59 protein-coding genes (1 of these 59 only partly in view) are annotated in these 54,828 nt (G+C 64.7%); 16 read left to right on the forward strand and 43 right to left on the reverse strand.

Annotated elements, in window-relative coordinates; all coding sequences use genetic code 11:
* Window positions 1-83: 83 nt before the first annotated feature.
* From IEX64_RS17170 to IEX64_RS17180, 3 genes are all read right to left on the reverse strand, one after another.
* A complete protein-coding gene (locus IEX64_RS17170; RefSeq protein WP_229710515.1) occupies window positions 84-1,238 on the reverse strand; it encodes an aminotransferase class V-fold PLP-dependent enzyme in 1,155 nt (384 codons plus the stop codon).
* The gene (locus tag IEX64_RS17175) at window positions 1,235-2,023 is read right to left on the reverse strand and encodes a tryptophan 2,3-dioxygenase (protein ID WP_188821490.1); all 789 of its coding nucleotides are present in this window, start codon (window positions 2,021-2,023) and stop codon (window positions 1,235-1,237) included. The genes IEX64_RS17170 and IEX64_RS17175 overlap by 4 nt, the downstream gene beginning before the upstream one ends.
* Window positions 2,024-2,092: 69 nt before the next feature.
* A complete protein-coding gene (locus IEX64_RS17180; RefSeq protein ID WP_188821492.1) occupies window positions 2,093-2,293 on the reverse strand; it encodes a hypothetical protein in 201 nt (66 codons plus the stop codon).
* A 160-nt stretch (window positions 2,294-2,453) separates the two neighbouring features.
* On the opposite strand from IEX64_RS17180, the gene IEX64_RS17185 reads away from it, so the two are divergent.
* Genes IEX64_RS17185 through IEX64_RS17220 form a run of 8 tightly spaced genes read left to right on the forward strand, consistent with a single transcriptional unit; the run spans window position 2,454 to window position 10,992 of the window.
* The gene (locus IEX64_RS17185) at window positions 2,454-2,999 is read left to right on the forward strand and encodes a thermostable hemolysin (protein WP_188821494.1); all 546 of its coding nucleotides are present in this window, start codon (window positions 2,454-2,456) and stop codon (window positions 2,997-2,999) included.
* On the forward strand, window positions 2,999-5,047 hold the full coding sequence (locus tag IEX64_RS17190) for an AMP-binding protein (protein WP_188821496.1): 2,049 nt from the start codon (window positions 2,999-3,001) through the stop codon (window positions 5,045-5,047). Before IEX64_RS17185 ends, IEX64_RS17190 begins: the two co-directional genes overlap by 1 nt.
* A complete protein-coding gene (locus tag IEX64_RS17195) occupies window positions 5,034-5,789 on the forward strand; it encodes an SDR family NAD(P)-dependent oxidoreductase (RefSeq protein ID WP_188821499.1) in 756 nt (251 codons plus the stop codon). Before IEX64_RS17190 ends, IEX64_RS17195 begins: the two co-directional genes overlap by 14 nt.
* A gap of 29 nt (window positions 5,790-5,818) precedes the next feature.
* On the forward strand, window positions 5,819-6,463 hold the full coding sequence (locus IEX64_RS17200) for a tetratricopeptide repeat protein (protein WP_188821501.1): 645 nt from the start codon (window positions 5,819-5,821) through the stop codon (window positions 6,461-6,463).
* A 13-nt stretch (window positions 6,464-6,476) separates the two neighbouring features.
* Window positions 6,477-7,091 carry a class I SAM-dependent methyltransferase gene (locus tag IEX64_RS17205; protein WP_188821503.1) on the forward strand — a complete coding sequence of 205 codons (615 nt, stop codon included), beginning with the start codon at window positions 6,477-6,479 and terminating at the stop codon, window positions 7,089-7,091.
* A 22-nt stretch (window positions 7,092-7,113) separates the two neighbouring features.
* Entirely contained in the window at window positions 7,114-7,737 is a 624-nt protein-coding gene (locus tag IEX64_RS17210; RefSeq protein WP_188821505.1) for an RNA polymerase sigma factor, read from the forward strand.
* The gene (locus IEX64_RS24470; RefSeq protein ID WP_229710516.1) at window positions 7,734-8,729 is read left to right on the forward strand and encodes a FecR family protein; all 996 of its coding nucleotides are present in this window, start codon (window positions 7,734-7,736) and stop codon (window positions 8,727-8,729) included. The genes IEX64_RS17210 and IEX64_RS24470 overlap by 4 nt, the downstream gene beginning before the upstream one ends.
* Window positions 8,635-10,992 (forward strand): TonB-dependent receptor, encoded by a 2,358-nt coding sequence (locus IEX64_RS17220; protein WP_229710518.1) that lies wholly within the window; start codon window positions 8,635-8,637, stop codon window positions 10,990-10,992. Before IEX64_RS24470 ends, IEX64_RS17220 begins: the two co-directional genes overlap by 95 nt.
* Here the strand turns inward: IEX64_RS17220 and IEX64_RS17225 are convergent, their stop codons facing one another.
* Window positions 10,993-11,511, reverse strand: a complete 519-nt coding sequence (locus IEX64_RS17225) for a VOC family protein (protein WP_188821508.1) — start codon at window positions 11,509-11,511, stop codon at window positions 10,993-10,995.
* Window positions 11,508-12,659 (reverse strand): sulfotransferase family protein, encoded by a 1,152-nt coding sequence (locus IEX64_RS17230; RefSeq protein WP_188821510.1) that lies wholly within the window; start codon window positions 12,657-12,659, stop codon window positions 11,508-11,510. Before IEX64_RS17230 ends, IEX64_RS17225 begins: the two co-directional genes overlap by 4 nt.
* 134 nt (window positions 12,660-12,793) lie before the next feature.
* Here IEX64_RS17230 and IEX64_RS17235 point away from each other — a divergent pair, with 134 nt between their 5' ends.
* Both IEX64_RS17235 and IEX64_RS17240 read left to right on the forward strand, forming a co-directional pair.
* Window positions 12,794-13,582 (forward strand): SDR family oxidoreductase, encoded by a 789-nt coding sequence (locus tag IEX64_RS17235; protein WP_188821512.1) that lies wholly within the window; start codon window positions 12,794-12,796, stop codon window positions 13,580-13,582.
* A complete protein-coding gene (locus IEX64_RS17240; RefSeq protein WP_188821514.1) occupies window positions 13,579-14,013 on the forward strand; it encodes a nuclear transport factor 2 family protein in 435 nt (144 codons plus the stop codon). Before IEX64_RS17235 ends, IEX64_RS17240 begins: the two co-directional genes overlap by 4 nt.
* A gap of 97 nt (window positions 14,014-14,110) precedes the next feature.
* Here IEX64_RS17240 and IEX64_RS17245 read toward each other — a convergent pair whose 3' ends face one another.
* The 3 genes from IEX64_RS17245 to IEX64_RS17255 form a co-directional block, all read right to left on the reverse strand.
* Complete coding sequence (locus tag IEX64_RS17245; RefSeq protein ID WP_188821517.1) at window positions 14,111-17,578, reverse strand: autotransporter domain-containing protein; 3,468 nt, start codon at window positions 17,576-17,578, stop codon at window positions 14,111-14,113.
* Window positions 17,579-17,909: 331 nt separating this feature from the next.
* Window positions 17,910-18,974, reverse strand: coding sequence for an aldo/keto reductase (locus tag IEX64_RS17250; protein ID WP_188821519.1), 1,065 nt, complete (start codon window positions 18,972-18,974; stop codon window positions 17,910-17,912).
* Between the two features lie 26 nt (window positions 18,975-19,000).
* Window positions 19,001-19,633: a TetR/AcrR family transcriptional regulator gene (locus tag IEX64_RS17255; protein ID WP_188821521.1), complete on the reverse strand. Its 633-nt coding sequence runs from the start codon at window positions 19,631-19,633 to the stop codon at window positions 19,001-19,003.
* A gap of 229 nt (window positions 19,634-19,862) precedes the next feature.
* Here IEX64_RS17255 and IEX64_RS17260 point away from each other — a divergent pair, with 229 nt between their 5' ends.
* From IEX64_RS17260 to IEX64_RS17270, 3 genes are all read left to right on the forward strand, one after another.
* The gene (locus tag IEX64_RS17260) at window positions 19,863-21,311 is read left to right on the forward strand and encodes a class I adenylate-forming enzyme family protein (protein WP_188821523.1); all 1,449 of its coding nucleotides are present in this window, start codon (window positions 19,863-19,865) and stop codon (window positions 21,309-21,311) included.
* Between the two features lie 98 nt (window positions 21,312-21,409).
* Window positions 21,410-22,888: an acyl-CoA reductase gene (locus tag IEX64_RS17265; protein WP_229710521.1), complete on the forward strand. Its 1,479-nt coding sequence runs from the start codon at window positions 21,410-21,412 to the stop codon at window positions 22,886-22,888.
* 53 nt (window positions 22,889-22,941) lie between these two features.
* Complete coding sequence (locus IEX64_RS17270; RefSeq protein ID WP_188821525.1) at window positions 22,942-24,087, forward strand: aminotransferase class I/II-fold pyridoxal phosphate-dependent enzyme; 1,146 nt, start codon at window positions 22,942-22,944, stop codon at window positions 24,085-24,087.
* 15 nt (window positions 24,088-24,102) lie between these two features.
* On the opposite strand, the gene IEX64_RS17275 is transcribed toward IEX64_RS17270, so the two are convergent.
* On the reverse strand, window positions 24,103-24,669 hold the full coding sequence (locus IEX64_RS17275) for a TetR/AcrR family transcriptional regulator (protein ID WP_188821527.1): 567 nt from the start codon (window positions 24,667-24,669) through the stop codon (window positions 24,103-24,105).
* An 85-nt stretch (window positions 24,670-24,754) separates the two neighbouring features.
* Between IEX64_RS17275 and IEX64_RS17280 the strand changes: the two genes are divergently transcribed.
* Both IEX64_RS17280 and IEX64_RS17285 read left to right on the forward strand, forming a co-directional pair.
* Window positions 24,755-25,627, forward strand: a complete 873-nt coding sequence (locus IEX64_RS17280) for an MBL fold metallo-hydrolase (RefSeq protein WP_188821529.1) — start codon at window positions 24,755-24,757, stop codon at window positions 25,625-25,627.
* 206 nt (window positions 25,628-25,833) lie between these two features.
* Window positions 25,834-26,277 carry a hypothetical protein gene (locus IEX64_RS17285; protein WP_188821531.1) on the forward strand — a complete coding sequence of 148 codons (444 nt, stop codon included), beginning with the start codon at window positions 25,834-25,836 and terminating at the stop codon, window positions 26,275-26,277.
* A 234-nt stretch (window positions 26,278-26,511) separates the two neighbouring features.
* On the opposite strand, the gene IEX64_RS17290 is transcribed toward IEX64_RS17285, so the two are convergent.
* The 19 genes from IEX64_RS17290 to IEX64_RS17380 form a co-directional block, all read right to left on the reverse strand.
* On the reverse strand, window positions 26,512-27,114 hold the full coding sequence (locus IEX64_RS17290; protein ID WP_188821534.1) for a response regulator transcription factor: 603 nt from the start codon (window positions 27,112-27,114) through the stop codon (window positions 26,512-26,514).
* Window positions 27,115-27,281: 167 nt separating this feature from the next.
* Window positions 27,282-27,653, reverse strand: coding sequence for a flagellar protein FliS (locus tag IEX64_RS17295; RefSeq protein ID WP_188821536.1), 372 nt, complete (start codon window positions 27,651-27,653; stop codon window positions 27,282-27,284).
* 3 nt (window positions 27,654-27,656) lie between these two features.
* On the reverse strand, window positions 27,657-29,096 hold the full coding sequence (fliD, locus tag IEX64_RS17300) for a flagellar filament capping protein FliD (RefSeq protein ID WP_188821538.1): 1,440 nt from the start codon (window positions 29,094-29,096) through the stop codon (window positions 27,657-27,659).
* Between the two features lie 79 nt (window positions 29,097-29,175).
* Window positions 29,176-30,312, reverse strand: coding sequence for an EscU/YscU/HrcU family type III secretion system export apparatus switch protein (locus IEX64_RS17305; RefSeq protein WP_188821540.1), 1,137 nt, complete (start codon window positions 30,310-30,312; stop codon window positions 29,176-29,178).
* The gene (fliR, locus tag IEX64_RS17310; protein ID WP_188821542.1) at window positions 30,309-31,091 is read right to left on the reverse strand and encodes a flagellar biosynthetic protein FliR; all 783 of its coding nucleotides are present in this window, start codon (window positions 31,089-31,091) and stop codon (window positions 30,309-30,311) included. Before fliR ends, IEX64_RS17305 begins: the two co-directional genes overlap by 4 nt.
* Window positions 31,088-31,378 carry a flagellar biosynthetic protein FliQ gene (locus tag IEX64_RS17315; protein ID WP_188821544.1) on the reverse strand — a complete coding sequence of 97 codons (291 nt, stop codon included), beginning with the start codon at window positions 31,376-31,378 and terminating at the stop codon, window positions 31,088-31,090. The genes fliR and IEX64_RS17315 overlap by 4 nt, the downstream gene beginning before the upstream one ends.
* A gap of 6 nt (window positions 31,379-31,384) precedes the next feature.
* The gene (gene fliP / locus IEX64_RS17320) at window positions 31,385-32,167 is read right to left on the reverse strand and encodes a flagellar type III secretion system pore protein FliP (RefSeq protein WP_188821546.1); all 783 of its coding nucleotides are present in this window, start codon (window positions 32,165-32,167) and stop codon (window positions 31,385-31,387) included.
* Window positions 32,164-32,442, reverse strand: a complete 279-nt coding sequence (locus IEX64_RS17325) for a flagellar biosynthetic protein FliO (RefSeq protein WP_188821549.1) — start codon at window positions 32,440-32,442, stop codon at window positions 32,164-32,166. The genes fliP and IEX64_RS17325 overlap by 4 nt, the downstream gene beginning before the upstream one ends.
* Before the next feature lie 7 nt (window positions 32,443-32,449).
* Window positions 32,450-32,764: a flagellar motor switch protein FliN gene (gene fliN / locus IEX64_RS17330; protein ID WP_188821550.1), complete on the reverse strand. Its 315-nt coding sequence runs from the start codon at window positions 32,762-32,764 to the stop codon at window positions 32,450-32,452.
* Between the two features lie 21 nt (window positions 32,765-32,785).
* Complete coding sequence (locus IEX64_RS17335; RefSeq protein ID WP_188821552.1) at window positions 32,786-33,676, reverse strand: FliM/FliN family flagellar motor switch protein; 891 nt, start codon at window positions 33,674-33,676, stop codon at window positions 32,786-32,788.
* A 20-nt stretch (window positions 33,677-33,696) separates the two neighbouring features.
* The gene (locus tag IEX64_RS17340; RefSeq protein WP_188821554.1) at window positions 33,697-34,290 is read right to left on the reverse strand and encodes a flagellar basal body-associated FliL family protein; all 594 of its coding nucleotides are present in this window, start codon (window positions 34,288-34,290) and stop codon (window positions 33,697-33,699) included.
* Between the two features lie 28 nt (window positions 34,291-34,318).
* The gene (locus IEX64_RS17345) at window positions 34,319-35,878 is read right to left on the reverse strand and encodes a hypothetical protein (protein ID WP_188821556.1); all 1,560 of its coding nucleotides are present in this window, start codon (window positions 35,876-35,878) and stop codon (window positions 34,319-34,321) included.
* Between the two features lie 35 nt (window positions 35,879-35,913).
* Window positions 35,914-36,339: a hypothetical protein gene (locus tag IEX64_RS17350; RefSeq protein WP_188821558.1), complete on the reverse strand. Its 426-nt coding sequence runs from the start codon at window positions 36,337-36,339 to the stop codon at window positions 35,914-35,916.
* A gap of 46 nt (window positions 36,340-36,385) precedes the next feature.
* Window positions 36,386-37,708: a FliI/YscN family ATPase gene (locus tag IEX64_RS17355; protein WP_188821560.1), complete on the reverse strand. Its 1,323-nt coding sequence runs from the start codon at window positions 37,706-37,708 to the stop codon at window positions 36,386-36,388.
* Complete coding sequence (locus IEX64_RS17360) at window positions 37,702-38,340, reverse strand: FliH/SctL family protein (protein ID WP_188821562.1); 639 nt, start codon at window positions 38,338-38,340, stop codon at window positions 37,702-37,704. Before IEX64_RS17360 ends, IEX64_RS17355 begins: the two co-directional genes overlap by 7 nt.
* The gene (fliG, locus tag IEX64_RS17365; protein ID WP_188821564.1) at window positions 38,333-39,343 is read right to left on the reverse strand and encodes a flagellar motor switch protein FliG; all 1,011 of its coding nucleotides are present in this window, start codon (window positions 39,341-39,343) and stop codon (window positions 38,333-38,335) included. The genes IEX64_RS17360 and fliG overlap by 8 nt, the downstream gene beginning before the upstream one ends.
* On the reverse strand, window positions 39,343-41,130 hold the full coding sequence (fliF, locus tag IEX64_RS17370; protein WP_188821566.1) for a flagellar basal-body MS-ring/collar protein FliF: 1,788 nt from the start codon (window positions 41,128-41,130) through the stop codon (window positions 39,343-39,345). Before fliF ends, fliG begins: the two co-directional genes overlap by 1 nt.
* Before the next feature lie 6 nt (window positions 41,131-41,136).
* Window positions 41,137-41,523, reverse strand: coding sequence for a flagellar hook-basal body complex protein FliE (gene fliE, locus IEX64_RS17375; protein WP_188821568.1), 387 nt, complete (start codon window positions 41,521-41,523; stop codon window positions 41,137-41,139).
* Window positions 41,520-42,797, reverse strand: a complete 1,278-nt coding sequence (locus IEX64_RS17380) for a sigma-54 interaction domain-containing protein (protein ID WP_188821570.1) — start codon at window positions 42,795-42,797, stop codon at window positions 41,520-41,522. The genes fliE and IEX64_RS17380 overlap by 4 nt, the downstream gene beginning before the upstream one ends.
* A gap of 258 nt (window positions 42,798-43,055) precedes the next feature.
* Here IEX64_RS17380 and IEX64_RS17385 point away from each other — a divergent pair, with 258 nt between their 5' ends.
* Window positions 43,056-43,880 (forward strand): flagellin N-terminal helical domain-containing protein, encoded by an 825-nt coding sequence (locus IEX64_RS17385; RefSeq protein ID WP_188821572.1) that lies wholly within the window; start codon window positions 43,056-43,058, stop codon window positions 43,878-43,880.
* A 117-nt stretch (window positions 43,881-43,997) separates the two neighbouring features.
* Here the strand turns inward: IEX64_RS17385 and IEX64_RS17390 are convergent, their stop codons facing one another.
* The 15 genes from IEX64_RS17390 to flgB form a co-directional block, all read right to left on the reverse strand.
* The gene (locus IEX64_RS17390; RefSeq protein ID WP_188821574.1) at window positions 43,998-44,813 is read right to left on the reverse strand and encodes a nuclear transport factor 2 family protein; all 816 of its coding nucleotides are present in this window, start codon (window positions 44,811-44,813) and stop codon (window positions 43,998-44,000) included.
* Between the two features lie 4 nt (window positions 44,814-44,817).
* The gene (locus IEX64_RS17395) at window positions 44,818-45,240 is read right to left on the reverse strand and encodes a nuclear transport factor 2 family protein (protein ID WP_188821576.1); all 423 of its coding nucleotides are present in this window, start codon (window positions 45,238-45,240) and stop codon (window positions 44,818-44,820) included.
* A 164-nt stretch (window positions 45,241-45,404) separates the two neighbouring features.
* Window positions 45,405-46,244, reverse strand: coding sequence for a flagellar motor protein MotB (locus IEX64_RS17400; RefSeq protein WP_188821578.1), 840 nt, complete (start codon window positions 46,242-46,244; stop codon window positions 45,405-45,407).
* A 1-nt stretch (window position 46,245) separates the two neighbouring features.
* Window positions 46,246-47,109: a flagellar motor stator protein MotA gene (gene motA, locus IEX64_RS17405; protein WP_188821580.1), complete on the reverse strand. Its 864-nt coding sequence runs from the start codon at window positions 47,107-47,109 to the stop codon at window positions 46,246-46,248.
* A gap of 58 nt (window positions 47,110-47,167) precedes the next feature.
* A complete protein-coding gene (flgL, locus tag IEX64_RS17410; RefSeq protein WP_188821582.1) occupies window positions 47,168-48,091 on the reverse strand; it encodes a flagellar hook-associated protein FlgL in 924 nt (307 codons plus the stop codon).
* 7 nt (window positions 48,092-48,098) lie between these two features.
* A complete protein-coding gene (flgK, locus tag IEX64_RS17415; RefSeq protein ID WP_188821584.1) occupies window positions 48,099-49,436 on the reverse strand; it encodes a flagellar hook-associated protein FlgK in 1,338 nt (445 codons plus the stop codon).
* A gap of 3 nt (window positions 49,437-49,439) precedes the next feature.
* Complete coding sequence (locus tag IEX64_RS17420; protein ID WP_188821585.1) at window positions 49,440-49,787, reverse strand: rod-binding protein; 348 nt, start codon at window positions 49,785-49,787, stop codon at window positions 49,440-49,442.
* Window positions 49,784-50,881 carry a flagellar basal body P-ring protein FlgI gene (locus IEX64_RS17425; protein ID WP_188821588.1) on the reverse strand — a complete coding sequence of 366 codons (1,098 nt, stop codon included), beginning with the start codon at window positions 50,879-50,881 and terminating at the stop codon, window positions 49,784-49,786. The genes IEX64_RS17420 and IEX64_RS17425 overlap by 4 nt, the downstream gene beginning before the upstream one ends.
* 11 nt (window positions 50,882-50,892) lie before the next feature.
* Window positions 50,893-51,579 (reverse strand): flagellar basal body L-ring protein FlgH, encoded by a 687-nt coding sequence (locus IEX64_RS17430; protein ID WP_188821589.1) that lies wholly within the window; start codon window positions 51,577-51,579, stop codon window positions 50,893-50,895.
* Between the two features lie 5 nt (window positions 51,580-51,584).
* A complete protein-coding gene (gene flgG / locus IEX64_RS17435) occupies window positions 51,585-52,373 on the reverse strand; it encodes a flagellar basal-body rod protein FlgG (protein ID WP_188821591.1) in 789 nt (262 codons plus the stop codon).
* Window positions 52,374-52,388: 15 nt separating this feature from the next.
* Window positions 52,389-53,132 carry a flagellar basal body rod protein FlgF gene (locus IEX64_RS17440; RefSeq protein WP_188821593.1) on the reverse strand — a complete coding sequence of 248 codons (744 nt, stop codon included), beginning with the start codon at window positions 53,130-53,132 and terminating at the stop codon, window positions 52,389-52,391.
* A 25-nt stretch (window positions 53,133-53,157) separates the two neighbouring features.
* On the reverse strand, window positions 53,158-53,970 hold the full coding sequence (locus IEX64_RS17445) for a flagellar hook-basal body complex protein (RefSeq protein WP_188821595.1): 813 nt from the start codon (window positions 53,968-53,970) through the stop codon (window positions 53,158-53,160).
* A gap of 25 nt (window positions 53,971-53,995) precedes the next feature.
* On the reverse strand, window positions 53,996-54,352 hold the full coding sequence (locus tag IEX64_RS17450) for a flagellar hook assembly protein FlgD (protein ID WP_188821597.1): 357 nt from the start codon (window positions 54,350-54,352) through the stop codon (window positions 53,996-53,998).
* Window positions 54,349-54,756 (reverse strand): flagellar basal body rod protein FlgC, encoded by a 408-nt coding sequence (gene flgC / locus IEX64_RS17455; RefSeq protein ID WP_188821599.1) that lies wholly within the window; start codon window positions 54,754-54,756, stop codon window positions 54,349-54,351. The genes IEX64_RS17450 and flgC overlap by 4 nt, the downstream gene beginning before the upstream one ends.
* 2 nt (window positions 54,757-54,758) lie before the next feature.
* A protein-coding gene (flgB, locus tag IEX64_RS17460; protein ID WP_188821601.1) for a flagellar basal body rod protein FlgB crosses the window boundary here: on the reverse strand, window positions 54,759-54,828 show its 3' end. Its footprint extends 275 nt past the window's final position; the window shows 70 of its 345 coding nt (coding positions 276-345); its start codon lies beyond the right edge, outside the window; its stop codon occupies window positions 54,759-54,761.

The following is a 54,828-nucleotide window of genomic DNA, read 5'->3' on the forward strand; positions in this document are numbered from 1 at the left end:
CCCCACGAATGCGCCAACTACTTCAAATCATGCGGGTACGAACCAGAATGATCGAAAACCGCTCTAACCCGCCATTTGTGGCGTCACACCTGCAAATGGCGGAGAATTTCGATCAGCCCGTCGATATCATCCTCGTCCTGATAGAGCCCGAAGCCGATCCGCAAAACCTCGCCGCGCACGTCGGTCACGACGCCGGCGGCCAGTAGCGCCTTCTGCCAGTCGGCGGCTTTGGGATGGGAGAAAGCGAGAAAGCGGGCCTGCGGGCCTTCGCCCGGGGGATTGAGCAGGGCGGCCTGAGCGAGCGGCGTTTCGTCCAGGCGGGCCAGCAGGCGGCTTTGGAGGCATGATACCTTTGCGCTGATGGCACGCGTATCCAGCCCTTCGGCAGCCAGCATGTCGCGCACCGCAACGAAGCGGTAAAGGCCGGAAGGGTCGAATGTAGCGCCAAGGAAGCGGCGGGCATCTGCGGCATAGGTCACATGGCCCGGGGGCGCTGCCAGATCTTCGATCTCGGCGTACCAGCCGGTCACGGCGGGGCGCTCGCCGAAGCCGGGCGGTGCGTGCAGGATGCCCACGCCTTCACCCGACATGGCGTACTTGTAGCCACCCGTGACATAGAACGCGCGCTCGGCAATGCGCGACAGGTCGGTCTCGATGGCCATGAAGCCGTGGTAGCCGTCGATCACCACCCACGGACCTTCCGGCGCGGCGACTTCGGCCAGGGCTTCCAGGTCCGGGAAGATCTGGCCGGTGCCGAACATCACGTGGCTCAGCCAGATCAGGTCATGCTCTCCGGTGCGGGCCCGGTCGAGAAAACGGGCGGCGAAGTCCGGGGCCGCGGTGGCAACGGTTTCCAGCATGATCGTGCCGTCCTCCACCCAGCGCTCGGCCTGCCGGCGGAAGCTGTGGAACTCGCCGTCGCTGGCGAGAATGCGCAGCGGGCGGCGGGGGATGGCGGAAACAATCCGAACCAGAAAGTCGTGGGTGTTCCCGGCAAAAGCGACGGTGGCCGGATCGGGCAGGTTCAGTTCGGCGGCCACATGGCGCTGCGCCGCCGGCCAGACCTCGTCCATCACCCTGCCCCATTTCCGGTCGGCAAGGCGCGCGGCGTCGTCCCAGCACGCCAGTTGCCCTTCGCGCGAAGCATCGGGCCAGAGATGATGCGAATGGGCGGCGAAATGGAGCCGTTCGGGATCGGCTTCCAGCGTGCGGCGGAACAGGTGCTTGTACGACGTCACAGGCTGGTCCGCAGCGACCAGAGTTCGGGAAACGCGCGCTTGGACAGTGTGGACTGGAGATAGGGCACGCCCGTGGTGCCGCCGGTGCCACGCTTGCCGCCGATGATCCGGCTCACCGTCAGCACATGCTTGTGCCGCCATGTCGCGAGCGCATCGTCGATGTCGACCAGCTTTTCGGCAAGCTGGTAGAGCTCCCAGTAGCGGTGCGTGTCGCGATAGACTTCCAGCCAGGCCGCTTCGACTTCCGGGGAGGGCTCGTAAGGCGCCGCCCAGTCGCGCTCGAGCGCCTGAGCCGGAAGCGTGAAGCCGGCGCGGGAGAGGGCGCGATTGGCCTCGTCCCACAGGCTGGGTTGTTCGAGCGCGCGCTCCATCGCCTCGCGGGCATGCGGCCGGTCCGCCTGATACTGCAGATGGTCGGCCTGCTTGAGCCCGAGCCGGAACTCCATCGTCCGGAACTGGTCCGACTGGAAACCCGAACTCGATCCGAGCACCGGCCGGAACGTCGTGTAGTCGGCCGGGGTCATGGTCGCGAGCACGTCCCAGGCGAGCGTCATCACCGCCTGGATGCGGCTCACGCGGGCAAGGCTCTTGTAGGCTTCGATCAGCTTGTCGGTGCGGATCAGGCCGAGCGCCAGTTCGACTTCGGACAGAGCCTGCTTGAGCCACAGCTCCTTGGTCTGGTGGATGATGATGAACAGCAGCTCGTCGTGTTCGTCGGACACGGGATGCTGCGCGGCGAGAATGTCATCGAGCGCGAGATAGCGCGCATAAGTCATGTCTGTCATGGCCGCGGTTTGAGCCTCTCGGCCCTCGACCGCAACCCGTCAATGCAGGTCGCGGACCGCGCAGGCTGTTCAGGAATCCATCATCCAGAAAAGCGCCCAGCTCAGACCCGTCGCGGCAAGAAAAAGCGACCAGGACCAATAAAAGGTATGGCCCTCTATGTAGGTCTGCTGGATGGCGAGCATGCCCCCGCGCGAGCCATTGGACCCGAGGATGCCGGATACGATCCAGGTCAGTAGGAAGCCGGGAATTAGCGCCTTTAGGAAAGACATGACATGTGTCCGCTAGTTGGCAGTCCGGTAGATATTCGCAGTATCGGGTTAATTTCTGTTTAGCGGCCAGTTGCGCTGCATCAGAGCCAAATTGATTCGCCGGCTACTGAGGAATTCGAGCGGGTGTGTCGTCGTCTTGGGGAAACCTGAGGAGACGTACATGGCTGACAGTTCGGAATTCGAGCTTGTGCGCAGGCGCTACATGGAAGCGCATGGAGCCTGCCCGAAGCCGACGTTCTGCACCTATACCCACGTCGAGCGGGCCGAAAGACCGCGCGCGGCACTGGGCTTTCACCGCGCCGGTGCAGTTCCGCTCTATCTCGAACGTTATCTCGCGGCCCCCGTGGACGCGGTCGTTTCCGCAACCCTCGGCAGGAAGGTCGCCCGCGAGAGCATCATCGAGATCGGCAATCTCGCCGCCGACGATGCCTTTGCGATGATCGAGCTGTGGGGCAGCGTCGCCAATGATCTCGGCGCCGGATGCGAGATCGCGGTTGCCACGCTGACCGCGCCGCTGCGTGCCATGTTCGCCCGGATTGGCGTGCCACTGACCGTGCTGGCTCCGGCGACGATCGATCGGGCCGACGATCCCGAGCAATGGGGCCAATACTACGCCAGCGACCCGCAAGTCTGCGCCGGGGTGATTGCCGAAGGGCAGAGGGCCATTGCGGCCTTCATGGCCCGCCGCAGGAAGGTTGCCGCCTGATGCGCCTGCTCGAAACCATCCGCGAACACGCGCTGACGCATCCGCTGGCGATCGCACTCGATCCGGTCGTATCCGAACCGGTGACATGGGAAGACCTCGCCGAACGTGTCGAGGCTATGGCCTACGATCTGAGCACCGGCGGGCAGGCCGGTCAGCCCTACGTGCTCTGTCTCGACCATGGGGTCGAGGCGTCGCTTGCCGAGCTGGCCCTGCTCGAAGCCAGAATACCGGTGCTGTCGCTGCCTGCTTTCTTCACCGAAGAGCAGGCCCGGCACGCCAGAACCGCCTGTGGAGCCGACACCGCATTCCCGTCGGCTTCGCGTCCCGCGCCGTCTGTCCTACCCCTAGGGACGGCGCGGGTTACCTTCACGTCCGGCTCGACCGGCACGCCCAAGGGCGTGTGCCTGTCCGCCGCGCACATGCTTTCGGTTGCCGCATCGGTGGTAGAGGCGGTGGGCGCCGAGCACGCCGGCCGCCATTGCGCACTGCTGCCGCCGGGCATCCTGCTGGAAACGGTGGCCGGCTTCTTCGCGACGATGCTGGCAGGCGGGACGTATGTCTGCCCGCCGCAGGCCGAAGTCGGGCTGACTGATCCCTTCCGCCCCGACTTTGCCGTAATGGCCAATCGTCTGGCCGAGTGGAAGATCACCTCGCTGATCCTGGTGCCCGAATATCTGGCCGGTCTCGTCACCGTCATGGAGCGCACAGGATTACCTCTGCCGGAGCTGACGCTGGTGGCGGTCGGCGGCGCGCGCGTACCGGTCGATCTGCTCGAACGGGCGCGGGCTCTGGGTCTGCCGGTGCGGCAGGGCTATGGCCTGACCGAGTGCGCGTCTGTGGTCTCGCTGGAAAGCGGCGACGAGGACGAACCCGGTTCGGCCGGACGTCTCCTCGGCCACATGAAGGCGCGCATCGCGCCGGACGGGGAAATCCTGCTCGAAGGCGAGATGTTCCTCGGCACGATCGGTGAACTGCGCGATCCGGGGCCGCTGGCTTCGGGCGACATCGGCCGGATCGACGAGCACGGACGGCTCTGGGTCGAAGGACGCAAGTCCGCGCTGATCGTGACCAGCTTCGGGCGCAACATCTCGCCCGAATGGATCGAGGCGCAGTTAGTCGCCCAGCCCGGCATCGCCCAGGCCATGGTGCATGGCGATGGTGTGCCCGCGCCCGAGGCGCTGCTGGTGCCATCCCGTCCCGATGCCGATCTGGCCGTTGCCGTTGCCGCCGTAAATTCGTCGCTTCCCGCTTATGCCCGCCTGGCGGGCTGGCGCGAGGTCGCTCCCTTCACGCCCGCGAACGGCATGTTGACCGGTAATGGCCGGCTGCGCCGCAAGCAGATCGCGGCGACGTGGCTTGCGGACAGGCCCTGCTTCTTCGCCGAATTGGAAGCTGGCACTTTCCGCGAGAGGTTGCGCTTCCTGGGGATTCCCCAGGTTCGCGCCGGTCTGGCAGGAACGATCTCGCGCCGAACCTACATCGACTACCTGTGGCAGGCCTGGCACCACGTGCGTCACACCGTGCCGCTGATGCAGGCCGCCCGTGCGCGCTTGCGCGACCGGCCGGATCTTCTGGCCGCGCTGGACGAATACATCGCCGAAGAGACCGGGCACGAGGAGTGGATCCTCGCTGATATTGCCGCGGCTGGCGGTGATGCCGATGCGGCCCGCGCCAGCGAGCCGGCTCCGGCGACCCGGGCCATGGTGGACCATGCCTATCGCATGATCGATGAGGGCAACCCCGCGGCGTTCTTCGGCATGGTCTATGTGCTCGAAAGCGTCAGCGTGGCGCTGGCCCAGCGCGGTGCGAGCGCGGTGGCGGAGAACCTCGGTTTGCCGCCAGAGGCCTTCACCTATCTTACGTCGCACGGCGCGCTCGATCAGGACCACATGGCCTTCTTCGCCGAGCTGGTGAACGGCCTCGAGCGCGGGGACGACCGGGCCGCCATCCTGCAGATGGCGCGCGAGATGTTCGGCCTGTTCGGCGCGGTATTCGCATCGATCGAAATGGAGGATGGCCCGATGGAGAAGACCCGTGTCGCGGCTTGATGGAAAGCGCGTCGCGATCACCGGCGCTGCCGGTGGGCTCGGCACACCCGTCGCGCGGATGCTGCGCGAGGCTGGAGCGCACGTGACCGGCATCGACCGGATGGAATGCAGCGCCTGCGACGCCAGTATCGTCACCGACTTGTCGGACGATACGCAGCTTGCAACGCTGGCTGATCGGCTGGCGGGCGATTGTCCGGACGTGCTCGTTAACGTCGCCGGCGTGATGCGGTTCGGTCTGCACGAAAGCCAGCCGATCGAGGCTTTGGCGCTGTGCTACCGCGTCAATCTGCTGGTCCCTGCCGTGCTGGCCCGCGCCGTAGCAGCGCCGATGCGGGCGCGCGGGACCGGGCAGATCGTCAATATCGGCTCCGTCCTGGGCGCCATTCCTTACCCCTGGTTCGCGGCCTATTCGAGCAGCAAGGCCGGCCTTGCCGCGCTGAGCCAGGGCCTGCGCCGCGAGATGATGGGAACGGGCGTTGCCGTTACGCACATCAATCCGCGCGCCGCGCGCACGGGCTTCAACAACAGCGAGGTCAATCGCTTCCTGGAAGTGACCGGCATGAAGGCCGATGCGCCCGACTGGGTCGCCGGCCGGATCGTCGCGGCCATTCTCGCGCGCCGCGAAACCGTCAGCATCGGCGTGATGGAGCGCATCTATGCCGCGCTCAACGCCATTTCCCCCCAGATCATAGACAACGGCCTTGCCGGACAGATCCGCAAGGCCCGCGCCGAGTTCTGCTGAACCGGCTCAAACGAGAGGAGAGCAAGTCCATGATGAAGCGTATCGTGTTGGGTAGTCTTCTGGCACCGGCCCTGGCCATTGCCGTCCCCACCGCCGCCCTTGCCGACATGGCGAGCGACGTTTCCGCGGTGAACCGCGGCTGGGCGCACATAACCTACGAAGTGAAGGGCTCCAGCACACAGACTAAGGCGCTCGATCAGCTCGCCAAGGAAGCCGCGACGGTTGTCGCTCGCTATCCGGGGCAGGCCGAGCCGCTGCTGTGGCAGGGCATCATCGTCAGCGAACAGGCGAACCGGGCCAACTTCTTCCACAAGCTGGGCCTCGCCACCAAGGCGCGCGACATCCTCCAGAAGGCCTATTCCATCGATCCCAAGGCGGCACAGGGCGGCGCTGCCATGAGCCTTGGTGTGCTCTACTACAAGGTGCCGGGGTCCCCGCTCGCCTGGGGCGACGGAGACAAGGCCGGGCGGCTGCTCAAGCAGGCATTGGCGCTCGATCCGGACGGGCTCGACGCCAATTACTTCTATGGCGACTATCTGCTCGATCAGGGCGACAAGGCCGGTGCGCGCACGCACTTGCAAAAGGCGCTGCGGGCGCCGCGCGATCCGAACCGGCCGGTATGGGACACAGGGCGCCGGCGCGAGGTTCGCGCGCTGCTGGCCAAGGCAAGCTGATCCCAGCGCGCCGATGACATTCGCTCGCCGGCTGGCCCGTCAGCTCGCGCGCCCGAGCGGAACCGCCGGGCGCCTGCTGGGAAATGCCATGGACATCGTCAACCGCAGGCCACTGCGCCTTGCGGTTGACATGCTGGCGCCCCTCGCGGGGGAATCGATCCTCGATGCCGGTTGCGGCACGGGCGCGGCGATGGCGGAAATGCTGGGCCGCGTACCGTGCCATGTCACCGGCGTCGATGCCTCGGAGACGATGGTGGCCGCGGCACGGCGCCGGCTGGGCACGCGCGCCGAGTGCGTCCAGGCATCGCTGGAAGACCTGCCTTTCGCGCCGGCCCGCTTCGATGCCGTGCTGGCGCTCAACGTGCTCTACTTCAACGACGATGCCAACACGATGCTGCGCGCGCTGCACCGCGTTTTGCGACCAGGCGGTCGTCTCGTTGCCTACGTGACCCATCGCGACACGATGCAGGACTGGCCATTCGCCAGCGAGGGACTGCACCGGCTCTACGACGCCGTGGCGCTGCGCGAGGCTCTGCTCACCTCAGGGTTTGCCTGTACGTCGCATGACGTGCATGAAGTTGCCGTCACGCGCTCGGTAAAAGGATTGTTCGTCCATGCCGTGCGTTGAAGTGGTGGGAGCGAACTGGGAGATGGAATCTCAGGAACACGCGGATGCGGATGCGGATGGGCTGGTGCTGCTGCTTGAGATGCACCGGGCCGAACTGCTGCGTTTTCTGACGGCGCGGTGCGGCTCTGCGGAAGAGGCCGAGGACGTGGTGCAGGACATGTGGATCAAGGTTACCGGCCTTGCCACCGGCCCGATCACCAACGGACGCGCCTATCTGTTTCGCATGGCCAACAATCTGGTGCTTGACCGGGCCCGCGGTCGACGCAGGTCGATGCGGCGCGAAAGGGTCTGGATCGAGGTCGAGGGCGGCGGCGTTGCCGAACCGCCCGAAGACCGCAAGGACCCCGGCGAGCCGGCGGACGAAGTGATTGCCCGCGAGCAGGAGGCGCAAGTGCTGCGCGATGCCATTGCCGATCTGCCCGAAGGGGCCCGGCGCGCCTTGCGGCTCTATCGGTTCGAAGGGCTGGGCCAGCGCGAGATTGCCGATGTCATGGGCATCAGCCGAAGCGGCGTGGAAAAACACCTGGCTCTGGCAATGAAGAAGTTGCGACAGGCTCTTGCCGACTGCGGAATGTTCGACACCGCGGCGTCTCAGGGGCATGGGGGGCAAAGCGGAAGGAAACCGCGCATGGAACAGGGACAATGAACCGGCACGACGATCAGATTCTGGCAGAAGCGGCTCGCTGGCACCTCGCCAGCGAGGACGATGCCATGGACTGGGATGCCTTCACCCTGTGGCTGGAGGCCGATCCCCGCCACAGCGCGGCCTATGACGAGATCGCGCTCAGCGACGATCTGCTGCAGCAGCACAGCTTTGTCATGGAAGACGTAGGGACCGAGGCGGAAGTCGAGAAAACCCGGCCCGTCGCCGCTTATGCGACTGGAGATGCCTCAGCCGAAGGGGCCGAGATCGTGCGCCCGGCATTCGGACGGCGCCAGCGCTGGGCTGGCATGGCGATTGCCGCCACGCTCGCCGCTGTCCTTGTGGTTCCGCAGTTTATTTCGCCGACACCGGAGGTCTATGAGACCGCCGCCGGCACGCAGAAGATCGCGCTCGACGACGGCTCGACCATCATTCTCGCTCCGCGCAGCAGCCTGACCGTGGAAGGCCGAGATCAGGACCACATGGCTCTGTCCGGTGGCGCCTTGTTCGACATCCGGCACGATCCAAACCGTCCGCTTACGATCACTGCGGGCGGACTGCAGATCAGCGATATCGGCACCCGCTTCGATATTCAGGCACAGGACCAGCGCGTGCGCGTCGCCGTGACCGAAGGCAAGGTGGAGGTCAGTTCCGAAACGCTGTCCGCGCCGGTGCACCTCGCGGCCGGCAACGGCCTGCTCTACGATGCCGCCGCCGGTACGGCGAGTGTTGCCGCAGTCCGTACGCAGGATGTGGGGGACTGGCAGAATGGCCGCCTGTCCTATGACGATGCGCCTTTGGCTCTGGTCGTTGCCGATCTGCGCCGCTATGCGGGCGTGAAGGTGGAAATGCCGGATGCCCTGCGCGACCGGCGGTTTTCGGGGACTCTGGTAATCGGCGATGGCGATGCGGCACTCCGCGATCTTGCGCAGGTCATGGGCCTGCGCCTCGGCGGTAGCGCTGGCGCTTGGCGTCTGGAGCAGCCCGCCAGCTGAAGCCCGCGAGGGCCCGCGGTCGCAGATCGATGTCGCGGCGGGTACATTGCCCGACGCACTTGCCGAACTGGCGCGCGAGGCACGGGTCTCGATCGGGACCGAAGGTGCGCTTCCCCGCATTCGCACCCCCCGCGTCCATGGTTCCATGGAAGTCGCCGAGGCACTGCGGCGCCTGCTCTCCGGCACTGGCTATGTGGCGAAGAAGGTGGGCACGACGGCCTGGCGCATCGAACGCGCACCCGTGCGGGCTGTCCGCCGACCGGCGCCTGGTGCGCCGCCCCCGGAGGCGCCGCCGGTTCCGATTCTCGTAACTGCGACCAAGCAGCCGCTCGACCTGCTGTCGCTTCCGGCAGCCGTGTCGGTCACGGAACTGGACACCGCGCAGGGCCGCAATCCCGGCAGCGACAGCGCCACTGTGTCCGCGCAACTGGAAGGGCTCGCCCTGACCTCGCTCGGGCCGGGACGCAACCGCATGTTCCTGCGCGGCATTGCCGACAGCGCCTTCAGTGGGGAGAGCCAGTCGACCGTTGCCGTGGTGTTTGATGAAGCGCGCCTGACTTATGCCGCGCCCGACCCCGATATCCGCCTGATCGACATCGACCGCGTGGAAGTGCTCAAGGGACCGCAGGGCTCGCTCTACGGGACCGGCGCGCTCGGCGGTATCTACCGGCTGGTCGCGCATCAACCCGATCTGGACCGCGCCGGGCTGGTCGTTTCCGGCGGGGCCAGCGTCGCAACGCATGGCGAGCCGGGCTATTCCGGGTCGGTCGTTGCCAATCTGCCGATCCGCCGCGATGTCGCGGCCTTGCGGCTGGTCGGCTATGCGGCCGAGGAACCGGGCTGGATCGATACCGGCACGCGCGAAGACACCAATTCCACGCATGTCACCGGTGCGCGCGCGATACTCGGAGTGGTCCCCGCACAGGGCTGGCGGCTCGATCTGACCGGCTTCGCGCAGTGGCTGCAGACGCACGACAGCAACTACGTGTATGAGTCGGGAAGCTACACCCGGCCCGACCAGATTGCCGAACCGCACGACAACGACCTGACCCACGCTGCCGGGCGGCTCTCCGGCGGGATCGGCGCCGTCGATATCCTGCTGGCCAGCGCGATGACCTGGCACGACGTCAACGACACGCTCGATGCCACCATCGGCACCGACAGTTTCGGTCTCTCCGATCCGCAGGTGCTGGTCGACAAACGCAACTTTCGTGTGTGGGATAACGACCTGCGCCTGCGCGGCCGCTTCGGATCGCTGCGCTGGCTTGCCGGTCTTTCCTACCTAAAGGCACGGCAGACGCTCGTGGCCCGGCTCGATGGGGCCTCGGGCGCATCGGTCATCGCCGACAACGACCGCCGCGTCAGCGACGATGCCGCGGCCTATTTCGATCTGTCCTTGCCGCTAACATCCACGCTGTCGGTCGACGGCGGCGCGCGGCTGTTTCACTCGTCGATCCGCGAAACGCGCGTTATCGCGTCGGAGGCGGTCTCGCGGGAGCGTAGCAAGTCGGGCATGACGCCCAGTCTGGCGCTGGCATGGCAGCCCGATCCCGACCGGCTGATATATGTGCGCTATGGCTCCGCGTTCAGGCAGGGCGGTTCGGACATTTCCGCCAGCGGCACGATAGAGCCGCTCAAGGGCGACGAACTCGCCTCTATCGAGGCCGGCTGGCGCGAACTCCTTGCCGGGGACGGGCGCGCCGAACTGAGTGTCTGGTACACGCGCTGGGACGAAGTCCAGTCCGACGGGCTCGGCGAGGACGGCCTGATCGAGACCGCCAATGTCGGCAATGCGCGCATTATCGGCGTGGAGGGAGCCATCGAACTGGGCCTGGTCCCCGGTTGGCATATGGAAGCGGGCGGAAACTACACCAGCGCTCTTCTGACGCGCAGTGCGCTGGGGTTCGAACTTGAAGACCGCCACTTGCCGGTCGTGCCCGAATATACGCTGCGGGCAGCCTTGCGGCACGACTTCACCATCGGTCGGGCAGACCTCTGGGCGCGGGCGCGTATCCGCTATGTCGGTCCGGCCAGGATGAGCTTCGATCCTGCTCTCGACCGCCCGATGGGCAGGCTCGTGCAGAGCGGGGTTGAGTTGCACGCCGTGCTGGATGACTGGCAACTTGACCTTCAGGCAGAAAACCTGCTTTCGCGCAGGGGCAACACCTTCGCTTACGGCAATCCGTTCCGCTACCGCACGATGGAGCAGTTCACCCCGCAGCGGCCGCTGAAGTTCTCGCTGATGGTGTCCCGCGCGTTCTGATCAGGCTTCGAGCCACGGCGCTGCAGGAATGCCGGCGAGCGAGGGATCGGCCCAGAGGTATTCGGTATAGTGGCCGATGCGGTGACGGGTATCGACATAGCAGAAGCACAGCTTGTCTTCGGGCGAGGGCTCTGCCGGAAACAGGTAGGTAAAGGCATCGCCGCTGGCCTTCACATCGTTCAGCAGTCGTTGCCATTCGGTCCAGGGGCCAGTCACGGCAATGCCGACATGGTGGAAGTTGAGGATGTGCCCGGACAGGTCCACTGCGTCGGTATAGACTTCGATCGCGCCGGAAACGGGCTGGATGATCTCGAACTGGCGCGTGCCGAAATTGGCAATCGCGGACTTTACCGCGAGCGGGCGCTTCTCGCCATAGGAGAGGACTTCGATCTCCGCTTCGCCGCGCGACAGGCCGGTGATACCGAGTTCAGCTTCCGCATGGGCGACTGCCGCGTCCATGTCGCGCGTGATGTAGCTCATCTGCACGAGTTGGCCGTAGCGGTCGCCGATCGGGTTCATGTCGCGGTCTTCACGGGAATCCCGTAGCGCTCGATGTAGTCGCCGAAGGTCTTGTGCACGCCTTCGCGGCTCAGGCCGTAGCGCTCCAGCGAGTATTCGTGCTTGCCGTGCTTGCCCTTGGGATTGGCGTCCATGTAGGCGTGCATCGCGGCTTCGGCTTCCGCCGTGAACGGCTCGCCGAAGTGATCGTAGATGCCGCGCACCTGACCGATCGGATCCTTCATCACGTCGGCGTACTGCACGTCGTAGATGGCATCCTGCCCGTGCTGCGCGCGGAAGGCATCCTGCCGCTCGATCATGATCTGAAAGGTCTCGACGAACTGCTGGCCGATGGTCTCCAGATCGACGTCGTCCGAGTAGATCTTGCGCACATTCTCGATCAGGCTGCCGATCGAGCCCAGCACGTCGGCGGGATCGCGGTGCGTCATCACCAGCTGCGCGTCGGGATAGACATCCTTGAGGGCGGGCAGGTACAGGGGATGCCAGGGGTTCTTGAGCGTCCAGCGCCCGCCAGTATTGGCCTGCAGCATCTGCAGGTAGCGCTTGTGGAAGCGGAAGGCGGGCAGGTAATCCGCCTTGTGCAGGAACCACTCGCGGTAGCCGGGGATGTCCGCCTGCGATTCATAGACCTGCGAGCAGAACGAGGGAGTCATCAGGAACTGGCACTCGGTGGGGCTGTCGGCCTCTTCGAAGTGGATCGCGGCGATCTGCGGCATGTACTGGAGCGCGACCTTGGTCTGCTCGTCCATCTTCTGCCAGCGCGGCCCGGCATGGAGTTCCTCGGGACGCGCCGGCGGCACCGGATCATGCGATTCCCAGCGCAGGAACGAACGGCGCGCCGGATCAGAAGCGAGCAGGTTGATGGCGAGCGTCGTGCCGGTGCGGGGAAGACCGAAGACGAACAGCGGCTTTTCGATCGGCTGGTCGAGCAGATCGGGATGCTGCGCCAGCCAGTCCTCGATCTTCATGCGGACCGCCATCCACTTGACCAGATCGGCGTGGGCCATCTGCGAGCCGCGTTCGGTATACTTCGCCTCATCGGCATAGGACTTGAGGAGCACTTCCAGGCCTTCGAGAATGGCCGGATCGCCGTAGTCGCTCAGCCCCGTCTGGGCCCGTGCGGCCTCGATCACCTCATCTACGGTCATGTTCCGGCGTCCTCTTGCCTTGTCCTATCGTCCCTGCGGGTCATGAAAGCGCCGTCTGGCGATTGCAAGATAGTGCATGCTACTTCAATCTGGGATCAGGACGCCGCGATCGGCGGCAAGGAGAGAGGAAAATCATGGATTTGAGCCATGCGCGGCATGCATTCGTGACCGGGGGTGCCAGCGGTCTGGGGTTAGGTATCGTTGATGCGATGGTCCGGCGCGGGCTGCGGGTGACCATTGCCGATATCGATGCGGAGACGCTCGGGAAGGTCGTTGCCGAACGCGGCGATACAGTGCGCGGCGCGGTGCTGGATACGCGCGATCGCGAGGGGTGGCAGCGCGCCAAGGCGGAAGCCGAGGCTGCCTTAGGGCCGGTCGACGTCCTGGTGAACAATGCCGGTATCGCGCCCAATGGCCGCGAGTTCGCGGATATGGAACCGGAGAGTTTCGACCGTATCCTTGCGATCAACCTCACCGGCATTGCCAATGGCGTTTTCGCGTTCGCTGCGGACATGCGCGCGCGCGGGAAGGGGCACATCGTCAACACCTCTTCGCAGGCCGGGCTGACCGCGAGCGTTCCGGGCGTCGGCGCCTACGCCGTGGCCAAGTTCGGCGTCACCGCGCTGAGCGAAGGGCTGCGGCAGGAAATGGCGCCGCATGGCGTGGGGGTGACAGTGCTTTGTCCCGGCTATGTCTCCACCAACCTCGCCGAAAACACGGTCAAGGTCGGGGGCGAGATCCGTCAGTACTCGGCGGCGATGCCCGACTCCGACATCACGCCGCGCGATGTGGGCGAGATGGTGGCCTCCGCCATCGCCAACGACGAGGCGGTGGTGGTGACCCACAAGCACGTCTGGCGGAGTATGGAACCGCGCCTCGCCGCGATCCGTGCCGCCTGCGACTTGCGGGACAGCATGGCATGAGCGAGAGTCTGGAAGCGCGTCTGGACCGGCTCGAGGCGCAGGCCGCGATTGCCGATCTCATCAACGCCTATGCGCGCGCGGTGCGGCGTGACGAGCCCGAGCAAGTGGGTGCACTGTTCGTGCCCGAAGGCACGTTCGAGGTGCGCGCAGGCCATCCGGACAAGGCCGAATATACCGTGCGCAGTCGCTACGAGACGCCGGAGGCTCTGGTGGAATTCCTCGTCGGCCAGAAGGGCGGGCCGCATCCGATCCCGCTGCTCCACAATCTGATGATCGAGGTCGATGGCGATCGGGCCACCGCCAACGCGATGATGGCCGCGCCGATCTATGGAACGGACAAGGAAGTCTTCGGGGAATATAACGACAGCTTCGAGCGCCGCGACGGCCGCTGGCTGTTCAGCGGGCGGATATACACCGTCTTTCCCGGCTGACTCGCGGTAAAACAGAACAGGGCGCGCGGACCGGAACCCGCGCGCCCTGTTCTGTTTGGCGTACCGGCCCCTTGCGGGACCGGCACTGCCTTTCCGATCAGAACTTGACCGATACCGAGCCGCGATACGACTGGTAGTTGATGTCCGAACGGCCGACGGTCGTTTCGACCGATACGCCGATGGAGATGTCGCCGCTGGTGCTCAGGCCAGCGCCGATCTCGCCCCAGGTCTGGTCGTCGGTCGGCAGCGCGAACTGCGCATTGGAACCGACACCGCCCACGAAGTTCGCACCGAAAGCCACCGGCTTGTCCTCGAAGTCGTGGACGAATGTGCCGATCAGGTGGGGCTTGATGCTGCCCTTGCCCTCGACGCGAAGGCTCGCGCGAGCCTGCAGGCTTTCGTAGTCCTGCATCTCGTACTGCAGCGCCGGGCCGCCACCGGTTTCGACGTAACGGCCGAAATCGATATTGGCATAGCGCATGGCGATGCGCGGGGTGACCGCGAACATAGAACCGGCCATCAGTTCCGCACTTACGCCGACTTCGCCGGAATAGGTGAAGGGCTGGTCCTTGCCTTCGAGGTCCCAGGACATGTCGCCGGACGAGACCGTGCGTGACATGTTGAGATCGAAGGTGCCGGCGCTGAACTGGGCATCGAGGCCGACGCCGTTCGACCAGCGGGTGGCGCCGTAGGCACTGACCTGGAACAGGTCGCCCTTGACGTCACGGACCGGATAGCCGGGCTTGCCGTTCATCTTGGTCCACGAACCGGCAAAACCAACGAAGCCGTTGGTGCCGACTGCCTTTTCGAAACCGGCGGCCACGTAGTAGCCGTCGAAGTCGTCCTTGGCATAAGGCGTGGCCGTTGGCGCACCGTCGCTGTCACCGTTGATGTAGCCACCGGCGATGAACGCGCTCATGTCGTCGGGCAGGGCGCCGTCAACCGTGCGCTCCGGAGCGCCGGCCGCTGCCGCCATGGTGTCGACCGAGGAGAGCCCGCTCATACCCATCGTGGCCAGCACGCTGCTCGGACCGCCGTAGTAGGCGAGGCTGCCGCCTTCCATGCCGTCCGAAACACGGGCGAGACGATCGCGGATGAAGCGATTGCTCGTTTCCATCGCCGCTGTACCCATGGACTGCATGAGCGGCTGCACGCGCGGGGCCCAGCTTTCCAGCGTCGACTGCACGCCGCCGACCGTCAGCAGGTCGGTCGGGCCGTAGAGGCCCGCAAACTTGCTGTACTGGCTGCGGTTCTGGTCGAGCAGCTTGGCATAAGCCGTCTGGATCGGCGAACCGCTGTTGACGACGTCGGCGTAGAGGCCGGCTTCCAGCGTCGCTGTGACTGCCGTGTCCGAGTAGCTCAGCGTCGGCGTCAGGATCGCGCTGATTGCGGTCGGCGTATTGAACGTACCGTAAACGCCGCCTTCGGCAGTGAGGATGGTGTAGCTGTCACCATCACGCACCATCGAACCCGAAACCGGGCCGAAGATGACCGAGCCGCCGATGCTGGCCATGCCGTCAGTGGGCACGACAGCTGCGGCAACGGCTTCTCCGTCGGTTGTGCCTTCGCCGTCATCGACATACGTGGTGGCATTGACCTGGATGAGGTCGGAGGTGCCGCCATTGCCGATATCGACGAGGTAGGTGGATGCCGACGAGAGGATCACGTTGCCGTTGAAGGTCAGGGTGCCGATCGATCCTACACCGCCAGGAGCGATGACGCCCATGAGGTTGGTGAAGTAGGCCGCGTTGATCGTGCCCGAACCCTGGAGGCCCCCGGTCTTCAGGAAGTAGTCGCCCGGCGTGGTCAGCGTGCCGTTCACCCGCAACATGCCGGAGTGCTGGGTGATGTCCATCAGGCTGGTGAGCGAACCATCGGCCATGATGTCGAGCGCGGCGCCGGCACCATTGAGTGTGAAGCGGTCCACGGTCACGTCGCTCGAAAGCGTCGTGGTGCCGGCGGCCGAAAGCGTCACGTCGTAGTAGCGCGGCGGGGTTGCGGTCAGGCGATCACCGTCCGAGTTGTTCGGTACGAAGCCGGTAGCGCCGGGCAGGCCGTTGTCGATCGACGCATCGGGCAGGGCCAGCGGGTTGGCCACGGCCTCGTCGGCCTGGGCCGCAAGTTCGGGGTTGAGCGTGGCATCGCCGAATGCAACAGTCGCCGAATTGTTCGAGGCGTCGCCCACGGTAGCGCCGCTGTTCACGACCACGCCATCGACGATGTAATCGCCATTGGACATGTCGAGACATTCGTCGTCGCCGCTGGCTGCCCACTGGAAGCAGGCCTGACCGAACGTGCCATCATTGCCGGTCTTGCCCTGACCGAGCAGGGTGGGCAGGCCGTTGACCAGATTGCCGTTCTCGTCGAGCACCATGTACATCGGATCGAGCGTGGTGACCCAGTGCTCGGGATCTTCCCATGCGCCGTCGCCTTCCTGCGCGGCGACATAGCGGTACGGGTTGTTCTCGACGATCCAGTCCCAGTACAGGTACAGCGGCTGATAGAAGCTGGCCGTGCCGTAGCTGTTCGGGCCCTGACCGTTGAAGAAGCGGGTATATCCACCCGACAGGACACCCAGCACGACAGGCGTGTCAAAGGTATCGTCGAGGATCAGCGGACCGCCGGAATCGCCGCCAGCCGTAATGCCCTCGTTGGGGAGACCATCGTCCTTCCAGGCGTTGAAGTCGAAGACGTCTTGGCGCGTCGGATCGTCAAAGTCGATCCAGTAGAGGTTCTGCGGATAGGTAGTGCTGTTGCCACCGAACAGGAAGTTTTCGAACTGGTCGAGGCTTGCGAGGCCGCCAACGATGTTTTCCGCAACACGGCGGCGGAAGTCGATGCCGTTGACAGAGCCTTCGGCGCCGGCGCCGTTGCGGCCGTAACCGGTGATGGTGACGTGATAGCCGGTGCCGTTGGCGTCATCGATCGCCTCAGGCGCCGGAAGGGCCGAGAACATAAGGGCCCAGGTCGGGATACCATTTGCCGGCGTGTCGAGCGAGGCGACCGCGATGTCGCTGTAGAGAAAGCTCACCGCGTCGGGTTCCAGCGAGCCCGGATGATAGTTGACGTAGTTGGCGTTGAAGAACGCCAACTCTGCATTCGTCATATTCCCATTACTGAGCCAGTCGATCACGCCGGGGAGGTTATTGTTCGAGAAGCCGAAACCGATCGGGGTGCCGCCGGTGGACGAGCCGTAGTCGGTCGCTGCTTCGTCGTTGACGCAGTGTGCGGCGAAGATGACTGTGCGCGGGTTGATCAGGGTGCCGGTGCACAGGCCGACAAAGCCGCCACCCACGTCGACGACCATCTGGCCGACGCCGTTCACGTCCACGGGGTCGACCGCGGTGGTCGGGGTGCCCGGATCGGCGATGACGATCTGCGGATCGGGCGCAACGCTATTGATATAGGTCGAATTGCCCTGCGCCTCGAGATAGGCGTTGGTGGGGTTTTCGGGTCCGTAGGCCTGGGCATTGGCCTGCGCCGAAAGGAGCGAGAGGGTTGCTACCGAGCCGAGCAGCGCGAAACGCTGGCACGACCGATAAGTGCTTGGACGAATGTTCTTCATGTGTCCCCCTAGGACTGTTGAACAGCAAAGAGGGGACGGCCCGGGCCGTCCCACCTCTGCCAGTGCTGGATTTCCGAAGAAATCCACCGCCATAGGCACCGCGACATCAGAGGGAGCCGGAGTGCATGGGGGGATGTTTGACGCCTAAATGACGTTCGGCAAGTCGGGTTGTCGGTGAAAATTGTGAAAACTTTGCAGGTGTTACTTTTATGCGTCATTCCACCTAAGAAAATGACCGGATTTGTGTGTTGCTTCTCGAGCCAACTGTGTTTCCGGTCACTTATGTGCACAAGCATTCATGCTTGCCGTCGTCTTTACGATGTCTGTCGACTCAGATGCGCCTTTCCACCGTCACGTTTCCGAACATCATGCCCTCTGCCGGCCCGGTCAGCACGTCCATCGGGAAGACCTTGGGAACGGCGCTGGCGGCATCGAGGCGGGCGAGGTGTTCGGCGGAAAGGGTGATGCCCAGCGCGCCGAGATTGTCTTCGAGCTGTGCCGGCGTGCGCGCGCCGAGGACGGGTGAGGCGACCGCCGGATTGGCGAGAGTCCAGGCCAGCGCGACCTGGGCGGGCGTGCAGCCGATGTCCTTGGCCACCGCGACCGTTTCGTCGGCGATGGCAAGGTTGGTCTCGTTGAGACGGCCGGTGACTGCGTTCATCGTCTTGCGGTCGAAAGTGCCGCCCGGTTCGGGCGGGGTCAGGTCGGCGCGGGAATACTTCCCCGTCAGCACGCCGCCGCCGAGCGGAGACCACGGGCAAACGCCCATGCCCATTTCCGCGGCCATCGGGATCATCTCGCGCTCCACCGTGCGTTCGAGCAGCGAATAGGAGATCTGCAGCGCGCAGAACTGGCTCCAGCCACGCAGCTCGGCGATGGCCTGCATGCGGCTGGCCTGCCAGGCCGGTGTGTCCGAGAGGCCGATGTATTGGACCTTCCCGCTCGTCACGAGATCGTCGAAAGCGCGCAGGATCTCGTCGACCGGCGTGCGAAAGTCCCACATGTGCAGATAGAGCAGGTCGATCCAGTCGGTGCCCAGGCGGTGCAACGAGTCCTCGACCGAGCGCACCATGTTGCGCCGGCTGTTGCCTGCAGCATTGGGATCGCCGGGGCGGGTGGTGAGCGAGTACTTGGTGGAGATCACCACCTGCTCGCGCCGGTGGCCCAGCAGACGGCCGAGCAGCTTCTCCGATCCGCCCATGCCGCCGTAGAAGTCGGCGGTATCAATGAAGTTGCCGCCGCGGTCGAGATAAGTATCGACCATCGTCGCGGCTTCGGCATCGCTGGAGCCCCAGCCATCCGGCCCGACGCCGAACGTCATGGTCCCCAGGCATAGCGGCGAGACGCGCAGGCCGGAACGTCCGAGCAGGCGATAGTGATCGAGTTGCGTGGCCATGTCTTCTCTCTCTCCCCGGCGGCGCTTCAGCCCGCCTTGTCGTTTGCTTCGTCGCTGTCCGTTTCGTCTTTCTGCCGCGCAAAGCCGCCTGTGGCCATGCGCGTGAATTGCTCTGCCACCTCGGTCAAATCGCCGTTCCGCTCGCCGGCAATGCCGCCTTCGAAGTGGCGGTCGAGCGCGACGGCCATCTGGATGCCAAAAATGGCGAGGCCGACGAAATCGAGATCGAGCCCGTCGCGGGTGAGGCCATTGAGGATTTCGCCGCGCGCGCGGACCAGCGGCACGATGTGTTCGCGGTAGAGGTCGCGGCCCTGATCCGGATCGCTGAACAAGGCGGCGGCAAGCAGCGGGAATACGCGGTCCATATCCGCCAGATGACGTTCGCCGGACGAGCGCGCGAGTGCTGCGATCTCATCCGGGCCGGTGGCGCTTTCGTAGACTTCGCGCCGCGCGTGCATTCCGCGCATGGCTTCGATCAGCGGCTTGATCACGGCTTCCTCGAAAAGCGATTCCTTGCTGGGGAAGTGTTCGAAGATCGTCGCCTGATTGACTTCGGCGGCGCGGGCGATGTCGCGGGTGCGGGCGCCTTTCAGGTTGGAGCGGGCGAAGACTTTCTGGGCTGCCGCGATGATCTGTTTCCGCCGTTCGGCCGCCGGCATGTACGTGCGCCGCCGACGGGGCGTAGCGTCTTTGGCCGATGCGGTATTTGCGGGCGGTGCCAATTTCTTGCGTCCTTCCGGGCTCGGTATTTCGGTTTTGTCTTGGTCGAACTAGCAATTGACGGAACGAGAAACAACCAACCAATTGGTTGATTTGAATTGACCCACAGCGCATGGTCCCGACTCGAAAGCTCGGGAAACGGGCATCGGACTATTCGGGAGAAGGACCATGGCGACCACTGCACCACCGCAGGATGCAACCACCGAGCGGGAAGCCGAAGCATGGATGGAAGATCCCTATGGCTACTTCGGCCATCACAACACGCGCATTCATTCGCTTGAGCGCGGCCATGTGGAGGCTGTGCAGCTTGCCGCGATGAACCGCCGGCTGGCGGAACGACGCGACCAGATTCAGGTGCTGCAGAAGCTCGCCGACGGGCAGGGGATAGATGGCCTTGCCTCGCTCGACGACATGGCGCCGCTGCTGATGCCGCACGACATCTACAAGTCCTATCCGGTCTCGCTGCTGGCCAAGGGGCAGTACGGCAAGCTCAACACCTGGCTGTCGCGCCTGACGCGGCATGCGCCCAACGAGGTCGACGTGTCCGAGTGCGATTCCATCGACTCCTGGCTGGTCAAGCTGCGTGAGGAAACGCCTCTCGATGTCGCGACGTCCTCGGGATCGACCGGGACCTGCTCGTTCTTCCCGAAGTCGAAAAAGGACTATCAGGTCTCCGTCATGGGTCTGCGCGTGCAGCTTGCGCAGAAGTTTGGCGGAGATCCGCGGCCCGGCGACATCAACGACGCGATGCACGCCGTGGTGCCGCTCTACCGCGATGGCCATGCTTCGACCGGCGCCTTTCCCAAGTACATCCGCGAGGCCTTCTGCAAGGGCGACGACAGCAAGCTGCACACGGCCTTCGACTTCAAGATCAGCTCCGACCTGATGTGGCTTGCCGCCCGGCTGCGCGCGGCGGCGGCCAAGGGCGATGCCAGCAAGGTCGATGTGCCGCCCGCGCTCCTGGCGCGCCGCGAGGAGTGGGAGCAGTCGCAGGCCGAGGCGCCTGCCCGGCAGATGGAGTTCATCAACCGCATGGTCACGCAGCTTCGTGGCGAGCGCGTCTTTGCCATGGGCACATCGAACATGTTCTACGCGGTGGCGAAGAAGGGGCTCGAAGAAGGCATCCGCGCCAGCTTCTCGCCGGATTCGGTGCTGATGGGCGGGGGCGGCGCCAAGGGCGTTCCGCTGCCCGACGATCTGGAAGAAGTGATCTGCGGCTTCTTCGGCTTCGAGCGGATGACCTCGGGCTACGGCATGACCGAGATGAACTCGTTCTCGATCCTGTGCGAGCACGATCACTATCACGTGCTGCCGTGGGTGACGGTGTTCCAGCTCGATCTCGACACCGGCCAGCCGCTGCCGCGCAAGGGTAAGCAGACCGGCCGCGCGGCGTTCTTCGACATGACGCAGGATTCGACCTGGGGCGGGCTCGTCACTGGCGATCTCGTCACCATCGACTGGGGCAATACCTGCAAGTGCGGCCGCACCTCGGTCGCGCTCGAAAAGAAGATCAACCGGGTGAGCGAGTTGCAGGGCGGGGACGACAAGATCTCCTGCGCCGCCACGCCGCAGGCCCAGTCCGAGGCGATGGACTTCCTGACCGGGCTGGGAGGCTGAAACAGCATCCATTCGTGCTGAGCTTGTCGAAGCACAGGCGCAAACCCATCCTTCGACAAGCTCAGGATGAGCGGGGTGGGGTTCTTAAGGATTTACGCATGATGGCGACACGCCCCATTTCCTATGCCGTGCTGCGCGGCCAGGTGATCGAGAGCGACCTGATCGAGTTCGGCGGGCGCAGCGGGGACATCTCGTTCCTCGCGCCCGATCCGCAAAAGATCGCGAGCCGCATTCCGCTCGCCTCGCCGCGGCTGATGGAGGATCTCTACGATCTCAGTTTCGAGGACATCCTCGACTACCTCGCCGAACTCGGCGCGCGGCTGGACGTGAACGGCAACGACTACCTGCGCGAGGCACGCGAGCACTCCTACGCCACAGCGCCGACCACCAAGCCGATCATGGACCACTTTTTCCACGACATGCCCTTCATGTTCGACAAGGAGCGCATTCGCGGCATGGTCGATTTCAATATCGGCGTGGACTACCTCGAGCGCTGGGTGGAGCAGGAAATCAACGGCTCGAAAGTCGGCATCCGCGCCTATGGAGCGCGGACGCTGCACATCGTTGCCGGTAACGGCCCGGTGCTGGGCGCGCTGACCGTGCTGCGCGGTGCGGTGACGCGCGGGGACACCATCATCAAGGTCCCCTCGAACGATCCCTTCACCACTGGCGCCATCGCCCGCACCATGGTGGACATGGCGCCCGATCATCCGATCACGAAGCACCTCGCGGTCGCCTACTGGCGCGGCGGCGACGAGGCGCTGGAATCGCAGATCTACCAGCCGCACAACATCGAGAAGATCTGCGCGTGGGGCGGCTTCGCCTCGGTCAAGCATGTGACGAAGTACATCCAGCCGGGCATCGAACTGATCAGCCTCGACCCCAAGCGTTCCGCCTCGATCATCGGCCCCCAAGCGCTGGAGGACGACGAGGCGATCGAAGAGACGGCCAGGCGTCTCGCCTGCGACTTCTCGGTCGGCAACCAGACCGCCTGCGCTTCCGCGCGCATGGTCTATGTGATGTGCGGGACCGAGGACGAGGACATCGAGAAGCTCAAGACGCTGGGGCAGAAGGCCTACGACGCGATGTTCGATCTGCCCGAAGTGCTCACCACCAAACCCAAGCGCTATGATCCGGATCTCAAGTCCAGCGTGGATTCGCTGCGTTTCTCGGAAGACTTCTACACGGTCATCGGCGGCGAGGAGGGCGAGGGCGCAGTGATTGTCAGCCACACGTCCGATCGCGTCGACTTCTGGGAGTATCTCGGCGACCGCACCGTCAACCTCATTCCGGTCGATACGCTGGAGGAAGTGCTCGATGTGGTCGACGCTTATACCCAGACAGTGGGCATCTGGCCCGAAAGCCTGCGCGAAGTCGTGCGGCACAAGGGCGCGCTGCATGGCGGACAGCGCTTCGTCCAGCTTGGCTACGTATTCAACGGGCCCGGTCTGGTCGGTCCGCAGGACGGCATCGAGCCGATGCGCCGCATTGTGAAATGGATCATTTCCGAAGAGCCCTCCGAAGGTCGCAAGGGGTTCTGGGAGGCGGACAAGGAGGACATCAAGGTCGTCGCCTGAACGACCAGTGTCCGGCCTTGCGGGGAGGTCATGCTGCGCCTAGCAAGCGGGGCATGACCTGCTCCCCCGACATCGCCGAAGTCGATCCCTTTCACGCCATCTCGATAGGGCGTCTCGCCTACGATCTGGCGGAGCAGGGGCGCGATGTCATCCACATGGAATATGGCCAGCCTTCTACCGGTGCGCCGGCCGAGGCGATCGCCGCCGCGCACAAGGCGCTCGACGGCGATCCGGGCGGCTACTGGGAAAGCACGGCGCTCAAGCAGCGCATCGCCCGCCATTACGACGAGGCTTACGGTGTCCCGGTGGATGAGGAGCAGGTGATCCTGACCTGCGGCGCCTCGCCGGCGCTGGTGCTGGCGCTGTCGTGCCTGTTCCAGCCCGGCGCGCGAGTGGTGATGGCCCGGCCGGGCTACGTTGCTTACCGCAACACGCTCAAGGCCATGTACCTCGAGCCGGTGGAAGTCGCCTGCGGTCCGGCCGAGCGTTATCAGATGACGGCAGAGGCGCTCGACGCGCTCGACCCGGTGCCGGAAGGGCTGATCCTCGCCAGTCCTGCAAATCCCACTGGAACTATTATTGCGCCGGACGAGTTGGCGGCGATTGCCGATGTGTGCCGCCGCAAGGGCATTCGCGTCGTTTCCGATGAGATCTATCACGGCCTGACTTATGGAAATGCTGCACAGTCCACGCTGCAGCATTTGCCCGAGGCGCTGGTCGTCAACAGCTTCTCGAAATACTTCTCGATGGCGGGTTGGCGGCTTGGCTGGCTGGTGGTTCCGCCCGAGCTGATCGACGCGGCCCGCGCGCGAATGGGTAACCTGTTCCTCACGCCGCCGGTGCTGGCGCAGCATGCCGGGCTGGTCGCTTTCGACTGCCGTGACGAACTGGAAAGTCACCTCGCGAATTATGCTCGCAACCGCGAACTGCTGCTGGCAGCATTGCCGCGTCTGGGGCTGCAGCAAATCGCGCCGCCGGACGGCGCGTTCTACATCTGGGCAGAGATCGGTCACATGACCAATGACAGTCTCTCGTTCTGCCGGCAATTGCTGGAGGATACCGGTGTCGCAACGGCTCCGGGCGTCGATTTCGATCCGGTCGATGGCGGGCGCTACATCCGTTTCAGCTTTGCCGTGTCTCCGGCCGAGATCGAAGCGGCGATCGAGCGAATGGTGCCCTGGTTCGCGGCGCGCCGCTAAGCGCATGTCGCAGCATCAGTGGATGCGGCGATCGGGTTCGAGGACATTAAGAACCGACTGCGTGAACCAGTCGCAGATGCTGTCGGTTTCGCGCTCGTCGAAGATTGTCAGTGGCAAGTGCTTTATGAAAAATACAAAGCCTATGCCGAGGATTGCCATCTGCAGTGCGCGGACTTTCCCGTCGGGATCGCCCAGGGCGGCACCTACCGGCACGATATTGAGTTCGGTGAAAATCTGCGCTGCAATTGTTGCCGCTTCGCGTTCGCCCGAGGCCATGGCGATCATCAGCATCGAGTCTGTTGCGCCCGGATTATCGCGCAACATCTTCGTCAAGGCAGTGGCAAATTCCGCGTAGGGCGGCCGGACGACTTCATGGTCGGGCATGGAGTCTCGCAGGGCGGCCTCGAACAGGCCGATCTTCGATCCATAGTAGCGCAGCACGAGGGTCGAACTCGTTCCGGCCAGCGCCGCAACCTCGCGAATCCCGGTATGCGAATACCCTGTGTTCGAGAAAGCCTGCTTGGCAGCGGCAAGAATTCGCGCCCGCGTTACTTCCGCGTTGCGCTTCCGGGACCTCTCCATTGTCATCGATTGCAATCTAGGAGCGGTATTGACACCGAAGCAAGCAAAATCAAGGTTATCAGTTGGTAACTGAGGAGGGTGGGGGATGACGATCCTCAGGGTTGGACCAGTTGAAATCGCGCGCGTCGAAGAACTGCGCATCCCTAATACGATTTCCTATTTTACGTCCGACGAGACGTTGATCGAGCGGAACCGTTCCTGGCTCGCTCCGCATTTTCTGAATGAGGACAATCGGTTCGACCTCGTTTTCCAGAGTTTCGTGTTCGAAGTCGAGGGCAAGGTCGTGCTGGTCGACCCGTGTACCGGGAATGGAAAGCCCCACCCGGTTCCGCAGTTCGACATGCTCGATGTGCCCTGGCTCGAAAGGCTCGACGCCGCAGGATATCGGCGCGAGGATATCGACATCGTCATGTGCACGCACCTGCACCACGACCATTGCGGCTGGAACACGATGCTGCGCGACGGGCGTTGGGTGCCGACGTTTCCCAATGCCCGCTACGTCATGTCCCGCACCGAGATCGAGCGTTGGGATCCGCGCCGTCCGGGCCATCATCCCGTTTCCTACAATGTCGATGTCTTCGAACGCAGCGTGCTGCCTGTGATCGAGGCAGGGCTGGTGGAAGTCCACGACGGCAGTCTGCATCTTGGCGAATGTCTGGAAGTGCTCCCCGCGCCCGGGCATACGCTGGGGCATTGCTGGCTGCAGGTTATGGCCGACGACGCCTGCGCTCTGTTCAGTGGCGATACGTTTCACCATCCACTCCAGCTGGTCGATCCGACCATGCAGTTCGGCGGTGGGGACGATCTCGCGCTGGCGACCGCAAGCCGGCAGCGGCTGATCGAACTGGCCGCGCTGCGCGATGCGCTGATCATCCCGGCGCACTTGCCTTGGCCCCATGGGATCAAGGTCCGCCTCGAGCACGGTCACCCCGTGTTCACGGCCGGATCGGGCACCTGACTGCCCGTTTTCAGACGTCAGAAGTTCCGCTCATCGCAGATGTGCCTGCATTCGTAGTGTGAAGCTTGTTTTTACCAATCGTGGTTAGACTCTCGTAAGACGAGGCGGGATCAGATCTTCGCGAGAGAAATGCGAGATCGGATGTGAAGCGCTGCCGGATTGGCGGCGCTTTGCCGATGCGGCCTCCCTGCGGATTAGCGACAGCGATGAACGAGAGAGTTCCCGAACCCGAAGTTTGGATCGCGCGCCTGCGCGAAATTCGTCACGCCTGTGTGAACGGCGCGCCGGACATCGAAGCCGATCTCGTGCGCGAAGCCGCGCATCTGCTGCAGAGCGGGCCCTTCTTCGGCATTCCCACGCAGCTGGTCGATCCGGCGGAGCTGGCAGCGATGCTGGCCTGCGACGCCGCGGAGAGTGCAGTGCTCTCGCTGCTCGGGCCGGATACTGTTTTCATGCTGTCCCGCGGTGAGGCAACCCATGGTCTTGCCACAGTGATCGTTGGCGCGGGCGGCGAGGAGTCGACAGTGGAAGCGTCAACCCTGGCTCTGGCCTTGCTGGCAGCTTACCTTGATGGATTGATCATGCTGATCGAGCGTGCGCAGGCGGCAATGGGCAAGCGATCGCCGCGCACGGGGACCGGCGGAAACTAGCGCAAAGAACGAGGGCGGCGCGTCGGACACTGTATGGAAATCCGATGCGCCGCCCGAGGTAGGGTTTTCGCATGCTGGGCTGCGAACGGGCCGGGAGGGAGTTCGACCGGGTTCGCAGGAACACGACCTGCTGGGCAGGTTCCGGCGGGGCGTTCGGTGGCTCGCCGGACATTTCCTGAATAGCGAACCGGGCGCTAAGGTTTCGTGCCGTTCGCCCTACGGTTTTTCCCGTCCTCAGTGGACCAGCGCGGCCTCAATCGCGATACGGATGGCATCGGAGGTGTGGTTGGCCCCCAGCTTGTGCAGCATGTTCGCGCGATGAATTTCCACGGTGCGCGGGCTGATCGAGAGCTTCTCACCGATCAGCCGGTTGGACAGGCCGCTTGCCACGCCGCCCAGCACTTCGCGTTCGCGGCGGGTCAGCCGCTCAATTCGCGTTCGCGCCATGACTTCGCGCAGCTTGGCGTTTCCGACTTCGGCCGCCCGCTCGATGGAGCAGCGCACCGTTTCGGCTAACTGGCCGCTCGAAATGGGCCATGGCAGGTAGTCGATTGCGCCGTCGAGAATGGCCTGAACGATATTATGCGTGCAGGGATCTTCACGAAACGCGACGATGGGAAACCATTCTCCGTAGCGCGCCATGGCTTCGACCAGATCGTTTACTGCGCCGGCTTCGTGGTGAATCAGGATGACGCCAGAACGGGGCCAGGCACTCGCGAGTTCGGAGATGTTCTCGAACGGTTCGACGTGAATGGCGTCTGCCGAAAGCATGTGGCTGATCGTGGCGCGTCGCCGCGTGTCGCTGTCGATCAGGATGAGGTTCGTGACGCGCTCCACCGGCCTTCTCCCTTCGGTTTGTGCCTAGGGAGATATTCGCATCAGGCCGCGAACGCGCGCGCTACCCGCTCCGGATTCGAGGGATTTTCCCGGAAGAGTTGCGGGACTCGGCAGCAACCCTGCCTGCGGCATCTCCCGAAACGGAAGAAGCGCAGCAAATCGGCGGCTCAGTCCGCCTTCATGGCTTGGCCGATCTCGGCGAAGTCGTTGCGGACTTCCTCGATCTGGCGCGGGTTGAAGTTGATCGCGCTGTCGAGAATGGTGCGGCGGGCCGCAGCGTAGAATTGGTTCAGCGCGGAACCCATGGCGTGCCCTTCCGACACGCCCATCTGCAGCGCGGTGATCGCGGTGAGGGCGCGGGTCATCGAGCGGCTCTTGAGGCCGTTGTCGCCATTGCCGTGGGCATGGATCGCGGTGCCGAGCGCACCGATCAGGTGCTCGTAGCAAACGTGGACCAGTTCGGCCGGCTTGGCGCCGTTCACGCGGGCGTCGAAGTCGACGCGGCGATAGGCTTCGTGAGGGGATTGTTGGAGCAGCATTGGTTAATTGCCCGAGTTATTCCAAGCGTCGATCTGGTTCTTCAGCATATCCTGTGTCGACTTCAGGACGGCGATACGGCCTTCCGAAGCCGTGAACTGCGAGGCGAGGCGGGCACGCAGCTTTTCCTGCTGGTCCGCAAAGTCGCTGATGTTCTCGCTGATCTTGGTCAGTTCCTTGCTGTACTTGGTAATCGACCCGGCCAGCGAGTTGGTGTTCGTGCTCGACGTGGCGGAGCGGTAGACCTTGTTGATCGTCGCATAGACGCCGTAGAGCCCGTTGGTGAACATGGCGGCGACGCCCTCGGGGTCGTCTGCCATGGTCGAGGAAAGACGATCGGTATCCAGTGCGAAAGTACCGTCGCGCTGGATAGAGAGGCCGAGATCGGCCAGGGTCTTTGCCCTGCCCGTGGCGTTGGGCATTACTGTCGTGCCGGACAGTCTGGTCATGGACTGCTTCAGCGCGCGTGCGCCGGGATCGGTGGCCAGTTCGCCGCCAATGCCCGTTGCCGCGTTCAGCGACGACATCACTTCATTGAGCGCGTCGGTCAGGTCCCGCATGGAACCGGTGATGTTGTCCGACGGATTGCTGAAGCTGATCGTCGTGGGTGATCCGGTATTCGTGCCGGTGAGCTGAAGCTTCAGACCGGGCACGGGGTCGGTGATCTTGTTCGAGGCGGACGTATAGCTCAGTCCGTCGATGCTGTAGGCCGCATTCTGTGCGTTGGCCATCAGCGTTCCCGAACCCGAAGAGGGTGTCCAGGCGAGGTTGGACAGGCCGGGGTCGGCCACGTCTTCTGCAGCTTCGAGTATGAACCCGTTCGCCGCGCCTTCCGGTCCTTTGAGAACGAGTTGGGCGCCGCTGGCGGTGTTGGCGATATAGGCGGTCACGCCCGCGCCGGAGGAATTGATGGAACTGGCGACATCGGCCAGCGTATCGCCGGTGTTCACCGTGATGTTTACGGCCGCATGTCCGGTGTCTTCGGTGAAGGTCGTGCCCGAGACCGTGCCGAAGCGGAGTGTCAGCGTACCCGCACCGACGGTGTCCGTCGAAGCCGAATAGGCCGTGCTCGCAAGCTGCTGGCCCTTGGCGATGTTCGTCACCTCGAGCGAATAGGTGCCCTTGGGCTGGGTGGTGCCCGAAAGCGTTGCCGATGCAACCGAAGTGTTCGCGATGCTCGGCGTTGCCGAAAGGCTCCCCGAACGCACGAGATTGCCCAGCGACGTATCCAGCCCCAGCAGCATCGATCTGATGTCGGATGCGGCCGAGATCTTGGTGTTGATCGTGTCCGTCTTGTCGTTGAGGCGGGCGGTGCGCGCTTCGAACTGGGCCTTGGCCAGGTTGTTGGCCAGCGCCATCATGTCGATGCCGCTGCCCGCGCCAAGCATCGTCGCGATGGACGTCGTCTGTAGCGAGGAAGTGGAGCTTGTTGCGTCGGTAGCCATGGCTCTTAGGACGACTCCCCACGAGGAACCTTAAGGGCGGATGCGGCGGGCGCGCGGAACATTGTCATCATGACGATCCTCACACGCCGGCCGGGTCGAGCTGACCGTCTGCGTCGAAACGCAGCGTGATCGGGACGGAGACCTGCGGAGCTGCCCGCTTCTCGCCGCGCTTGATGGCGAAGACGAAGGCCAGGATCGCGGCAACCGCGACGTAGTGCTCCTCGCGAATGACCTGATGCTCGCGCGTGGTGTAGTACACCGAACGGGCGAGGGCCGGGTATTCGAGCGTCGGCACTTCGTATTCGGCAGCGAGTTCGCGGATGGCCAAGGCCTTGTCGCCGCGGCCCTTGGCGACCACGATCGGCGCGCCGGCCTTTTCGGGGTCGTAGGCAAGCGCGACCGAGAAGTGCGTCGGGTTGGTGATGACGAACTGCGCTTCCTTCATCGCCGGGACCAGGCCGCCCATGGCGATCTTACGCTGACGTTCCTTGATCGCGGCCTTCTTCTCGGGGGCGCCTTCCTGTTCCTTGCTCTCGTCGCGCACTTCCTGAAGCGTCATCTTCAGGCGCTTGTTGCGGCGGAAGAGCTGCACCGGAAGGTCGATCAGGGCGATCAGAAACAGGCCGGCAGCCAGCCAGAACAGCAGATTGATGATGCCATGCCATGCCCAGGAAAGCTGGTCGAACAGGTCACCGCGGCCCAGCCGCGCGAACGTGGCGATGCGCCCGCTCGCCCAGACCCAGGCAATCGTGCCGAGCAGGCCGATCTTGGCGAGGCCCTTGGCCATTTCGATCCAGCCGGTCGGGCCGAACATGCGCTTCAGGCCCGAGGCGGGATTGATACGCGACCCCTTCGGGGCGAGGTTGCCGACGTTCCAGCGTCCTTCACCGAAGCCGAGTTGCGAGATGATCGAACTGGCGATCACCGCGAAGCCGAGAATGGCGATCGGCGGCATGACGGCGAGCATCATGCCCATCATCATCCGACCGGGCGCGAAGTCGTCGAGCGTGGCGCGGTTCCAGGTAAAGCCGACGCGCAGCGTGTGGGTCAGCAGGTCGAGCAACCAGGGCCCGGCAACGAGAAACCAGACCGCACCGACGCCCACAGCCGCAGCCGTGGCCAGTTCGCGCGAACGGACGACGTCGCCTTCTTTGGCGGCGTCGCGTTTGCGTTTGGCTGTTGGCTCAAAACTCTTTTCGCCGCTCTGCTCGCTCATTTGCTCATAACCTGATTGGTGGCGGTGATGGCATCGTTCGACAGGCGAACGACGAGGTCGGTAAGAACTGGGGCGGAAAGGACGAGCGCGGCAATGCCGGCCAGAACGCCGGCCGGCAGGCCGAGCGAGAACAGGTTGAGCGCCGGAGCCGAACGGCTCAGCACGCCGGTGACGATCTGCACCACCAGCAGCACCAGGCTGACCGGCAGGGCAATGGTGACGGCGGTCATGAAGGTCTGCGAGGCGAAGCCGGCAATCATTGCGAAGCGTTCGGTACCGAGCCAGGTGTGGCCCGGCGGAAAGACGGTGTAGCTGTCGACCAGCAGGCGGAACCACTGGAGGTGCGCGCCCAGCGCCAGGAAGATCAGCGTCAGGACGACCATGAAGTACTGGCCGAGCGCCGGCGACTGTGTGCCCGAGGTGGGATCGATCGCCATCGCCATGTTCATCCCCATGCCGCCACCGATGACTTCGGCGGCCATGACGGGGGCAGCGAAGGAAAGCTGCAGCACGAAGCCGAGCGAGAGGCCGACGAGCACTTCACCGGCGACAGAGAGCATGCCGGCGACAGAGAACAGGGCATCGGGGGCCTGAACATCGGTCCAGGCGCAGATCATCACGGCAATGGCACCGGCACCGACCACGCGGATCTGCGCGGGGATGGAAGCGGTGCCGAACAGCGGTGCGGCAACGAGGGCCGCGCCGATGCGCGTCATGACAAACATCAAGCGCCAGAATTCGGCCTCGAGCGGGCCGAAACCGAAGTCCAGATTGATCACGGTGCCACCTGCTCCGCCTGGCCGGTCCGCGCGATCTCGACGAAGATCTCCTGCGTGAACTCACCCACGAGAGTAATCATCGAGCCGCCGAACAGCACCAGAATGAGAGCGATCGCCGCCAGCTTGGGTACGAAAGTCAGCGTCTGCTCGTTGACCGAGGTCGCGGCCTGAATGATGCCCACGGTCAGGCCCACCGCCAGCGCGGCCAGCAGGACCGGAGCGGCCACGAGCGCGGCCACCCACAGCATCTTGTCGGCAAGTGCGAGGAAGGGGGAGATATCGTCCATGGCGCCTTACCCGAAGCTCGAGGCCAGCGAGCCCATCAGCAGCGACCAGCCATCGACCATGACGAACAGCAGCAGCTTGAAGGGCAGCGAGACGATCATCGGGCTCATCATCATCATGCCCAGCGACATCAGGACCGAGGAAACGACGATGTCGATCACGAGGAACGGCAGAAACAGCATGAAGCCGATCTGGAACGCGGTCTTCAGCTCGCTGGTGACGAAAGCCGGCAGCAGGATCGAGAACGGCACGTCGGCGCTGGTCTGGAACTTGGGCGCCTTGGCCATGTTGGCGAACATCATCAGATCGCGTTCGCGGGTCTGACGGATCATGAACTTGTGGAATTCCTTGCCGGCGGCGTCGATCGCCTGTTCGGCATTGATCTGGTCGGCCGAGTAAGGCGCGATGGCGTTGGCGTTCACGGCTTCGAGCGTCGGCGCCATGACGAACAGCGAGAGGAACAGCGACAGGCCGATCAGCACCTGGTTCGGCGGAGACTGCTGCAGGCCGATCGCCTGACGCAGGATCGCCAGCACCACCAGGATGCGGGTGAAGCTGGTCATCATCAGGATGAGGCTGGGCAGGATCGTCAGCAGCCCCATGATGAGGAGGAGCTGCAGCGACAGGCTCATGCCGGGGCCGTCGGTACCACCGAGCGAGCCGAAAGCGCGGTCGAGCGCGCCGGGAATGGCGCTGGCGTCCGCGGCGGCCGGAGCCTGCACCTGCGCGTAGGCTGCCACAGGCAAGAGCAGGGCGGGCAGGGCCGCGATCAGGGCAAGAATGCGCTTCACGGGTTCATCCCCTCCACGCGGGCGCGGGCGGGCGCTTCGGCCAGACGCGTCAGGCCCTGGCGCGAGACCGAGACGAGGATCTCGCGGCCGTGGAACTCGATCACCGCCAGCTTCAGCGTCGGCGAGAGCATGGTGGTCTCGATGATCTGCACGGACTTGGTCCCGGCACCGACGCCGGCCTTGTCCTGCATCTTCTTCGCCAGCTTGAGCGCGCCCCATGCCAGCAGGCCGATCATCGGCAGCAGGACAATGAGCTTGAGGATGTACCAGAGCATGGAAGGATCAGGCCCCCAGAGCGCCGTCGTCGCCTTCGGGCAGAGCCACGGGCGATTCTTCCGGAGCGGTTTCGTCCACGCCGACCATCTCGACGATGCGCAGGCCGAAGCGACCGTTGTGCGAGACGACTTCACCCTTGGCGATCGGCTTGCCGTTGACGAGCACGTCGAGCAGTTCGTCGGTCATGCGGTCGAGCACGACGAGGCTTTCGGGGCCGAGCGCGAGGACTTCCTTCAGTTTCATCTGGGTGCGGCCCAGTTCGACCGAGAGGCGGACGTCGACGTCGCGGAGGAAATCGAGGCCACGGGGATGCATGGTCATGGTTTTGGCTCTTTCCGTGTATCAGAATGCTTGGAGGATCTGGACCGCGACGCGGTCCTCGACTTCACCGATGGTGCCGGTGGCGATAGTGCGTCCGTCGACCTGCAAGGGGACCGAACGGGCAACGGCGACCGGCAGGACATCGCCGGGCTTGAGAGACGTGAGGCGCGAGAACCCGATGGTCATGTCGACCAGGACGGCCGTGACCGGCACCGGCATCGACCCGAAGGGTTCGGCCGCCGGGTTCGGGGCAGTCTGGGCCGCGCGCCGCTTCACCGGGTGGCGCGGCACCGTGGTTACGGCGGCCAGCGTGGCCTGCGGGAACGCGATCGAGAAAGACCAGGGGTCGAAGCCGGGTTCTTCCACTTCGAGCGAGAGCTGCAGCAGGTCCTCGCGCTTGTCGAAGGGGTTGAGGTAGCGCAGGCTGGTGTCGCGCCGCAGCGGGCGGACACTGTGTTCCTCCTCGCCGCCGAAGACCGTGGTCAGGGCGCCGGCAATCGCCTTTTCCAGGCGCGCCAGCAGCAATTCGGCCGAAAGCGGGAGGGTATCGGGCAGGGGATCGGGCACGATACCGCGGCCGCCGAAGGCGCGGTCGATCAGGCACAGCACCGGAGCGGCTTCGAAGGTGGCGAGCATCGGGCGGCCTTCCGGCCCCACGGCCATGAGCGTGTGCGAAGCCAGCGTTTCGATGTCCGCCTGGATCGAGGCGAGATTGCAGTCCATCGGCATGCCGATGCGCACCACCGGCGGCTCACCGCCCGAGAACCGGGCCAGATGGCCGGGAAGCACGCGCGCCAGCTTTTCGCCGAGCAGCGAGAGCGCCGGGACCAGCTCGTCGATCGACGGGCCGGTGCCGAGCAGGTCGGCACAGTGCTTCGCCTTGGGGCTGGATTGTGCGGAGGACAAGGTCATGAAAGGTCAGCCGTGCAGGATCACTGGATGATGAAGGTGCGGAAGTAGACCGCGTCGACGCCGCCGAAGCCTTCCTTCTCGATCAACGTCTTGTTGATCGCGTCGGTCATGCGCTTCTGCAGCTTTTCCTTGCCCGCGATCGTGTAGACATCGTCTTCGGGCGTGTCGGCGAGGATCTGCAGCAGCTTGGAGCGGATCGCCAGCTCGTGCTTCTTCAGCCAGATCAGCACACGACCGTCGCGGCGGGTGGAGCAGGCGACGCCCACCTGGATCAGGGCGGCGGAGTCCTTGAGGTTGGAGGTGAAGTCGTCGCTGAAGGTGAAGTAGGCCGTGCGATATTCGTCGCCGCCGATCCCTTCGACGTCCATCATGCTTTCGCCTTCCCCTTCCTTGTCCTTGGTCTTGGGCATGTAAGGATCTTCCTCGCCCTTGCGGACGAGCTTGGGACCGCGCTCTTCGGGCTCTGCCGCGTGGCCGCCGCCGATCACGCCTGCGGCAACGAGGCCTAAGACACCGCCGCCGCCGATGACGAGCATGCCCACGGCAACGAGGATGATCATCAGCTTGCCCTTGCCGCCTTTTTCGTTGCCGTCTTTGGCTTTCTTGTCACTCATCTGGAATTACCCCCTGGTATGCGTGCGATCAGGCGTAGATGCCGCTGCCGCCACGCGCCGTGTCGCGAGACGGGCGCGCTGCGGATGCATCCTGATCGTGCGGGAAGGCTGCCGATGCCTGACCGCGGTTCATGGACTGGCCGGCCTGATCGGCGCGGGCCTGCTGGTTCTGACCGGATCCCTGACCCATGCCTGCACCGGCGCCATTGGCGGCCGAGTGCTGCTGGGCCGAGGAACCCTGATTGTTGTTCTGCTGCTGTTGCTGCTGCGACTGGGCCGGATTGTCGCCCTGGCCCTGATTTTGAGCGGCCTGCGAAGCCTGGGCTGCGGCGTGGACGGCACCGGTGAAGTTCGGATCGCTGTTCGCCATGGTCACGGACAGGCCATTGCCTTCATGCTTGAACTGCAGCGAGATATTGCCGAACTCGGCATGCGAGATGGCCGTGCGCACGAGCTGCGGATTGGCGGCTTCGCGTGCTTCGTTGAGCCGCGAGACGAGCGTCGAGAAGTCCTGCGGAGCTTCGGGGGGCTGCAGCGGCTTGGCGAAGTTGATCGATGCTTCGGCCGTGGGCGTCGTCTGCGTCTGCAGATGCTGCCCGACCAGCGGGACCGGTGCGGCGTTCGCGGTGGCTGAAGCCTGCTGCGGCTTGGCAGCGGTCGTCCCGGTGTCGGGCTTGGCCTCCGACTTGGCGTTCGAAGCGACCGCTGCGTCGGCGCGACCGGTAGCCTTGTCCTTCAGCGCATGGTTGGCGGGAGCATGGACCTGCATGGCCTTGAGCGGCTGTGCCGTTTCAGGCTGAGCCTCGACCGAAGTAACCTGCGCCAGCTTGACCTGAGCCTGCGGTGCGCGCGTTGCCAGTTGGGCTGCGATGGTTGCCGGAGCCTTGGCAGCCTTGCCCTGGTCGCTTGCCGGCAAAGCCGAACCGTCATCGGCCACGACTTCGATGGGGGCCAGCTTGGACACGGTTACGTTCTGCAAGGCGGGCGTGGTGTTGGTCGCCTCGGCAAGCTGTGCCTTTGCGCCTTCAACGGCTGGGGCAGCGGCCGGGGCCGGAGCCTTGCCAGTCTGCGCTTCGGGCAGTGCCCTGGCGACGAGAGCCTGTTCAGCCTGCGTCAGGCTCTGAAGCTTACGGGCCAGCGACGGCGCAGCATCGTTCGTCTTGGAAGCGGGCTCCGCTGCCCGGTGCGTCTTCGCGGTCACGACATCGGCGCCGGGCAGCGGCAGGAAAGGAAGCGGCAGAGTGCCGGCCAGTGCGAGGCTTGCCCCTGTCGGATCTTCGGTCGCTTCGGAGGGCGAGCTATCGGCATCGGCGTCGGAACCGGCCTTGGCGGCAGCCTTGCCGGTAAGATCCGGCAAGATTTTGCCGGTTGCCTTGCCGGTATTGCCGCCGGCAACGGGAAGCATGATTGTCGCCTTGGCATTTTCAAGCGCCGGCGCGGCTTCGCCTGCCGCTGCATCCGAAGCGCCGGCATTGCCGAGAATCGCCAGAAAACTGCCCGCTCCCGCGGTATTCGCGGAAGCCCCGTGCACTTTGCCAGCGGCCTGTGAAGGGCCGGAGGCGGGCATCGGTGCGGCGGACTGGATCATGCTTAACGGGTCCTTGGTTCTGAATTCACAGAACTCTATTCAAGACCCGTGCCAGATCCCTTTCTGCTACCCAAAACAGGCTGTTCGGAGGCTTTCGCGATCAGCCGGGCCTGCAGCTCGGCGCGTTCCTCGATGGCGGCACGGCGGCGTTCGGCGGCGGCAAGTTCGCGTTGCTTGGCATCGGCGATCGACTGCGCGCGCAGCGCATCGCCATCGGTGTTGCGGCTGATCGCCTGCAGGCCGGTCACGAACCGGCCAAGCTGATGGAGCGCGGCACCGTCGCTGGCTTCGCGGCGGCTGGCGTAGTCGGAAGCCATGCGGCGCGTCCGTTCGGACAGGGCGCGTAGCTGGGTCAGTGTGCTTTCCGCCTGCGCGGCTTCGACCGCTGCCGTCTGCTTGGCGATGGCGCGGATTTTCTCCAGCCGTTTCAGCCGGCCGAGGCGCTTGCGCTCTTCCTTCATCGATCCGCCTCACGGCAGATGCTGGTGATGGACAATCCCGGCATGATTATCCCAGCAGGGCGTGCAACTGGGCAGCGCTGTCGGCGAGATCGATGGTCTCGCGGGCGCTCTGACACAGGAAGGCCGTGAGCAGATCGTGCATGGCAATCGCGCGGTCGAGCTGGTGGTCGGCGCCGGATCGGTAGGCACCCATCAGCACGAGATCGCGGTTGGCTTCGTAGCTGGCGATCAGTGCACGGAATTCGCGGGCGAGGTTCTGGTGATCGGCCGAAACGATGTCGTTCATAACGCGGCTGAGCGAAGCGGCAATGTCGACGGCCGGATACTGGCCGCGCTGCGCAAGGTCGCGTGAGAGCACGATGTGGCCGTCAAGGATCGAGCGTGCGGTGTCGACGACCGGGTCGTCCTGGTTATCGCCATCCGCGAGTACGGTGTAGAGGCCCGTCACCGACCCGCCTGTCGCCGCGGAGTTGCCTGCGCGTTCGACCAGCTTGGTGATCGTCGCAAGGGCGCTCGGCGGATAGCCGCGCGCCGCGCCGGGTTCGCCCAGCAGCAGCCCGATTTCGCGCGCGGCATGGGCAACGCGGGTAAGGCTGTCCATGATCAGCAGCACCTTCTTGCCTTGCGCGCGGAATTGCTCGGCCATCGAGGTGGCCAGCATGGCGCCGCGCAGGCGCAGGTTCGGCGCATGGTCCGCGGGGACCGCCACGACCACGGTCTTGTTCTTCTTTTCGGCATTCATGTGCCGTTCGACGAAGTCGGAGACTTCGCGGGCACGCTCGCCGATCAGGCCGACGATGATGACGTCCGCGCTGGCTCCGCGTGCGATCATGTCGATGAGGACGGACTTGCCGACACCCGAACCGGCCATCACGCCGATGCGCTGGCCGATGCCGAACGTGGTGAGCGCGTTGAGCGAGCGCACGCCGGTATCGAAGGTTTCGCGCACCGGACTGCGGTCGAGCGCGGATGTGCGCACGCCGCCGGCGGGCCATTCCATGTGGGTGTGAATTGCCGGCCCGCCGTCGATCGGCAGGCCTTCGCCATCGACCGCGCGGCCGAGGAAGGCTTCACCCACCGGCAACATGCCGGGGCGGCCTTCGGGGCAGACGCGCGCGCCGGGGCGCAGCATGATCGTATCGCCCAACAGCATCATCATCGTCTTGCCGTTGCGAAAACCGATCACTTCGGCGGAGAGAGACAGGTCGCGGCCCTGCGCGATGCGGCACATCGCGCCGACCGGCACCGAAAGGCCGCTTACTTCCAGCAAGCCGCCATCGCAGGCCGATACCCGGCCGAAGCGGCGCGGGGCGAGATCGACCTCGTCCTGCGCGAGGTCGGTAAGAATGGAATCCCAGAGCTTCAGCACTGGTGCATCGCCTCGGCAATCGCCAGACGCCAGGTTGCCGGGCCGTCCTCGACACCGCCGTTTTCGCTCTCGATGCGCACGGTGCCGCGTTCAAGCCGTGGATCGGGTTGCACGTTCCACTCCTTCGGCAGACGCGAAGAAACGAGGGCGATGTCGTCCGGATGAAGGTGGATCTCGCGGTCATCGTCGGCGCGCGAGAGCATCGAGACGGCGCGGTTTATGCGCCGGACCAGCCCATCCTCGTCGATGGCAAGCGGCGCGATCGCGGCTTCGCACAGGGCGGACACGGTTTCCCGCAGGCGCATGCGCAGTTCTTCCTCCAGCGCGGAATCGAGGCGGGCAAACGAGAGCTTCAGGCCTTCGAATGCGGCAGCGTCTTCGGCGGCCCTTGCTTGTGCCTCTGCGCTGGCCTGTTCGTAGCCTGCCGCGAAGCCCTCGGTGTAGGCCTCGGCAATGGGGTCGGGCGCTTCCTCTTCCGGCATCGGCGGATGCTCGACGACAGGTACCGGCTCCGGTTCGGGAGCCGGCAGTTCGCTGCCAAAGCGCCGGTCGGGCATGAATCCGCTCGGGCGCGAAAGCGCTTCGAACAGACTGGCGCCGGGTTTGGAAATCGAGAACCCGAGATCAGACATAATCGTCGTCGCCCGAACCGAAGACGATCGTGCCTTCCGCCGCCAGCTTGCGGGCGATCGCCACGATTTCCTTCTGCGCGGCAACCACGTCGGCCAGCTTGGTGCGGCCGCGGGCGGCGATCTCGTCCTTCACACCGTCCGCAGCGCGGCTCGACATGGCGCGGAAGAAGAAATTGCGCTCGTCCTCGCCGATACCCTTGAGGGCGTCGATCAGCGTATCGCTCGGCACGTCGCGCAGCAGGGCGCCCATCGCCATCGGCTCGAGCACGAAGAGGTGCTCGAATTTGAACATCTCTTCCTCGATCTTCTTGGCGAGCGGTTTGTCGAGCTTGTTGAGCTCGCTCATGATCCGCTTTTCGGTTGCCTTGCCGGCGCCATTGATAATGTCTGCCGCCTCGCGTGTGCCACCGATCTGCAGCGGGCGCTGGCCATGGGCCTCGGCGATGCGCTGGTTGAGCAGTTCTTCGAGCATTTCAAGCGCCGAGGGCGATACCGGGCCCAGCGTGGCGATGCGGTGAATGACGGCCGGCTGCGTGTCGGGCGGAAGCGAGTGCAGCACTTCGGCAGCCACTTCCGGATCGAGCTGGACCAGTAGCACCGCGATGGCTTGCGGATGCTCGTCCTTGACCAGCGGCACCAGCGCTTCCGGCGTCAGCCAGCGCGCGAGTTCGAGCGTCGAGTTCTTCTGCGGTTCCTCCGGAAGGATGCGCCGCATCATGTTCTCGGTCTTCACCTCGCCGATGGCGCGGTTCATCATCGTGCGCACCTGGCCGACCCGGTCATGTGCGACGAGGCCGAGCTTTTCCGTCTTCTCGACGAAGCCGGCAATGGCCTTGGCAATCACTTCCGGGCTGATTTCACCGAGAGCGCACATCTTCTCACCGAGCATGCGCAGCTCTTCGGGCTCGAGCTCCGAGAGAATGCTGGCCGTCTGGTCCTCGCCCAGCAGCATCATCATCACGGCGGCGCTGTCCGCCGAACGCAGGGGTACGACTTCGGTCATCAGGCGGCTTCCTGCTTGGGCTCGTCCTCGGCGGGCGGCTCATTGAGCATCTGTCGCAGCGCGGCAACGGCGCTGGCGGGCTGTTCGGAAACAAGGCGCTGGGCCAGATCGAGCTGACGGGTCAGCAGTTCGGCACGGTTGATCTCGACGTCGACGTCGCCGCCCCTCGGATTGGGCAGGGCGCCGGCTATCGGGTTGCCATCCGCATCGAGCGCGGGGGCTTCGTCCGATCCTTCGAATTCGTCTTCATCCTCGTCGTCATCGTCTTCGCCTTCGCCCTTGGCCTTCTTGCTCTTCTTGTCCTTCTTGGCTTTCTTTTCCTTGGCCGGCTTCTCGCCGCGCACGGCTTTCACCATCGGGCGCACGCCGAGCAGGAGGACCAGCAGCACGGCCATGACCGCCGCGCCGTTGCGCACCAGCATGGCGAACCAGGACGTTTCATAGAAAGCCACCGGCGCGACCGAAGTCGGTTCGAAGCTGCGAGTCATGACCTTGACCTGGTCCCCGCGCTGCGGATTGGCACCGACAGCCGCGCTGACGAGCGCTTCGAGGTCCTTGAGTTCTTCCGGCTTGGCGCCCTTCATGGCGTCGGCGCTGATGGCTACGGCAACCGAAAGACGCTTCACCGAACCCGGACCGCTGCTCGACACCGAGACTTCGCGGCCCAGCTCGTAGGTGCGGCTGGACGAGGACTCCCCGCTGGTCGGCGGCGTGGCGGGGGGCGTCGCGGGCTGGGTGCCCTGCGGCGCGCCGGGAGCGGCCTGCGTGTTGGTGGGCGGGGTGTTGGCCAGCACACCGGGAACGCCAGTGGCTGGCTGCGCGCCACCGGTGCTCTGCGACTGCTGTTCGGTTTCGGACCGCACGACGCCGTCCTTGTCGTAGCTCTCGCGGGCCGAGGTGACCTCGTCCATGTTGAGGTCGACCTGGATTTCCGAGGTGAAGTTGCCTTCGCCCAGAACCGGACGCAGAAGCTGCGTAACCTGCTCGCGCAGCTTGCTTTCCATGCGGGACTGCATGTCGAGCCGGTCGGAATCGATGCTGCCAGCCTCGGACAGAAGGCGGCCATGCTGATTCACCACGCGCACCGAATCGGGCGAAAGGCCCGGCACCGAACCGGCGACGAGGTTGACTATGGCCGAAACCTGGCTCTCGCTGAGCTGCCGGCCGGTCTTCATGCGAACCATGACCGAGGCGGAAGGTGCCACGTTCTCGCGTACGAACACCGACTTCTCGCCTTCGGCAAGGTGGACGCGGACCGAAGCCACCCCGTCGATCTCGCCGATGGTAAGCTGCAGGTCATGCTCGCGGGCGGAGCGCAGGCGTTCGCCTTCCAGCGTGCGGCTGGCGCCCATCGGCAGCTTGTCGAGCACTTCGTCGCCGCTTTCCGGCGTGGCGAGCGTTCCGTTCGAAGCCACCAGCATGCGCGCCTTGTAATAGTCGCTCTCGGCGACGGTCAGCGCCCCGGTGGTGTTGTCGATATCATAATCGATCGCCGCCGAATCGAGCGCCGCCGCCACACCGGCGCGGTCGCTGTCGTCGAGCTGGGAATAGAGTGTACGCTGCGGGTCGGGCGACATGGCGCTCCAGGCCAGCAGAGCGCCACCGATCGCCGACATGCCGATAAAGGCAGGCAGCATCTTCTTCACGGCGGGCTGCGCGGTAAACGCTGACAGGCGCGTGAGAACGCTGCCGCCGTCCGGATCGGTGAACGGAGCAAACATCGAGGTCGGCGCGGGGAGGGCAGATCCCGGCGCGCCGTCCGGTGTAGCGGGTACGAGATCGGACATGGGCTATTAGACCCCCATTCTCATGATGTCCTGATAAGCGGACAGCAGTTTGTTGCGAACCTGCAAGGTCGCTTCGAAAGCAACGCCGGCTTCCTGGCGAGCAAGCATGACCTTGGCGACGTCGGTAACTTCACCGCGCTGGTATGCGTCGGTAATGTCGGCAGCCTTGTTCTGGACCGAGTTCACGCCGTCGAGCGCATCCTTCAGCGTGTCGGCGAATCCCTGTGCCGGACCTTGCGTTTCGGTTGAGCCATTGGTGGCCGCAGTTGCCTCAGCGCCCTGCGTGGAGTGCAGGTTCTTGAGCAGATCGTTCCGCTGAATGATCTGCTGGCGCATCTGCATGATCTGCTGGATGCCACCGGCGCCACCGCCGATGCCAGAGACGCTGCTCATCGCCGGCCACCGACCGCAGTGCGGCTGATCTCGATGCCGGCCTCACGCAGCGAAGCGAGGCGATAGCGCAGCGTGCGCTCGGAAATGCCCAGCTCGCGGGCAGCGCGGCCGCGGTTGCCGCCGCAAGCCTCGAGCGTTTCCATGATGGCGCGGGCCTCGGAGATCTGCACGACGCTGGAAAGGCGGCGCGGGGTCTCGGCGGCCAGAGCCTCCATGCTCGTCGGTGCCGGAGCGGTGACGAGGCGGGCCGGGCTGTCGAACACGATGTGTTCGGGCGTGATCGATTCGCTGCCGTGGCCCAGAAGCAGGGCGCGGCGCATGACGTTTTCCAGCTCGCGCACGTTGCCCGGCCACTGGTGCAGCTTGAGCATGGCCAGCGCGCCTTCGCTCAGAACCGGCACGCGGGCCTGGTCCGGCGCGTGGCGCAGGGCCATCGCGAAAGCGAGCGGGGCGATGTCGTCCGGACGCTCGCGCAGCGGACGCAGCGTGAGCGGGAAGACGTTGAGACGGTAGTAGAGGTCGGCGCGGAAGCGGCCTTCGGCCACTTCGGCGGGAAGATCGCGGTTGGCGCAAGCGATTACCCGCACGTTAACCTTAATGGGGTGAGTCGCACCGATGGGAACGACTTCCTGTTCCTGGAGCGCGCGCAGCAGCTTGGCCTGAAGCTGGAGCGGCATCTCGGCAATTTCGTCGAGGAGAAGCGTACCGCCGTCGGCCGCGCGCATGAAGCCTTCGCTGGCCTGGGTCGCGCCGGTGAAGGCGCCCTTCTGGTGGCCGAACAGCATGGCTTCGAGCATGGCTTCGGGCATCGCCGCGCAGTTGACGGCGATGAAGGGGCCGTCCTTGCGGTCGCTGCGGGCATGGATGAAGCGGCTGAGTACTTCCTTGCCGGTTCCGGTCGGGCCGTTGATCAGGACCGGAATGTCGCTGGCGGCGAGACGTTCGGCGAGCGCGAAGATCGAGAGGCTCTCGGCATCAGCGGCAATCGGGTCTTCCGGACCGGCCATGGCGGCGAGCAGCATGCCGAGCGAGGCTTCGCTCAGCGGGTCGCCATAGGTCATGCCGATCTGGTCCGCACCGGTACGGCCCAATGCAGGGACGTGGTCCCGCGTCAGGCTGATGGTGCGCGCACCCGAACGAAGCGGAGCGGCGTCTGCCATATCGCGCACATCGATGGCGCTGCAGTCGAACAGCGAAGCAGCGATTGCCCCCGCGCGGTTGACCAGCGACCCATGCTGGCGCGCAAATTTATCGTTAAGAGCCAGAGCGGCCATGTCTCGATTTCCCCCGTGGAATTAACCAGTTCCGAGGGTGCTTATCGGGGCCTAACGGCCAAGAGATTGGAAATTTAAGGCCTCGTATTAACACCTATTTTTGCCGTTACGCGGCAACGCTCTGCAGGGCTTCCGGCAAGCAACCGGCAAGAAAGCGGCTTAAATTTGCCGGTCCGTTGCCGGTCTATGCACTGGCAGCCGTGCCGGATGGGCCGGCCAGGTTGCCCGGACTTCGGGACACCTAACGGGAGCTTTTACATGTCAGTTATCAATACCAACATCAGCGCCATCAAGGCGATGAATGCGTCTACCTCGGCCAGCAAGATGCAGAGCACGGTCATGGAGCGCCTCTCCACCGGCAAGCGCATCAACGGCTCTAAGGACGACGCCGCCGGCCTCGCCATTGCCACCTCGATGACCTCGTCGATCAAGGGCATGAGCCAGGGCATTCGTAACGCGAACGACGGTATCTCGCTCGCTCAGACCGCCGACGGCGCCATGTCGGAAGTTACCAACATGCTTCAGCGTGTTCGTGAGCTTTCCGTCCAGTCGTCCTCGGGCACCTACCAGGACTCTGACCGTGCTGCGATGCAGTCGGAAGTTTCCGCGCTTACGAGCCAGATCAGCGACGTGCTGTCGCAGACCGAGTTCAACGGTAACGCGCTTTTCTCGACCACCTCGGGTACGGACGTCACCTTCGACATCCAGACCGGCGCCAACTCGGGCGAAACGATCACTCTGACCTCGACGGCGATCGATGGCGCCAACATCACGGCTTCGGCCCTCGACGTGTCGACGAGCACGGCCGCTGCGACCACGATCGATAACGTCGACCTGGCGCTGGCAGACGTTAACTCCACCCGCGCTTCGCTGGGTGCCGGCCAGAACCGTCTCGAATCGGCCATCAACACGCTGACCAACAACGTGACGAACCTCTCCGACGCGCGTTCGCGTATCGAAGACGCCGACTACTCGAGCGAAACGACGCAGATGGCCAAGGCCCAGATCCTGTCGCAGGCTTCGACCGCGATGCTGGCCCAGGCCAACCAGAGCCAGCAGAGCGTGCTGTCGCTGCTGCGTTAATAGAATACAGCCTAACCAGCCTGCCCTAACCAAGCAGGTTCTCGGGCCCGGTGGGTTTCCCCAGACCGCCGGGCCCCTTTTGGCGTTTGCCGCCGGCAGAAACCTGCCGCCGATTCGCTATTCGGCGATGTTCATCACGTAAGCGCGACGCGCGAAGCGCCAGCGGCCGTGCTGTTTGACCAGTTCGTCGTCGTAACGGGCCGAAAACTTCCGCACGGTTCCCTCGATGCGGGCGATTTCGCGCACGTGGCAACGGGCCGTTGCCGCATTGCCGTTAACCTGGATCGCTCCGGGCATTGCGAAGAAGGCCATCGCATCCATCGATGTGAAGAGCTGCTCCCAGCGCTCGGAAAGCGCTGCCTTGCCGATCACGTCGCCGGTGGCCGTGCTCCACACGCAATCGTCGGTCCAGCAATCCAGCCACTGCTGCTTGTCCATGCGCGAGGACGCATCGGCATAGCTTTCCATCAGTTCGCGGATGGCCATTCGGTCATGCGCGTTGCCGGTGAAATGCGCGCCGGGCGGATCGGGCCGGACTTCGCGTTGCAGCGTATAAGTGCGGTCGAGGAACCACCATCGGCCGCCGCGCCTTTCGAGCAGATCCTCATACCGTCCTACCAGTTCCCAGGTCGATCCATCGGGATATAGCAGGCTTTCGGTCTGATAGAGCCGCGCGGTGGCCTTATCCCCCTCGATTTCCAGCGAACCAAGGCGAATGTCGATGGTCACGTCGACGACATCAGCCATGATTTCGTCGAACGTGGTGCCAATCGCGGCGATGCCTGCGACGTCGAAATAGGGAGAGCGCCAGCGGGCATCGTCGGCGTAAGCGGCCAGCCAGGCGTCGCGGTCAATACGCGCGGCGCCGTCGGCATAGCCTTCGTACAGTTCGCGGATGGCGAGGCGGTCGGACTCGGGGCCGGTGAAAGGCACCGGCTCAGTCCATGACCAGAGCGTCGAATTCGCCGATGGTCTGCGTATAGGCGCGGTGCGCGAATTTCCATTCGCCCCCCACCTTGCGCAAGCTGTCGGCATAGTGACCGCAAAGCTTGAAGTGGCTGCCGTTCTTCATCAGCACCACTTCGCGCGCGTAGGAGCGGACCCTGGCCGTGTCGCCGGTAATCTCCATCGCGCCGATCTCACCGAGAAAGGCTACCGCCTCCCAGTCTTTCCAGAGACCGTCCCATGTCTGCAGCAGGGCCTCGTGCCCGGCGGCGTCGAACAGGTGGCTGGTCCAGCGGCCGTCCTCGGTGAAGCAGGATACCCACTGCTCGCGGTCGCCGCGCCAGCTTGAATCGCCATAAGTCCCGTACAATTCGCGGATGGCGAGACGATCCTCGACCGGGCCGGTGAATGCCATGTGCGCTCTCCCTTGTGTTTGCCGCATGGTGCGTCGGGCCGGAGCCACGGGCAAGCACGCCCGGATCGCTGCCGCGATGGGCCGGTTCGGAGAGGGTGGAATCAGAAGCGGGACCGTTGCCGGTCCCGCTTCGCGTTCAGATCTGCCAGATCTTGGGCCGAGCTCTAGTCGAGCAGGGTAATCGAGATGCGGCGGTTGCGCGGGTCCTGCGGATCGGAGGGGATCAGCAGTTCCCGGTCGGCGACGCCTTCGATCCGCTTGAAGCGGTCTTCGGCAATACCGTCGCGCAGGAGTTCCTGGCGCGTCGATTCGGCGCGGCCGGCGGAAAGTGACCAGTTGTTGCCGTAGGTACCCGGCTTGTAGGGCAGGGCATCGGTGTGGCCGCGGATGGTAAGCTGCCCCTGATCCGGCCCGACGGCATCGGCGATCACGCCTATGAGTTCGGAGGCTTCGGGCGTCAGCACGGTCGTGCCCAGACGGAACATCGAGAAGTCGGCATCGTCGACAAGGTCGATGCGCACGCCCAGGGTGGTGTCCACGAGACGCACCTGCTTGGCGAGCTGGCGAAGCCGCTCTGTCGTCTGGAGCTTCTGCTTGATGGCTTCCTTGGCGCGCATGGTGCGCTTGACCTTCGAACCGCCTTCCTTCGCACCACCGGTGGCGTCACGCGGGATGGTCAGCGTCTTGGTGCCGGTCTGGCCGGCGCGGTGCGGATAGTCGTCCGCGTCGGTCAGCGACGAACCGCCCAGCAGGCCGGCGCCCGAACCGGCGGACAGTTCCTTGTTCTTGACCAGCGTCGGCGTGAAGTAGTCGGCAATGCCCTTGCGCTGCTTCTCGGTCGTGGCGCCGAGAATCCACAGCAGCAGGAAGAACGCCATCATGGCGGTCACGAAGTCGGCATAGGCCACCTTCCACGCGCCGCCGTGATGCCCGCCTTCGACAACCGTGATCTTCTTGACGATGATCGGTCTTGGCGGCTCGTTCTTGCCCTTCTTGGCGGCCATCTTAACGGCCCCTCATCGCGTCGAGCAGTTCGGACAGGCCGGGGCGGAAGGCATGGCCAAGGCCCGAGCGGGCCGATTCGACGACCAGCGGCTGCGGCCAGCCGTGCAGCGAGGCAATCACCACCTGCTTGACGGCATGGAAGATCTGTTCGTCCTGCTCGTTCACCTGCTTGAGGCGGCCGGCCATCGGCGCAACGATGCCGTAGGCGAGCAGCACGCCCATGAAGGTGCCGACGAGCGCGGAGCCGATCATCGCACCGAGGACCGAAGGCGGCTCGTCGATCGAGCCCATGGTCTTCACCACGCCCAGAACGGCCGCGACGATACCCAGAGCGGGAAGCGAGTCTGCGAGGTTCTGCAGCGCGTGCTGTGGTTCGTGCAGCTCGTGGAAGTGCGTCTTCATCGCATTGTCCATGACGTCCTCGACCGCGTGAACTTCCAGCGTGCCCGAGGACACGACGATGAGGGTCAGGGTGTCGCAGATCAGGTGGACCAGCGGCTCATTGGCGAGAATGTTCGGGAATTCGGCAAAGAGCGACGAGGTCTTGGGGTCGTTGACGTGGCTTTCCAGTGCTACCGGGCCTTCCGAGCGCAGGATGCGCATCAGGCGCGAGGTCAGGATGATCGCGTCGATGTGATCCTGCTTGTTGTGCTTGGGACCCTTGAACACCCGCGCGAACCCGGCGCCGAGCGCCTTGAGTTCGTGCATCGAGTTGCCGGTGACGATAGCGCCGACCGCGGCGCCGCCGATGATCAGCATTTCGTGCGGAATGGCGTGCATGACGGGGCCGAGCGCGCCACCGGTGAGGGCGAAGCCGCCGAACACCATCACCAGCAGGATGATCACCCCGACTATTGCAAACATGGTTAACTACCCCCGTCAAAAAACAACCCGGCCCTGCCGATGGGCCGGGGTCGTCTTGTTATCTCAGATTGTTGAACAGGCTCAGGTTGGACAGCTTGCTGAAGCTGGCCTGGCTGGCCTCCAGCACAGTCAGCGTCTGCTGAAGCTGCGCCACGGTCGATGCGATGTCGGTGCCGCCCAGATCCGCTTCCTCGGTCGAGCGCAGCTCGGTCAGCGTGGTGCGGCGCTCGCTCACGACATCGAGCCAGGCGAGGCGCGTACCGACCACGGTGTGCGAGGTCGTCAGCGTATCGAGGCCGGTCTTGAGCGAGGCCAGGGCATCGTTGGCGGCTCCGGTCGGATCGGAAGAACCACCCGCCAGCGCGGCGGCGAGCGTCTTGATCGTCGCCATCACGTCGGTGTCGTTGCCGTTGGCATCGGTGAAATTGAAGATCTGCTTGCCGGTCATCGAGCGCGTGACGCTCTGCCCGTCGCCGATCGGCAGATCGACCGAGCTGTCGCTGCCGATGTACGAGGCATTGCCGCTGGCATCGAGCTCGTAGGCGTTACCGGTGTTGTTGCCGCCGAACAGCGCGTGGCCGGTCGAGTCGCGCGAGTTGGCGAGCGTGTAGAGGTCGTCGTGGATCTGCTCGAGTTCCGTTGCGATCCCGGCGCGCTGCTCGTCGGTCAGCGTGGTGCTGGCCGCCTGGGTGGCGAGCTCCTGCGCACGCATGATCGTGTTCGACATGTTCGACATCGCCGCATCGGCCAGCGACAGGTCGGCGTTGGCGCGGTTGGCGTTGGTCTCGTCGATGGTCGAGAGCGATTCGAGTCGCGCGAGCGTGCGCATGCGCGAAGCAGCGACAGGATCGTCCGACGAACGCGACAGCTTTTGCCCGCTGCCGAGCTGGGTCTGCAGCGATTCCGCCTGCGCGCGCAGGTCCTTCATGTTGGCGCGGGCCCGTTCATAGAAGGCGCTGGTACTGGTCGAGACGATCGCCATGGTCGGTCTACCTGATGGAAAGGATGGAATCGAAGATGTCCGAGGCCACCTGCATCACCCGGCCCGATGCCTGGAATGCCTGCTGGAATCGGACGAGATTGACGGCTTCGTGGTCAAGATCGACGCCGGCTTGCGTCTGCAGCGCGATCTTGGCGGTGCTGGCCACCGATGTGAGGGCATCGCGGGTAACCGAGCGACCGGCTACCGCGCTGGAAATGTCGAACAGCAGCGAGTTCATCGAACCGGCCGGGTCGGCGGTCGTCAATGCGGTCTGCAAGGCGCTGAGGTTCGAGGAATCTCGGCTGTTTGCGGCGCTGCCGGCCGGTGCGGTGGCAAGCGCGCTCGATCCGGTGGCGATCATCGCGATGTCTGCGGCGCTCGTGCCCGAGAACAGCGGCTGTCCGGCATTGCCCTGAAGGTCGACGCCATTGGCCTGCGCCGTGTTGACCACGTCGACGACATTGGCGGCGATCTGATCGAGCTCGCCGCGCGTCGTCGACAGTTCCGACAGGGCCTGGTTCTTGCCGGCAAGAGCACCGGATGACAGCGTCACCGCCGTGCCGTCGACTGCGAAGGACAGCGTTCCGTCGGCGGCAGCGCTCATGGAAAAGGTCGCCGGGGTGCCTCCGGTCACGAGGGCGGGGCCCGATGCATTGCCGAGCTTCACCGAAACGACGCCATTGGTTCCGAAGCTGGTCGAGATGCCGACTTTGTCGCTGAGCTGCTGCAGTAGCGAGTCGCGGCGATCCAGCAGTGACGACTGGTCGCTTGAGGCGTCGGAAGCACGCGTGAGGCGCAAATTGACCTTCGCGAGTTCGCTCGAAATCAGGTTGATGTTGTCGACGCCGTCCTGCGCTTCGAACAGCAGGCCGTCGCGCACAGCGTCGAGGCTGGACGAGGCGACGTTGAGCGTCTCGGCAAGATTGCGGCCCTGTTCCATCACCGAAGCGCGCAAGCTGGTGTCGGTCGGATCGGAAAGCAGCTGCTGGAGCGCGCCTTCGAAATTGACGATCGATTCGTAGGCGCCGGTCTGCTCAACCGCGCTTTCGATGTTTTCCAGGCCGTTGACCTCGGCGTCGGCACGGGCCGCGTCGGCACCGGTCCGGCGCACTTCGGACTGACGGAAAGAGTCGGCATTGCGCACGACGCCGGTAACCCGAACGCCGGCGAGATTGATCGAGGTGGGCGAGGATCCGACCGAATTCGCCGCGAGTTCCGACACGCTCACGCTGCGGCGGACATAGCCTTCCGACGACGCGTTGGAGATGTTGTTCGCGGTCACGTCGAGCGCCGCCTTGGCGGCACGGGCACCCGAGCTGGCGATCGAAAGAAGGTCGGCGGCCATGGCTTACACGCCTCCTGCCGTGGGCTTGGCGTCAGCCTGCCCGGTCGCGGCGGTCTCGCTGCTTTCGGTGGGCAGGAAGCGCGCCATCTGCGCCTCGATGATGGTGGCAAAGCCGAGCATGCCGGTTTGCGCGGTCACGTCGGCGAAGTGCTCGTCCTGCATCTGGTTGAAGGTGTCGAGCGCCTGGCTGCTGAACAGCTTGTCGCCGCCGAAGTCGCTCTTGCGCGCGGCGGACAGCATCTGGCGCATGAACAGCGCCTCGAACTGTTTGGCAACGGCCGAGAGCTTTTCGCGGTCGGTGGCGGTCGGGGCCGTGGTCAGCCCCGCAACGGAAGAAGCGATCGTGCTCATATCACCACCATCTCCGCCTTGAGGGCTCCAGCCTGCTTGAGCGCCTCGAGAATGGCGACAAGGTCTGAAGGAGTTACTCCCAGCATATTAAGGGCATCGACGACCTTGGAGAGCGAGGCACCGCCCTTGAACATGGCGACAGCGCGCTTCTCTTCGTCGGCCGACAGCGTCGAGTCCTGCTCGACCGCGGTCTGGCCGCGGCTGAACGGTGCGGGCTGGACGACTGTCGGATCTTCGTCGACGCGCACGGTCAGCTTGCCGTGGCTGATCGCGGCGGGCGAGAGACGCACGGCCGAGTTGATCACGACAGTGCCGGTGCGGCTGTTGACGATGACACGGGCGGCGGTTTCAGCCGGCTCGACTTCGATCATTTCGATCGCCGCCATCACGCTGGCGCGGGTGTTGGAATCGAGCGGCAAGTGGAGCGCCACGGTCACGCCGTCCTCGACCGAGGCGGTGCCCGGCAGGCGGCGGTTGACCGCGTCACGCACGCGCGCGGCGGTCAGGAAGTCGGCGTCGAACAGGTTCCAGCGCAGGATCGGGTTGTTGTCGAAGCCGGTGGCGACTGCGCGCTCTACGCTGGCGCCATCAGCGATCCGGCCGACGGTCGGAATGTTGACGGTCAGGTTGGAGCCGTCCTTGCCCGAAATGCCGAGACCGCCCACGGCAAGATTGCCCTGGGCCATCGCGTAGATCTGGCCATCCGCACCGTAGAGCGGAGTGAGGATCAACGCGCCGCCGCGCAGCGACTTGGCCTTGCCGATCGTCGAGACAGTCACGTCGATCCGCTGGCCCGGCTTGGCGAAGGCAGGAAGGTCTGCCGTGACCATGACGGCCGCGGCGTTCTTCAGGCCCGGCGCGACACCGGCGGGCAGGTTCAGGCCCATGCGGCCGGAGACACCCTTCATCGCCTGGGTCAGGTATTCGAGGTTGTCGTCGCCCGTGCCCGGCAGGCCGACGACGATGCCGTAGCCCGTGAGCTGGTTCGAACGCACGCCCTGGAACTGGCCCAGGTCGCGGACGCGCTCGGCCATGGCCGCTCCGGGAAGGAGCATCGCGACGGCGGCGAGGGAGAGGAAAATGCGGCGGATCATGTCGGTCACCATCAGAACGGCGAGATCAGGTTGAAGAAGCGACCGAGCCAGCCTTGCTTGCTCGAGCGCATCAGGGCTCCCTTGCCGCTGTATTCGATGCGGGCATCGGCAACGCGAGGCGAGGGAATGGTGTTTTCCTGATCAATGTCGGCCAGGCGAATGATGCCGGAGAACCGGACCCATTCATCGCCCTGGCTGAGCTTCATCTGCTTTTCCCCTCTGACGAGCGCGGTGCCGTTGGGACGAACCTCGGCAATGGTGACGGAAAGCGTCGAGGCGAGCGTGCTCGTCTGGGCGGCATTCCCCCCTCCATTGAACGACGAATTCGAGCTGGCTTTAAGCGCATCGGGGTTCAGGAAGGACAGCGGGCCGGCGGTCGGCGGTAAGATCGAAGCGCCGCCGCTCTTGGAATTCTTGGAGTTGACCGATTTGGCAGCAGTGGTGTTTTCGATCAGCAGGATCGTTACCGGATCGCCGACGCGTGCCGCGCGGGTGCCGGTGTAGAGCGGTGCGTAGCCGGCTGAAACATTGAAGATCCCGCCGGTTGCGGCCTGCGGCTGGAGAGGCTGGGTGACCGGAAGCGTAGGCTCGAACCCCGAAGGCTGGTCCTTCTTGCGCGCGAACGCGGGGGTGGCCGATGCGCCCAGTACGCTCATGGCGAGCAGTCCGGCGACGAAGGGGGTGAACGTGCGGGTCATGACCATTACAGCGTCTGGTTCGCGTTCTTGAGCATTTCGTCGACGGCGGAGATCATCTTCGAGTTGATCTCGTAGGCACGCTGGGTTTCGATCATGTCGACCAGCTCTTCGACGATGTTCACGTTCGAGGATTCGAGCATGCCCTGCTTGATGTGGCCGCGGCCCTGATCGCCGGCGATGCCGAGCTGGGCAGGGCCACTCGCCCCGGTTTCCAGCATGAAGTTGTCCGAAGCCGCCTGGAGGGCTGCCGGATTGGTGAAGGTGGCGACGGTGAGCTGACCCAGCTGCGCGGGATCGCTCTGCCCGGAGAGTTGCGCCGAAACGGTGCCGTCCTCGGAAATGGTGATCGATGTGGCGCCTTCGGGAATGGCGATCGGCGGCTGCACGATATAGCCCTGCGAGGTGACCAGCTGACCGTCGGAAGAGCGCGTGAAGTTGCCGGCGCGGGTATAGCCGAGCTGGCCGCCGGGCAGCGACACCTGGAAATACCCGTCGCCGTCGAGTGCGACGTCGAGCGAGTTGCCGGTGGACTGCAGCGAGCCCTGCGTTTCCATGCGCGTGGTCGACTGGACGCCGACGCCGGTGCCGAGGTTGAGCCCGGTGGCGTAGGTGGTCTCGTTGGAGGACTGGGCACCGGCAACGCGGGCGTCCTGATAGGCGAGCGTCGCGAAGTTGGCCCGGTCGCGCTTGAAGGCTGTGGTCGAAACGTTGGCGAGGTTATTCGCGATCACGCGCATGCGCGTGTCCTGGGCCTCGAGCCCCGTCCGGGCGACCTGGAGTGCTGAACTTGGCATGGTCTAGAATCTTCCTCAGCTGTTGAGGCGCATGAGGCGGGCGCCGGCTTCATCGAGCTGGCTGGCCGTCTGCACGAGCTTGGTGCGCATATCGAAAAGGCGCTGGGCCGAGATCATCTCGACCAGCACTTCGGAGGCGTTTACGTTGGAGTGTTCGAGCGAGCCGGGGATGACCCTGGCGTTCTCGTCGACGGGCAGGATGCCGCCGCCCTGTACGCGGAACTGACCGGCAAGATCCTTGGCGATCTGCGTGCCGGTGGTGCTGACCAACTTGAGCCGGTCGATGGCTTGCGGCGGCAGGTCACGCGCATTGGGATCGGTCAGCAGGACGTTGCCATCGGGCGAGATCGTCACTTTCGATCCGGGCGGAACGGTGATCGGTCCGTTGTTACCGATGACCGGCAGGCCTTCGCCATTCTGCAGCACGCCGGTCACGGTGACCGAGAGGTCGCCGCGCCGGGTGTAGCTTTCCTGGCCGTCGGGTGACTGAACCGCCAGCATGGCATCGCCTTGCAGGGCGACGTCGAGCGGGTTGCCGGTCTGGGCCACTTCGCCGTCCTTCATGGAAGCGCCGGAGACTTCGGTGCTGGTCATCGAACGCACGTTCAGCTGCGGGCCTTCCAGCGTCATCGGCGTCGCCTGCAGAATCTCGGCCTTGAAGCCGATGGTCTGGGCATTGGCCATGTTGCTGGCGATGACGCGTTCGCGGTTGAGCGAGGCGTTCATGCCCGAAACGGCGGTGTAGATCAGACGGTCCATCGGTCAGCCCCCAGCTTTATTCCGATCAGCTGCGCAGGTTCATGATCGCCTGCGAAATCTGGGTCGCAGTGTCGATCGCCTTGGAGTTGGCCTGGAAGTTGCGCTGCGCGGTGATCAGCGAGACGAGTTCCTCGGCGATGTCCACGTTCGAACGCTCCAGCGCACCCGAAAGCAAGCTGCCGTAGCTGTTCGAGCCGGGCTGGCCATAGGTGGCGGTGCCCGAAAGGCCGGTTGCGGCCCAGGTCGCGTTGCCGAGCTGCTTGAGGCCGGTCGGGGCGATGAAGTTGGCAAGCGAAACGATGCCGAGCGTGTCGTTGGTGCCGTCTGCGTACGTGGCGACGACTTCGCCGGCCTCGCTGACTGTCACGCCGGCGAACTCGGCACCGGCGGCGTTGGTTGCCGGGATCTGCACCGACTGCAGCGTGGTGCTGGCGATCGCGCCGGTGGCGTCGACCGGGTAGGCCTGCAGCTGCGCGCCCTGCGCGTTCTTGATGAACCCGCTACCGTCGACCGAGAACGCACCGTTGCGGGTGTACTGGGTGTCGCCCGAAAGCGGCGAGACCACGGTGAAGAAGCCTTCGCCGTTGATGGCGATGTCGAGGGCATTGCCGGTCTGCTCGAGCGCGCCGATCGAGAAGTCCTGCGTGATCGCGGCCACGCTGGAGCCGACGCCGGTCGTGGTGGCCGGGTTCGACATGATCGAGCTGGCGACGATATCCGCGAAGGCAGTGTTGCTCTTCTTGAAGCCACCGGTCTCGGCATTGGCGATGTTGTTCGAAATGACGTTGAGGTCGGTCTGGGCGTTCTTCAGGCCGCTGAGCGAGGTGTAGAAAGACATCTTGCGTTACTCCTGCGAATGGGGATCAGGCTGCGGCCTGGGTGTCGGTGGAAGAAGTGCCGGACGCTTCGTTCGCGGCCATCCGCTCGGTAAGGGCGGTGACGGCTTCCTGCGTGGCGGTCTGCGTCGATACGACGTCGTCGAGCTTCGATGCGATGCTCTTGAGCGTGTCGGACATCTCGGTGGTGCCGGCCAGCGACGAGAACTGGGCCATCTGGGCCAGCATCTCGGTCTGGTCGGTCGGGTTGAGCGGGTCCTGCTGCTTCATCTGAGTCATCATCAGCTTGAGGAAGTCGCCCTGATTGAGGTCCCCCAGGGAAGTCTTCGATTGCGACGAGGCTGAGGTCGTCGAGCCGGTAGAAGTTACGGAATTGACGGTCATTTCATCCTCATCGTGTCGAGCATGAGCTGCTTGGCGGTAGAAAGCGCTTCGACCATGTTCTGGTACTGGCGCGAGGCTTCGAGCATCTCGACCATCTCCGCGTTCTCATCGACGGGAGCGACCCAGACGTCGCCATTGGCATCGGCGAGCGGGTGGTCGGGATTGTGCTGGCGCACGGCGGAGGCGTTTTCACGCACGACGCCCTGCACATCGACCGAAGCCAGGCCGCTCGCGCGGTCGAGGTCTTCGGAGAATACGGCGCGGATCGGCTTGTAGGCCTCTTCCTCGCTGCCCGACACAGTGCCGGCATTGGCGAGGTTCGATGCGGCGGCGTTCATGCGCACGAGCTGTGCGGACATGCCGCGCTGCGCGAGGCTGAACAGGGTCATGGGTTGACCAGCCATAATCAGTCTCCCTTCAGGGCCCGGGTTACGGTGTCCACACGCCCGCGAATGAACTCGAGCGTTGCGGCGTAG

The sequence above is a fragment of the Novosphingobium indicum genome (assembly GCF_014645195.1).
Classification (GTDB): domain Bacteria; phylum Pseudomonadota; class Alphaproteobacteria; order Sphingomonadales; family Sphingomonadaceae; genus Novosphingobium; species Novosphingobium indicum.

Coding starts and splice junctions, on each gene's coding strand:
- motA (WP_188821580.1), bottom strand. CDS start 47,109: ATGTTTGCAATAGTCGGGGTGATCATCCTGCTGGTGATGGTGTTCGGC.
- IEX64_RS17400 (WP_188821578.1), bottom strand. CDS start 46,244: ATGGCCGCCAAGAAGGGCAAGAACGAGCCGCCAAGACCGATCATCGTC.
- IEX64_RS17240 (WP_188821514.1), top strand. CDS start 13,579: ATGAGCGAGAGTCTGGAAGCGCGTCTGGACCGGCTCGAGGCGCAGGCC.
- IEX64_RS17340 (WP_188821554.1), bottom strand. CDS start 34,290: ATGAGTGACAAGAAAGCCAAAGACGGCAACGAAAAAGGCGGCAAGGGC.
- IEX64_RS17210 (WP_188821505.1), top strand. CDS start 7,114: ATGGAATCTCAGGAACACGCGGATGCGGATGCGGATGGGCTGGTGCTG.
- IEX64_RS17275 (WP_188821527.1), bottom strand. CDS start 24,669: ATGGAGAGGTCCCGGAAGCGCAACGCGGAAGTAACGCGGGCGCGAATT.
- IEX64_RS17380 (WP_188821570.1), bottom strand. CDS start 42,797: ATGGCCGCTCTGGCTCTTAACGATAAATTTGCGCGCCAGCATGGGTCG.
- flgC (WP_188821599.1), bottom strand. CDS start 54,756: ATGGCTGGTCAACCCATGACCCTGTTCAGCCTCGCGCAGCGCGGCATG.
- IEX64_RS17260 (WP_188821523.1), top strand. CDS start 19,863: ATGGCGACCACTGCACCACCGCAGGATGCAACCACCGAGCGGGAAGCC.
- IEX64_RS17345 (WP_188821556.1), bottom strand. CDS start 35,878: ATGATCCAGTCCGCCGCACCGATGCCCGCCTCCGGCCCTTCACAGGCC.
- IEX64_RS17205 (WP_188821503.1), top strand. CDS start 6,477: ATGACATTCGCTCGCCGGCTGGCCCGTCAGCTCGCGCGCCCGAGCGGA.
- IEX64_RS17385 (WP_188821572.1), top strand. CDS start 43,056: ATGTCAGTTATCAATACCAACATCAGCGCCATCAAGGCGATGAATGCG.
- IEX64_RS17280 (WP_188821529.1), top strand. CDS start 24,755: ATGACGATCCTCAGGGTTGGACCAGTTGAAATCGCGCGCGTCGAAGAA.
- IEX64_RS17445 (WP_188821595.1), bottom strand. CDS start 53,970: ATGTCTTTCTACACCTCGCTCAGCGGCCTGAAGAACGCCCAGACCGAC.
- IEX64_RS17265 (WP_229710521.1), top strand. CDS start 21,410: ATGATGGCGACACGCCCCATTTCCTATGCCGTGCTGCGCGGCCAGGTG.
- IEX64_RS17420 (WP_188821585.1), bottom strand. CDS start 49,787: ATGAGCACGATCGCTTCTTCCGTTGCGGGGCTGACCACGGCCCCGACC.
- IEX64_RS17440 (WP_188821593.1), bottom strand. CDS start 53,132: ATGGACCGTCTGATCTACACCGCCGTTTCGGGCATGAACGCCTCGCTC.
- flgK (WP_188821584.1), bottom strand. CDS start 49,436: ATGGCCGCCGACCTTCTTTCGATCGCCAGCTCGGGTGCCCGTGCCGCC.
- IEX64_RS17180 (WP_188821492.1), bottom strand. CDS start 2,293: ATGTCTTTCCTAAAGGCGCTAATTCCCGGCTTCCTACTGACCTGGATC.
- IEX64_RS24470 (WP_229710516.1), top strand. CDS start 7,734: ATGAACCGGCACGACGATCAGATTCTGGCAGAAGCGGCTCGCTGGCAC.
- IEX64_RS17250 (WP_188821519.1), bottom strand. CDS start 18,974: ATGGCCACGCAACTCGATCACTATCGCCTGCTCGGACGTTCCGGCCTG.
- IEX64_RS17285 (WP_188821531.1), top strand. CDS start 25,834: ATGAACGAGAGAGTTCCCGAACCCGAAGTTTGGATCGCGCGCCTGCGC.
- IEX64_RS17430 (WP_188821589.1), bottom strand. CDS start 51,579: ATGACCCGCACGTTCACCCCCTTCGTCGCCGGACTGCTCGCCATGAGC.
- IEX64_RS17185 (WP_188821494.1), top strand. CDS start 2,454: ATGGCTGACAGTTCGGAATTCGAGCTTGTGCGCAGGCGCTACATGGAA.
- IEX64_RS17220 (WP_229710518.1), top strand. CDS start 8,635: ATGGCGATGCGGCACTCCGCGATCTTGCGCAGGTCATGGGCCTGCGCC.
- IEX64_RS17450 (WP_188821597.1), bottom strand. CDS start 54,352: ATGACCGTCAATTCCGTAACTTCTACCGGCTCGACGACCTCAGCCTCG.
- IEX64_RS17395 (WP_188821576.1), bottom strand. CDS start 45,240: ATGGCATTCACCGGCCCGGTCGAGGATCGTCTCGCCATCCGCGAATTG.
- IEX64_RS17225 (WP_188821508.1), bottom strand. CDS start 11,511: ATGAACCCGATCGGCGACCGCTACGGCCAACTCGTGCAGATGAGCTAC.
- IEX64_RS17190 (WP_188821496.1), top strand. CDS start 2,999: ATGCGCCTGCTCGAAACCATCCGCGAACACGCGCTGACGCATCCGCTG.
- IEX64_RS17255 (WP_188821521.1), bottom strand. CDS start 19,633: ATGCCGGCGGCCGAACGGCGGAAACAGATCATCGCGGCAGCCCAGAAA.
- IEX64_RS17315 (WP_188821544.1), bottom strand. CDS start 31,378: ATGGACGATATCTCCCCCTTCCTCGCACTTGCCGACAAGATGCTGTGG.
- IEX64_RS17295 (WP_188821536.1), bottom strand. CDS start 27,653: ATGCTGCTCCAACAATCCCCTCACGAAGCCTATCGCCGCGTCGACTTC.
- IEX64_RS17245 (WP_188821517.1), bottom strand. CDS start 17,578: ATGAAGAACATTCGTCCAAGCACTTATCGGTCGTGCCAGCGTTTCGCG.
- fliF (WP_188821566.1), bottom strand. CDS start 41,130: ATGTCCGATCTCGTACCCGCTACACCGGACGGCGCGCCGGGATCTGCC.
- fliN (WP_188821550.1), bottom strand. CDS start 32,764: ATGACCATGCATCCCCGTGGCCTCGATTTCCTCCGCGACGTCGACGTC.
- fliG (WP_188821564.1), bottom strand. CDS start 39,343: ATGACCGAAGTCGTACCCCTGCGTTCGGCGGACAGCGCCGCCGTGATG.
- fliD (WP_188821538.1), bottom strand. CDS start 29,096: ATGGCTACCGACGCAACAAGCTCCACTTCCTCGCTACAGACGACGTCC.
- fliE (WP_188821568.1), bottom strand. CDS start 41,523: ATGAGCAGCGTCTCTGGCATCGGCGGTGGCGCCGGTGGCATCCAGCAG.
- IEX64_RS17200 (WP_188821501.1), top strand. CDS start 5,819: ATGATGAAGCGTATCGTGTTGGGTAGTCTTCTGGCACCGGCCCTGGCC.
- IEX64_RS17425 (WP_188821588.1), bottom strand. CDS start 50,881: ATGATCCGCCGCATTTTCCTCTCCCTCGCCGCCGTCGCGATGCTCCTT.
- IEX64_RS17360 (WP_188821562.1), bottom strand. CDS start 38,340: ATGTCTGATCTCGGGTTCTCGATTTCCAAACCCGGCGCCAGTCTGTTC.
- IEX64_RS17270 (WP_188821525.1), top strand. CDS start 22,942: ATGACCTGCTCCCCCGACATCGCCGAAGTCGATCCCTTTCACGCCATC.
- IEX64_RS17175 (WP_188821490.1), bottom strand. CDS start 2,023: ATGACAGACATGACTTATGCGCGCTATCTCGCGCTCGATGACATTCTC.
- IEX64_RS17325 (WP_188821549.1), bottom strand. CDS start 32,442: ATGCTCTGGTACATCCTCAAGCTCATTGTCCTGCTGCCGATGATCGGC.
- flgG (WP_188821591.1), bottom strand. CDS start 52,373: ATGCCAAGTTCAGCACTCCAGGTCGCCCGGACGGGGCTCGAGGCCCAG.
- IEX64_RS17230 (WP_188821510.1), bottom strand. CDS start 12,659: ATGACCGTAGATGAGGTGATCGAGGCCGCACGGGCCCAGACGGGGCTG.
- IEX64_RS17305 (WP_188821540.1), bottom strand. CDS start 30,312: ATGAGCGAGCAGAGCGGCGAAAAGAGTTTTGAGCCAACAGCCAAACGC.
- IEX64_RS17235 (WP_188821512.1), top strand. CDS start 12,794: ATGGATTTGAGCCATGCGCGGCATGCATTCGTGACCGGGGGTGCCAGC.
- IEX64_RS17350 (WP_188821558.1), bottom strand. CDS start 36,339: ATGAAGGAAGAGCGCAAGCGCCTCGGCCGGCTGAAACGGCTGGAGAAA.
- flgL (WP_188821582.1), bottom strand. CDS start 48,091: ATGGCGATCGTCTCGACCAGTACCAGCGCCTTCTATGAACGGGCCCGC.
- IEX64_RS17335 (WP_188821552.1), bottom strand. CDS start 33,676: ATGACCTTGTCCTCCGCACAATCCAGCCCCAAGGCGAAGCACTGTGCC.